Source organism: Ruegeria sp. C5, from assembly GCF_056537605.1.
Genome location: NZ_JBQFRX010000001.1, coordinates 1,528,144 through 1,575,400, shown reverse-complemented (window position 1 = coordinate 1,575,400; position 47,257 = coordinate 1,528,144). Strand labels below are relative to the sequence as shown.

36 protein-coding genes (1 of these 36 cut by a window edge) are annotated in these 47,257 nt (G+C 55.8%); 16 read left to right on the top strand and 20 right to left on the bottom strand.

The window, feature by feature from the left end; genetic code table 11:
• Nucleotides 1–253: hypothetical protein (locus ACR0AW_RS07925; protein WP_480776493.1), on the top strand; the 253-nt coding region annotated here is incomplete at its 5' end.
• 287 nt (nt 254–540) lie between these two features.
• Here the strand turns inward: ACR0AW_RS07925 and ACR0AW_RS07920 are convergent.
• The 5 genes from ACR0AW_RS07920 to ACR0AW_RS07900 form a co-directional block, all read right to left on the bottom strand.
• The gene (locus tag ACR0AW_RS07920; protein ID WP_170733326.1) at nt 541–792 is read right to left on the bottom strand and encodes an EF-hand domain-containing protein; all 252 of its coding nucleotides are present in this window, start codon (nt 790–792) and stop codon (nt 541–543) included.
• 603 nt (nt 793–1,395) lie between these two features.
• Nucleotides 1,396–2,724 carry a pyridoxal phosphate-dependent decarboxylase family protein gene (locus ACR0AW_RS07915; RefSeq protein ID WP_480444115.1) on the bottom strand — a complete coding sequence of 443 codons (1,329 nt, stop codon included), beginning with the start codon at nt 2,722–2,724 and terminating at the stop codon, nt 1,396–1,398.
• Nucleotides 2,725–3,255: 531 nt separating this feature from the next.
• On the bottom strand, nt 3,256–3,795 hold the full coding sequence (locus ACR0AW_RS07910) for a GNAT family N-acetyltransferase (protein WP_170733325.1): 540 nt from the start codon (nt 3,793–3,795) through the stop codon (nt 3,256–3,258).
• Between the two features lie 199 nt (nt 3,796–3,994).
• Nucleotides 3,995–8,458: an nSTAND1 domain-containing NTPase gene (locus ACR0AW_RS07905; RefSeq protein WP_170733324.1), complete on the bottom strand. Its 4,464-nt coding sequence runs from the start codon at nt 8,456–8,458 to the stop codon at nt 3,995–3,997.
• A 13-nt stretch (nt 8,459–8,471) separates the two neighbouring features.
• Nucleotides 8,472–8,912, bottom strand: a complete 441-nt coding sequence (locus tag ACR0AW_RS07900; protein WP_170733323.1) for a hypothetical protein — start codon at nt 8,910–8,912, stop codon at nt 8,472–8,474.
• Between the two features lie 127 nt (nt 8,913–9,039).
• Between ACR0AW_RS07900 and ACR0AW_RS07895 the strand changes: the two genes are divergently transcribed.
• The 6 genes from ACR0AW_RS07895 (at nt 9,040) to ACR0AW_RS07870 (ending at nt 16,366) form a co-directional block, all read left to right on the top strand.
• Entirely contained in the window at nt 9,040–9,939 is a 900-nt protein-coding gene (locus ACR0AW_RS07895; RefSeq protein WP_170733322.1) for an adenylate/guanylate cyclase domain-containing protein, read from the top strand.
• Nucleotides 9,940–10,032: 93 nt separating this feature from the next.
• On the top strand, nt 10,033–10,746 hold the full coding sequence (locus ACR0AW_RS07890; protein ID WP_170733321.1) for a protein phosphatase 2C domain-containing protein: 714 nt from the start codon (nt 10,033–10,035) through the stop codon (nt 10,744–10,746).
• Between the two features lie 481 nt (nt 10,747–11,227).
• Nucleotides 11,228–11,521 (top strand): hypothetical protein, encoded by a 294-nt coding sequence (locus ACR0AW_RS07885; RefSeq protein ID WP_480438846.1) that lies wholly within the window; start codon nt 11,228–11,230, stop codon nt 11,519–11,521.
• Nucleotides 11,522–11,659, top strand: a complete 138-nt coding sequence (locus ACR0AW_RS07880) for a hypothetical protein (protein WP_480438844.1) — start codon at nt 11,522–11,524, stop codon at nt 11,657–11,659.
• Between the two features lie 1,096 nt (nt 11,660–12,755).
• The gene (locus tag ACR0AW_RS07875) at nt 12,756–13,181 is read left to right on the top strand and encodes a CAP domain-containing protein (RefSeq protein WP_480438842.1); all 426 of its coding nucleotides are present in this window, start codon (nt 12,756–12,758) and stop codon (nt 13,179–13,181) included.
• Nucleotides 13,182–14,272: 1,091 nt separating this feature from the next.
• Nucleotides 14,273–16,366: a 3-hydroxyacyl-CoA dehydrogenase NAD-binding domain-containing protein gene (locus tag ACR0AW_RS07870; protein ID WP_170733320.1), complete on the top strand. Its 2,094-nt coding sequence runs from the start codon at nt 14,273–14,275 to the stop codon at nt 16,364–16,366.
• Between the two features lie 158 nt (nt 16,367–16,524).
• On the opposite strand, the gene rpe is transcribed toward ACR0AW_RS07870, so the two are convergent.
• The 8 genes from rpe to ACR0AW_RS07830 all read right to left on the bottom strand — a co-directional run bounded on the left by rpe (nt 16,525) and on the right by ACR0AW_RS07830 (nt 23,839).
• Nucleotides 16,525–17,214 carry a ribulose-phosphate 3-epimerase gene (rpe, locus tag ACR0AW_RS07865; protein ID WP_170511244.1) on the bottom strand — a complete coding sequence of 230 codons (690 nt, stop codon included), beginning with the start codon at nt 17,212–17,214 and terminating at the stop codon, nt 16,525–16,527.
• A gap of 125 nt (nt 17,215–17,339) precedes the next feature.
• On the bottom strand, nt 17,340–17,816 hold the full coding sequence (locus ACR0AW_RS07860) for a class I SAM-dependent methyltransferase (RefSeq protein WP_170663930.1): 477 nt from the start codon (nt 17,814–17,816) through the stop codon (nt 17,340–17,342).
• Between the two features lie 19 nt (nt 17,817–17,835).
• Nucleotides 17,836–18,588, bottom strand: coding sequence for a polysaccharide deacetylase family protein (locus ACR0AW_RS07855; RefSeq protein WP_170733319.1), 753 nt, complete (start codon nt 18,586–18,588; stop codon nt 17,836–17,838).
• The gene (locus ACR0AW_RS07850) at nt 18,585–19,727 is read right to left on the bottom strand and encodes a glycosyltransferase (protein ID WP_170733318.1); all 1,143 of its coding nucleotides are present in this window, start codon (nt 19,725–19,727) and stop codon (nt 18,585–18,587) included. The genes ACR0AW_RS07855 and ACR0AW_RS07850 overlap by 4 nt, the downstream gene beginning before the upstream one ends.
• Nucleotides 19,728–19,729: 2 nt before the next feature.
• Entirely contained in the window at nt 19,730–20,308 is a 579-nt protein-coding gene (locus ACR0AW_RS07845; protein ID WP_170733317.1) for a histidine phosphatase family protein, read from the bottom strand.
• Nucleotides 20,305–21,381 (bottom strand): glycosyltransferase, encoded by a 1,077-nt coding sequence (locus ACR0AW_RS07840; RefSeq protein WP_170733316.1) that lies wholly within the window; start codon nt 21,379–21,381, stop codon nt 20,305–20,307. Before ACR0AW_RS07840 ends, ACR0AW_RS07845 begins: the two co-directional genes overlap by 4 nt.
• On the bottom strand, nt 21,381–22,628 hold the full coding sequence (locus ACR0AW_RS07835) for a glycosyltransferase family 4 protein (RefSeq protein ID WP_170733315.1): 1,248 nt from the start codon (nt 22,626–22,628) through the stop codon (nt 21,381–21,383). The genes ACR0AW_RS07840 and ACR0AW_RS07835 overlap by 1 nt, the downstream gene beginning before the upstream one ends.
• Nucleotides 22,625–23,839 (bottom strand): hypothetical protein, encoded by a 1,215-nt coding sequence (locus tag ACR0AW_RS07830; RefSeq protein WP_170424455.1) that lies wholly within the window; start codon nt 23,837–23,839, stop codon nt 22,625–22,627. The genes ACR0AW_RS07835 and ACR0AW_RS07830 overlap by 4 nt, the downstream gene beginning before the upstream one ends.
• 382 nt (nt 23,840–24,221) lie before the next feature.
• On the opposite strand from ACR0AW_RS07830, the gene ACR0AW_RS07825 reads away from it, so the two are divergent.
• Nucleotides 24,222–26,618: a mechanosensitive ion channel family protein gene (locus ACR0AW_RS07825; RefSeq protein WP_170733314.1), complete on the top strand. Its 2,397-nt coding sequence runs from the start codon at nt 24,222–24,224 to the stop codon at nt 26,616–26,618.
• Between the two features lie 87 nt (nt 26,619–26,705).
• Here ACR0AW_RS07825 and ACR0AW_RS07820 read toward each other — a convergent pair whose 3' ends face one another.
• Genes ACR0AW_RS07820 through ACR0AW_RS07800 form a run of 5 tightly spaced genes read right to left on the bottom strand, consistent with a single transcriptional unit; the run spans nt 26,706 to nt 33,931 of the window.
• Complete coding sequence (locus tag ACR0AW_RS07820) at nt 26,706–28,061, bottom strand: CoA transferase (RefSeq protein WP_170733313.1); 1,356 nt, start codon at nt 28,059–28,061, stop codon at nt 26,706–26,708.
• Complete coding sequence (locus ACR0AW_RS07815; protein WP_170397657.1) at nt 28,058–29,212, bottom strand: ABC transporter permease; 1,155 nt, start codon at nt 29,210–29,212, stop codon at nt 28,058–28,060. The genes ACR0AW_RS07820 and ACR0AW_RS07815 overlap by 4 nt, the downstream gene beginning before the upstream one ends.
• A complete protein-coding gene (locus ACR0AW_RS07810) occupies nt 29,209–30,237 on the bottom strand; it encodes an ABC transporter permease (RefSeq protein ID WP_170397654.1) in 1,029 nt (342 codons plus the stop codon). Before ACR0AW_RS07810 ends, ACR0AW_RS07815 begins: the two co-directional genes overlap by 4 nt.
• Nucleotides 30,238–30,252: 15 nt before the next feature.
• Nucleotides 30,253–32,166, bottom strand: coding sequence for an ABC transporter substrate-binding protein (locus ACR0AW_RS07805; RefSeq protein WP_170733312.1), 1,914 nt, complete (start codon nt 32,164–32,166; stop codon nt 30,253–30,255).
• A complete protein-coding gene (locus ACR0AW_RS07800) occupies nt 32,159–33,931 on the bottom strand; it encodes an ABC transporter ATP-binding protein (protein ID WP_170404616.1) in 1,773 nt (590 codons plus the stop codon). The genes ACR0AW_RS07805 and ACR0AW_RS07800 overlap by 8 nt, the downstream gene beginning before the upstream one ends.
• A gap of 228 nt (nt 33,932–34,159) precedes the next feature.
• Here ACR0AW_RS07800 and ACR0AW_RS07795 point away from each other — a divergent pair, with 228 nt between their 5' ends.
• The 6 genes from ACR0AW_RS07795 to ACR0AW_RS07770 all read left to right on the top strand — a co-directional run bounded on the left by ACR0AW_RS07795 (nt 34,160) and on the right by ACR0AW_RS07770 (nt 41,403).
• Nucleotides 34,160–34,657 carry a class I SAM-dependent methyltransferase gene (locus tag ACR0AW_RS07795; protein WP_170397645.1) on the top strand — a complete coding sequence of 166 codons (498 nt, stop codon included), beginning with the start codon at nt 34,160–34,162 and terminating at the stop codon, nt 34,655–34,657.
• Between the two features lie 93 nt (nt 34,658–34,750).
• Nucleotides 34,751–35,380 carry a glutathione S-transferase gene (locus tag ACR0AW_RS07790; RefSeq protein ID WP_170733311.1) on the top strand — a complete coding sequence of 210 codons (630 nt, stop codon included), beginning with the start codon at nt 34,751–34,753 and terminating at the stop codon, nt 35,378–35,380.
• A 98-nt stretch (nt 35,381–35,478) separates the two neighbouring features.
• The gene (locus tag ACR0AW_RS07785; RefSeq protein WP_170733310.1) at nt 35,479–37,881 is read left to right on the top strand and encodes a GcvT family protein; all 2,403 of its coding nucleotides are present in this window, start codon (nt 35,479–35,481) and stop codon (nt 37,879–37,881) included.
• Between the two features lie 2 nt (nt 37,882–37,883).
• Complete coding sequence (locus ACR0AW_RS07780) at nt 37,884–39,428, top strand: trimethylamine methyltransferase family protein (protein WP_170424438.1); 1,545 nt, start codon at nt 37,884–37,886, stop codon at nt 39,426–39,428.
• Nucleotides 39,429–40,112 carry a TetR/AcrR family transcriptional regulator gene (locus ACR0AW_RS07775; RefSeq protein WP_170397633.1) on the top strand — a complete coding sequence of 228 codons (684 nt, stop codon included), beginning with the start codon at nt 39,429–39,431 and terminating at the stop codon, nt 40,110–40,112.
• Nucleotides 40,099–41,403 (top strand): FAD-dependent oxidoreductase, encoded by a 1,305-nt coding sequence (locus tag ACR0AW_RS07770; protein ID WP_170733309.1) that lies wholly within the window; start codon nt 40,099–40,101, stop codon nt 41,401–41,403. The genes ACR0AW_RS07775 and ACR0AW_RS07770 overlap by 14 nt, the downstream gene beginning before the upstream one ends.
• Here ACR0AW_RS07770 and ACR0AW_RS07765 read toward each other — a convergent pair.
• Nucleotides 41,400–44,795, bottom strand: a complete 3,396-nt coding sequence (locus ACR0AW_RS07765) for an indolepyruvate ferredoxin oxidoreductase family protein (protein ID WP_480438836.1) — start codon at nt 44,793–44,795, stop codon at nt 41,400–41,402. The genes ACR0AW_RS07770 and ACR0AW_RS07765 overlap by 4 nt on opposite strands.
• Nucleotides 44,796–44,941: 146 nt before the next feature.
• Here ACR0AW_RS07765 and ACR0AW_RS07760 point away from each other — a divergent pair, with 146 nt between their 5' ends.
• Nucleotides 44,942–45,403, top strand: a complete 462-nt coding sequence (locus ACR0AW_RS07760) for an Lrp/AsnC family transcriptional regulator (RefSeq protein ID WP_170733307.1) — start codon at nt 44,942–44,944, stop codon at nt 45,401–45,403.
• A gap of 3 nt (nt 45,404–45,406) precedes the next feature.
• Here ACR0AW_RS07760 and ACR0AW_RS07755 read toward each other — a convergent pair whose 3' ends face one another.
• Nucleotides 45,407–45,796, bottom strand: a complete 390-nt coding sequence (locus ACR0AW_RS07755; RefSeq protein WP_170397621.1) for a DUF3307 domain-containing protein — start codon at nt 45,794–45,796, stop codon at nt 45,407–45,409.
• 169 nt (nt 45,797–45,965) lie between these two features.
• Between ACR0AW_RS07755 and ACR0AW_RS07750 the strand changes: the two genes are divergently transcribed.
• Nucleotides 45,966–47,257: the beginning of an ABC transporter transmembrane domain-containing protein gene (locus tag ACR0AW_RS07750; RefSeq protein ID WP_170511501.1), read on the top strand. 1,750 nt of this gene lie beyond the right edge of the window; only the first 1,292 of its 3,042 coding nucleotides appear in the window; the start codon lies at nt 45,966–45,968; its stop codon lies beyond the right edge, outside the window.

Genomic DNA, 47,257 nt, shown 5'->3' with positions numbered 1-47,257 from the left:
ACTCCTTGGCGGTTACGATGAGCCAGAAACCCTCTCTTATCAAATCGACCTAAACTGTCCCATGGGCGCTGACGTCAGACAAGAGAAACGAACCCAGTTTATGTGGCGTTTCTATCTTTGCATTGAAAGTGGTGGGTTTCCATTGCTTCACGTCTTCCTTGAACCAGTGCGGTACAAGCCGCCAGCGGGCCGTAGAGCTAATAAGACGGTCGTCATGGATGGAACGCTATATCCAACATTTAAGTTGGCTTGAGTTTCAGCTCATGGATAGGTCTTGGGCGTTTGGATCGCGCTCAGTTGGGATAGGAACGCCGTTCACGTTCCAGTTCTGCAGGGCATAGAGTTCCGCCCATGTCATTTCAGGTCTGCCGAAGCGTCCACACATTCGGATAGCATAGCGAAGCGGAGAAACGCTTGGTAAACATTTTTGTTAATTCAAGCCAAGAAACTAGTTTGGCGAGTCCTCACGCTATTCCACCAAGCTTTGCATGGAAATCAAACAGAATGGCGACCCCGGGAGGATTGAGCCACCATTCTCACTCAGCAGGATAGCCGTTTCTGGGGGGGTAAGACCCCTGCCTCTTCTGCAACCTGAATCTCGTTTTGAACCAGTGTACCATCGCCATTGGCGTCCATGGCAGAAAAAGTCTCTGCATCAACGTTCGGGGCAACAGCCTGCACCTCTTCGATGGTCAGTACACCATCTCCGTTAGCGTCTGCAGATTGTGCGGTGACCAAAGTGGGTAATGCAAAGGCGACTGCTGCAAGAACTGCGACTTGTTTGGTTTTCATTGTATTCGCTCCTAAGCAAGAATTGAGCATTTCTGTCCTGACACGGACTAGAAATACGCTTGTGCACGCTACGTCACCCGTCATACGTGAATCGTAAGTGTATGCGCTAATCTCCGCGTGTTTTCTTGAGTCGCTCGCACAAAGGTCTGCGGGGCAAAAAATCCCCTAATATGGCTAGGTAATTAATGCCCGAGCTGAACCGTGTAACATGGCAATGCTCCGCTCAAAGCCTCTGACATGTTTGGTTTCGCGAGTGGTGGTCTTCAATAATGCTGAAAACCATCAGGAATGTTGAGATCGAATGTCATTTAGTGGACAAAGCGGCCTTTGACTGCTGCTGTGCCAAAAGCCGCATCCATGATACGTTTACTGTTTTCCTCCTATTAGAACGCGCGACTTAGTTTCTCCAGCATGTTGTCAGCTATTTGATCAAACAAACTTAGTTTCTAGGGCGCGGGGCAATGGAAAGATGTCGTGAAAAATGAACTGGAAAATGTCCTTCCAAAGTTCAGATATTGAACGACGTACTTTTGAGTTAATTGCCCAGGTTCCTTGCAAAAAGAACATGATTGGTTGCTCAGACCCGATTGCCTGCGTCAAGCACTATTTGTGACGTCTGACCGCGCGTTCAACGGCTTGGATTGATTGACGAATATCCTCGGATGTTGTGCGGTGATTGACCAAGGCTGCACGTAGACACGCCTTGCCTTTGATGACGGTTGTCGAGAATACGGCATCACCAGAAAGCTGAAGCTCGGCTGCGATTTTGTTCACGTCTCCATAGGCAATGTAGAAACAGCAAATATTAGAAGTGACGGGAAACGAAAGGTCCAAAACATCAGATGCCTCGACCAGCTCAGCCATCAATGCAGTCTGCTTGCAGTTGTTCGTAATGGACGCAGAGAAGGCCTGTGTTCCGATCGATTTAATCGCGGCCCAGACCTTAAGGGCGCGAAATCCGCGCGAAAGCTCCAGCCCATAGTCGCAGAACCACAGATCGCCTCCTCCAAGCCCTTCATTTTGTTGTTCAAGGTAGCTAGGGCGTGACGTAAACGTGTCGAAATGCAGGGAGCGATCGTAGATCATGCAGGCTCCGCAGTCATAAGGAACGGACATCCATTTGTGAAAATCACATGAGATCGAATTTGCCCGTTCCATCCCGTCAACAAGCTGTGCCCAAGGATGATCCGCGAGTCGTGTCCAAAATCCAAAGGCGGCATCCACATGAAGCCAGATATTTTGGTCTACACAAAAATCCGCAATCTCGTTCAAACTATCAAACGAACCTGTGTCGACCGAACCCGCTGTGCCAATCACGGCCAAAGGAACGCGATCAATGGACTTGTCTTTTGCAACAGCGCGTTTCAATGATGCAATATCCATCCTCATGTCATCGTCTGTGTCGACAACATGAATTGCATCTGTCCCGTAGCCCATCGATTCAAGCGCCTTACCGATACACGAGTGCGTACCGCGGCGCACGTAGACAGCTACGCTTGGCAGCGCTCGAATACCGGTCTTTCTAACGTCATGACCAAATTGCTTGTTTCGCGCCGCCGTCAGCGCTAAGATCGTCGCTTGCGACGTACCAGTCGTTAGAATGGCAGATGCACTCTCGGGCAATCCAGAAACGCCAAGCAGCCAATCCAGCGTGACCCGCTCGACTTCGATGGCCCCGTGATCGCGGCCACCGCAGTTGCTGTTCATCGTGGCTGCAACCAATTCTGCCCCAACGGAAACCGGCAGTCCGGCCCCATGCACCCAACCGAAGAACCGTGGATGCGTGTTGCCGGTCGCGTAGGGCATGATGTCATCAGCCAACTGAGCGAACGTTTGCTTAATACCAACACCAACGGCCTCTCGCGTCAGGGACAAGCGACCGGCAAACCCGTCAGGCTTAGGTTGCCAAGGCAAGTCCCTCGCGCTTTTCATTCGAGCTATGCATTGATCCATTAACTTGTGCAAATGATGGCTAAAATCATCCCAGTCTTTCGGATCCAAATGGTTGCCTTCAGAAGTCATAGCAAAGCCTTTTTTGATGGGCGATTGTCCATAGCATTAGAACATCGCAGATCTGCGATACAAGCCGCGTTAGGTTTGCGGTCTTCAGATGGGGCGGGTCAATTGAGACCTGCCGCCGATCTTACTGAGATTATCCGCTTTGCTATGAGGCGCAGAGCTAACGAAAGCCGACTTTGGTTCAGTCCGTAGGAACAGTAACTCTGGGCTCAAACCAGTCATCTGACATATTAGGTTGGAAATTGACGCGGTTCTAACGGTTTGATGCCTGCCGCGCGGACAAACCATCGTTTCGCTACGCCTGCTCAAAGACCCACTTCTTTAAAATGCGCCAGCGCTAGAAAGTCGTTTCTGCCAGTGAGTGAAGGCAACGGGTATGTCTATACTACAAAGAGAAGGAACCCCAGTTCTTGAGCAGGAAGCCTTCATTTACCGACTCACGCACTACCAGTGGTTTGGATTATCTAGTGGACCAACGCATCGAGAAGTGCCTTTGAGTGGGGTGAATTGATCTGCTGTCAGGGATTGACCAAGCCATCCCTCCGGATACTGGAGTGGCAAAGGCGGCTGAGCATCGGCTTCTGTAATGTGAGCGAAGCCCACCTTCGAATAGAAGTTGTTTTCCCCGTAGGTCAAAGCAACATCAACCCCACTGTCTCTTAGAGCTTGAAGCGCGTGACCAATCAGGCGTTGCCCAAGCCCTTTACCCTGCCGATCGGTTGAGACCGCGACTGGCGCCAGAATGAATACCGTTCGATCATCTTCCGGATATGTCATCCGTGTGAAGATGATGCTGGCCAAGACGTCCCCGTTCTCAACCGCAGAGAACACGAGCATGTCGTTAGTGGTCAGCGAAGACAGCATTTCGGTGACCAACGCCTTTATCAGTCCGCCAGCTTTGGGTCCTTCCGATGCGGAGAATGTGTCCAAAAACATCGAGATAATGTCATCAGTTATTTCATTGTATTCAGTTGTGATATCCATGGTCTTTCACTGCGGATCAGTTTATCTTTGGTTGAACCCCAGTCCAGTCCGACAATGGAACGAATGTCGGGTATGCGGGACAAAGCTGCCTTTTGCTGGTGCAGCGTCATTTGCCTTATTGAAGCGAGATTGCCAATGACAGTCTTCACAGCGCCGGAGTATCACTGCGCAAGCCTGCATCAATAAATCGTGAATAGAGTCACTGCGATCTAAGGCTGGCGCAGACATCATCGCGTGCCGCTCCCAGATATTGCTCGTGTTGTTGCGTCCCTAAAACGCCATCGCTCAGGTTGCATGCTGCCTTGGTGCTCAGAACATCCCAAATACGCACTATTCCGTCTTCACCGGAACTTGCAAACTGCTGCCCATCTGGATGATTTGCTAGACGCCAGATGGCTCCTGCATGTGCATTTGGAATGCGGCCAATCAATTTTCCAAAGCTCAGGTCCCAGACATGCAGCCCACCGCTTCTGTCGGATGCTACTAGGCTGGCGCCATCGTGCAAAAAAAGGAGGTCCGTGGCTCCGCGGGCATGGCCTGTGAAGTTCTGCAGTCGCATTCCATCTTCCAGACGCCAGACTGACACTGTTTCGTCGCTGTCCGCAGCGGCCAGCAGTGATCCATCGGGGTTGAAGGCCACTGACCAAACGAGATTATCCGATACCTTCAAAGTCAGGGGCATTGCAGTCTGGTCAGTTGGCCAAACGAGCACTTCACCCATGCTTGTGGAAACCGCTATTCTAGATGAATCAGCGTGCATGGTTGCTCTGGTAACACTACCGTAGTCGAGCGCAAAGCGACGCAGTGTTTCAGCGGTTGAAACATCAATCAGATGCGCACCACCTTCCGCACCAGCTAGAAGGCTACTTCCATCTGATGTGAAAGATAGCGACCAGATTGCTTCGCCGAGCGCAGGAAATCTAATTTGAGCGCCCAAAAAGTCAGGCGACGAAACTACGATCTGCCCTTTGCGGTCCGCGGTCGCCAACTGCCTGTAATCCCGTGACAGAGCTACTGCCCAAACCTGATGTTGGTGGGATGGCCCCAGTGACAATGCTGGCAAATCCATTGGAGAACCCGCGACAGCTCCATTGGTGTCGCCAAAAAACACGTGGCTCGGGCTCAGAGCCACTCCCTTCGGCTTTCCATCGTCATGCGCAGCGAAGCTTAAAGCTAGATCTGGACGTGGGCCAACTCGCCAAAACCGGACATTCTGATCGGCGCCGAGTGTCACAGCAGTGTAAAGATCGGAGGATATTGCCACATCGAGGATTCGCCCGGAATGACCGGAAGTAGATTCCGCGACTAAAGTCTGAGAGAGAACATCCCAGATCAATAGGCGACCATGGCTATTCCCACCGACGAGGCTCCATCCATCGGGCATAAATTCCACGGAACTAATCTGATCTTTGGCAGGGAAGGCCATACCGAGCATTTCTCCGGACTCGGAGTGGATCAACGCGGAGCTACCATCGCTACTTGCGGTTGCTATGATCGAGCTGTCCGGACTGAAAGACACAAACCAGACATCGCTAGAATGTACCGATTTCAAGGGGGGAAACTTCTCGTTACCTGACGGAAACTGCCATACGCGGATTTCACCAGCACCGTTGCCCGCCGCAATAGATAAGCCGTCCGGACTGAAAGCTACACTTGTAAAATCACCAGTGCGATGCGCCAGAACCAAGCGCTTTACTGCGTCATCGCCAATTAGGGACCAGAGAGAGACTTTCCCATCCTCACCAACGGTGGCTAGAACCGGCTCGCTAGGATGGAAAGCGAGACGCCACTGAATATCGCTCGCCTCTCCAATAAGGATTGGAGCATCAGGAAGTCCATCGTTGAACGACCAGTAAGCAATGCGCCCGCTGTCGCCGACGGTGGCGAAACCTGCTCCGCTGGGCGAGAACGAAATGTCTTGGATTCCTCCGACTCCACCGTCGAGATCATCGCCAACTTGCCGTCGCGTTGCGCTGTCAAGTATGCGTACCGTCCCATCGCGCCGACCGACTATTACGAAACGTTGATCTGGAGATATGGCAACCGAAAGCGCGTCCCCAACTACGACTGGCTCACCAACAGGAACAGGAAGCCCGGTAGCAAGAGAATTCCGTGCCTTTAGCATGGCAACTCGAGCGTCATAGGTCGTGCGTGCGCCACGCGACTGACCAATAGATTGCGCTGCGAGGTTGAGCGCGAGCAGGGGGTCGTCCGTAGCAAAACCGGCCGCCGCGGCTCCTAGAGCACTGGCTAAGCTCTCGTTTGCCACAAGAGTTGCCGAGTCGGCCAGCATCGCGCTTTTTTTTGCTTGTCGTGACTGGTTGAATGCAACGATTGACGCGGCGGTCGTGCCGACTGTAAGAGCGGCCAGCGCACAAACCGCCAAAGCTTGAAGTCGACGCCGTTTTTTCCGCCGCTCATTTGTCGCCTTTTGCACATCGTCGCGCGCCTGCGCGCTTGCAAGCAGAAACTCTTGCTCCTTGGCACCGGCTTTGTCTTTGTTGTTCTCGAACCACTCAAGAATGTAGCTTAGACGCGCTCCGCTCAGAAGCATGTCTGGGTCGCGTTCTGTTTCGACCCATTCATCGGCCATCTGGACGATCCGTAAACGCAACCTCAGATCTCCGCGGGATCTTTCGATCCAGCGATTGAGACGAGGCCAAGACCTTAACAATGCTTCGTGCGTGATCTGAACGGTTCTATTGTCCAAAGTTAAGAGCCGGGCTTCGGTCAATCGTTTCGTCACCCGATCCATCACTTTTGGGTCCGGGTCTTCCTGCAACTCGGAACGCTGCAAAATTCTTCGAGTGTCAGCACCTCCTTCGCCTGGCGTCACCAAATTGAGAAGTAGGCGCTCGGCAACTATGCGTTCCTTCTTTGAAAAGTCATTGTCGAAGATTGAGTCAGCGGTCTGGCGAATTGCCCCCGCCATCCCACCGCTGCTGCGATAACCTTCGTATGTAAGAGTTCCACCCAGCTTGCGTTTCCAAGTCTCAACAAGGGCATGGGAAATTAGGGGTAAAACACCAGAGTCGTTACCCGCGTCCGCGACGATTGCGTCAACGAGATGCTGTTCAACATAGAGACCAGCGCGTCTTGCGGGCTCAATGATAGAGCGGCGCAGATCATTTTCTGACATCGGGCCGACAAGTAACTGATTTTGGTTGACAGCTTTTGCGAGCCAAGGAATTGCCGCGCATTTCTCATAAAAGTCAGCGCGCAGTGTGATAATTATTTGGACCTGACTGTCGGCGGGGTCTGTAATCGCGGAAAGGGCCTCCACGAAACTTTGAGCCGCGCGCTTGTCATTGAGTGTAAACAACTCTTCGAACTGATCAATTACTAGAAGGATGGGCCTGACACTTGCATCTTGAAGAACTTGGCGCGCGATGGAGGGCCGAGCGAGGAATTCATTGAGTAGAACACGCGCTGATCCCTCTGTGCCTCGCAGACGAAAAAACAACTCTGAAAGTGCATCTCGCCCCGGCGTGAATAGTTCGATTCGCCAGGTTTCGCTTCGCAGTACCCTGCCTTGTTGCAATAGAGGGATGACACCGGCCCGGATCAAAGAGCTTTTGCCGCTTCCGGACGCTCCTCCTACCACTAGCACTTTGGTTGTTTTTAAACGATTTAATAGATCGGCGACAAGTTCTTCACGACCAAAGAAGCTATCTGCATCCTCAGGTTGGAACGCGCTTAGCCCATGATAGGGGCAATCCGTTTCCATTTGCAAATCAGCCTCTGCACTGAGGCGCGCAATGGTCGGATCAGGCGCCTCCGCCGCGACACGTGCCATTATGTCATGGGCGGCGCTGCTCCAAGATTGAATGTCTACGAAGCGTTCAAGCGGGTCCGCTGCCATGCCGCGTAAGAAGAAATCTCGCCAGTGGTCCTGATGGTCCGGTATGGCTTCGTCCAGCTTGTGTGGTTCTGGTGGCCGGGACTGGGTGATTGCGTACCATATTACGGCGCTAGCTGCGAATATGTCCGCAGCAGCACTAGCTTTTTGGTCAACGTTGAACTGCTCTGGTGCCATATAAGCGGGCGTGCCGCTGATAAACATTGAGGAGGCGTTCTGTCCACTTTTTTCGCTTGCAATGCCTAGATCGCCGATCATGATTCGATCTAGGCCGGCGCGTTTTTGCGTAGGAATCGGGTCGACAACTGTTTGATCTTCCGACACAGAGGAAGCGGGGTATTGAGAAGGCCGATACCCAACCGTTTGATAAAGGATGTTGTCCGGCTTTATGTCGCGATGGACAACACCAGCGCGGTGCATCGACGAAAGCCCAGATGAAATTGCGTCGACCAACTGCAAAATATCATACTGCTGCAAGCCGCAATCGGGGTCTTGTCTTTGTTTCATCAGGGATGTCAGCGAACCTTGGTCGGCATAATCCATGACAAAATAGGGGTTGCCTTCTGACAGCCGACCGATGTCGTGAACCCCAACGAGGTTGTAGGATTGTATCCGGCGCAGCAGCCGCGCTTCCTCGATGAAACGCTCCTTCAGAGCGTTATCGTTTTTCCCACGTGTCAGAAGAATCTTGATCGCAACGTCTGTGGCAAGTTCCTCATCCCAAGACAACGCCACGACGGCGAAGCCGCCACGCGCGATTTCCCGGCGGACAACGTAGCGCCCGATGTATGCCGGTAGCTCCATTTCTGTACCCGCGTCAGAAGTTTGAAGACACGTCGACGCAGTGGAAAACTTCGGGGTCAACTATGTCATGGTTTCGATCTGCCGCAGAGATGCACAACGAAACGCCCCCTCTGCGCTGCGACACTGAAGTAACACCAGTCGTCGTGTAGTTGGGATAGGCGTCAGTTGGGTGCCAATCGCCTTGTGACATATTGTAGACGGTCTCTGCATTGTTGCTTACCTGCCTCACGTCATAAAGTTCGCCCCACCAGATGTGAAAGTGATTCTTGGAGATGTCTGGGACAAAATTTGCCTTCAAAGTTACTGCCAGTTCGCCATCCTGACCAGAAACCGATATTATTTCCACATCGCAACCGTCCACCGGGCAGGCATTGGAATCTTGCGCCAAAGCGTGCCCGTAAAAACCGGTTGTGATGATCAATGTGAATACAGATATCATTCCAAAATACGGCATGGTCTACTACGCCCCCTTCGAATGCAATTGCTGAAAGTTTGATTTTGTGAGAGTATCACAAGGCCCGAAAAATCCCTAGTTGCCTGTTTTCGGGGCTTCAAGGGCCGGTCGTCAGGGAGAATGACAGATGCAAGTTGTCGGCGCGGCTTTTATGGCAGACGTGTCCAACAGCACTCCGCTTTTCGAGAAAGTGGGAGAGCAAGAAGCGTATCGAGAAATTAGTCTTTGTCTCGAGGAAATACGTGAGCAAGTCTGTGATCTGGGTGGTGATTTTCTCCATTCCAAAGGCGACGATGTTCTTGCGTTCTTCAAAAACCCTGATGCCGCTCTTGAAGCGGCCAAAGCGACCACAAGAAGGACCAGTGAACATACACTCCAGGTGCATGCAGGGCTTAGCTGGGGCAGGATGCTGCGCTTGCCCGACGACATTTACGGAAAGCCTGTCAACACGGCAGCGCGGCTTGCGTCACTTGCCAAATCACATGAAGTGCTAGTTCATGAACTTTTTTTCGATCAGCTTGACATGTCTAACCGCAAGACCTTGCGAGAAGTGGATACTCTGAGCCTCAAAGGGCTGAGCAAGCGACTGAAAGTCTATTCACATCTGGCTGAAAATCCGGCCGAACAGACAATGATCATTGCCAACTCCTCTTCGGCGTCAATCCGAGCGCTGCGTCTCAAGCTGATCCATAACTCCATCATAAAGGAGTTGTCTGAAGGGCAAGAAATGTCTCTGGGACGATCCATCGATGTCGATTTAATTGTTTCGCAACCTTGGGTGTCACGGCAACATGCCACAGTGTCCCTAATGAATGGAATCGTGGTATTGAGAGACCACAGTTCATTAGGCAGCTTCGTTCGTCTTGAAGAAGGCAGGGAGATATTGGCTAGACGCGAGAGTGTGACATTGATCGGCAATGGCGCAGTGTCACTTGGCGTCCCTTTTACACAGTCTAGGCAAGCCGTGATTAGATATTCACAGACAAGAACACTGCGCGACACAGTGTCAGGAGAAGCTATTCCATAATACTCAAATCGCAGAGTTGCCAGCAGATGTTTTTAATCGATCTTCCTTGTCGGCACGCCGTTGAAGGGTCGGCAGTGTTTCGGAAAAGAACCCATGTTCCAGTGTAGTTTCAGCTCGGCGACACATGTTGGTCTAGAACGTGATATCAACCAGGATCGCCTTCTTGCACTTCCAGAGCACCGGGTCTGGGTGATCGCTGATGGTATGGGTGGACATAACTTGGGCGATTTTGCTGCGCAATCGGTTGTGGATAGCGCCGCTGAGATGGCCTTGTGCCAGGATCCCTACAAACAGGCAGAAATTCTTCGGAAATCGCTTGTGAACGCTCATGGGGCTGTCCGGCAAGAGAGCGTAAGAAGCTCTGAATGCACTATTGGTGCGTCAGTAGTCGCACTGCTAGTCGCTGATACTTGGTTCCTTTGCTATTGGGCCGGTGATAGCCGACTTTATAGAATGCGCAATCAGAATCTTGAGTTGTTGACCTCGGATCACTCACTGGTCGCGGATCTTGTTGCCTTGGGTGAGCTTAGTTGGGGTGAAGCGACCAATCATCCACAATCAAACATCATCACGCGTGCAGTTGGTGTAGGTTCGGCGCTTGAGTTGGACGCGGTTGAGGGTGCCATACAACGCGGCGACCGATTTCTTCTATGTTCTGATGGGCTCGTTAACTCTTGTGAACTTTCGGCGTTGTGTCTTAAATTGTCAGTGTCTCCGATTGCAAAGGCTGCGGACAATTTGGTAGAACTTGCACTTAATGGGGGCGCTGGGGACAATGTGTCTGTGATCGCCATAGAGACGGCCTAACTTAGTTCCTATTCTGAGCCGATCAGCAAGTTACAACGATTGATGACCGCTCTCTTCGCAAAAGAACTTTCAGCCTATTTTATACACATCATTGGGACGACAATTTGAACTTAGTGTTACCAGGGGTGGGCATTGGCGTTTTAGTGCAAAACTCGTTCTCACTTGGTTGTCTCGATAGTGTCTACCAGTCGTGAGAGAAAAAATTCTGCCGTCTTTCAGGCAGCGCGTTTTCGAAGTCACTAAGACTGATTGTCTTTGTACCACAGAAAAATAGAGAACTTTCTCAAAGATTGGCTGCTTTTCTTCTGCGACGCACCTAATGACTGCGACCAATGTGTTGCAGCATAAGCGAATGGTGCAGACAACGTACTACCGCTTTGGGCTCGAAGTAGACATTTAAAGTCAGCAAAATGGGAGCGACGCAAAAGCTGCTACGCAGGACAAAGCTGTGGCTCGTCGAATGTCTAAAAAGAAATAGCAAATGCGTGATAGCTCCAAACTATGGCAAAGACATCTGCGCGACATCGACCGTCGATCCCTTAAGCATTTGCGATTATTGGTGTTCTTTTTGCTTCAATCTGTTTCGGACTGGTTCACTATTTTTAGCCGCAGCCTGACCGAACAAGGCGTCGCACCTTATGCTGTCGCATTTTATCGCTATATTGTTGCGGCAATTCCTCTGCTTCCTGTTCTCATCCTGCACCGAAAAGCATGGCGAGAGATAACTTGGGGCCTGTCAGCCGGAGCCATGATAGGACTTGGTTGGATCGGATAGGTGACGGCGCTGGAGAAGTTGCCCGTTTCGACAGTGGGTGTGCATTACATGACCTATCCGGTGTTTACCCTAGTCATCGCCTGGGCTGTGTTTGGCGATGCACCCACGCGACGCGCCATGTTGGCCTATGCTCTCTGATTTTGGTCGCGGCTTTCATTGCTGGCTCGCCCGTGTCAGTCCCTACAGGGTACGTACCAACGCTGCTGATATCACTTGCCGCTCCTTTCGGGTTTGGCTACGGAATTTGTGTCTTGGTGCACAGGTTGTCACGGATTGCGCCGTTAGCGCGTATGGCGTCAGTTTCTCTAGGGTCCGTTCTTGGCATTGCGCCGCCCATCCTTGGCGCCGAAGTTCGAGAGCTTCTCCCAAGTGAAAAATTCGATTGGCTTCTCATAGTTGGTATTGGACTTGTCACCGCATTCGTGTCCCAGCTTATCTATACGATTTGTTCACCTGTCATCGGAGCCTCCAAAACTGCTGTAGTCGGGAGCATCGAGTTACCCACGATGTTTGCCGTTGGATTTTTTGCCTTTGGAGAAGCCATTTCTTTGCCTCAAGCTTTTGCATGTACCTTAGTGCTGGGGGCAATTGCGATAACAAGAAGTAGAAAAATGCGCGCCGTATCTACCGTGCTCGCAAAATCACCGAGACGGTAGTAGTAGGCTCAAAGCCGAAATCCGACTAAGTTGATGTGATAGCGAAGATATCTATGCGTTCTAACAATTGGCGTGCCGAACCCCCCATTTATAGCGGGCTGAATATGGCGGGCCAATTGTGGTATACTGCACTGGCCTCCCGGTTCGGGGGTAGGGGAAGAACCCACCGTCTCACAAATGATTGAGAGTGAAGGTGGTGAGGGGCTGGATGAGGGGGTCTTAGCCAGCCCCTCTCTCTTGAGGGGGTATCCGGAGTGGTAGTGTTGTTCCGTTAAACCCAATCTACCCCGTTAGCGCCTTGTCCAAAATTGGGGGATTCCCGTAGACCCCTTATTTTCTTATCTCAGACACAATTCAAACACGCTGCACCGATACCAAACAGGTGCGGCGCGTCGTGATGGGATTAGCGATTTCAATGAGGGGGTACGAGTTTGACGCGTCGTAACTCCAGCCTGTGGGGCTACCCTCTAGGAAATTGAATCTTTGGTGCGATAGCTTAAGATCGTCAAGAAGTGCGAGAAATCAACATGCTCTCAATTAACCCGCGTGGGCCATTATAGACAGAACCTGGTGGAAAAATGCTGACGCGTTTGTTGTTGATTCTGGCGATTCTTTTGCCCGCGCCACTCGCTGCAAATCCTATAGCAGCGGACGAACTAAACACGTTTCGCAAAAGCCAAGGGCTTCAAGGGTTAGTCTATAGTCGGAAGTTGGAGAAAGCCGCCAAGTCTCATGCTGAGGACATGGTGAAGAAGGGGTTCTTTTCGCATACCGGCTCCAATGGGTCTGACGTGGACCAAAGGGTGCGCAAGGCAGGCTACGAATGGTGTTTTGTGGCTGAGAACATCGCCAAGGGGCAGAAAGGTTTGGACGCTGTGATGTCAGCTTGGGCGCAATCGCGGGGGCATCGTGCTAATATGCTGTCACGCAAGGCCGAAGAGTTCGCGCTATACGAGGCGGCGGATCGCATCTGGGTGATGGTTCTAGCCGCCCCGTGTCGGTAGTATTTGGGAGATAGCCTTGTTTTCTCGCTTAAATATGCAGCAACAAAACTGCAAAGCGTCACCAGCTTCAAACCACTGACTACATCCAACGAAACGCGATGATTTTAGTATCGTCCGACAGGCCTTTCTTCCACCGAACTTCTTGGACATGGGCATTAAGTTGCTCTTCGGTCAGTACCGGCTCCACCCATGTGTAGTGTACCTTCGATTTTAATGAATGCACTTCGAGCTTCTGTAGTCGGTTAGTTAGATTAGGCATATGAACCTCCATTGCCTTCGAGTTCGGCTAACAAATTCGGATCGTGCGCTGAAATGAACGCATCAAGCGCTTCTCCGCACGCTTCAAGCGTCGGAGTATCCAACTGTTGATAGAATGGGTCACCATTTCCCGAACGTGTCTGAACCGATTCCAAGTGAACACGCTGCCGGAAGTCGGATTCAGCCTCATCATCAATTCGATTTACGCGTGCCAATCCAAGCTGTGGTAAGGTTTTCAAGGTATCTGTTCGTTAACATCTTCTTCATCGCTCTGGGGGACTCATGGGGACAAAATCAACTGGATTGTGGCGGACAATTATGGACAACTGTAGACAATAACTATTCGGGGAAAAATATATAGAGCTCGGTATTTACAAACTAAATTGGGGTAGGGTCGGATAATTGTGGACGGCCATAGACTGTAGAGACTTACAGCGAAATCAGTAGGTGAACGGAATCATAATCCGCGTGTCGGGGGTTCAAGTCCCTCCTCCGCTACCAGAACTTCCCAAACAAGTATTAAGGCCCTGTTAGCTGGGTTTCCATTTGGATCGCGCCCTCGGGTTCCGTGCGAGTTCAGACCAAGCACTGCAGTTCTTTGCGCTTCGTTGCTCTGAGGCCGCGAAGCAAGTTCTACCGCAACGTAAAAGGTTGGTTCCGGGCATGAACCGCGTGATTATGGAACTAAATCCGAGAAAATCAAATAAACCGAACGATCGGTCGAAAATATAGTTGAATACGAACGCAGACCGGGCCAGTCTTTGATCGCGCCGTGTCCGGGGATTCCCCGATTTACTACTGGCATCGCATTTCGTCTGAGGAGGCACGATCATATGACCCAAGTCATCGGGTATGAGAAAGTGGGCGATATCGCCGTTTTGTCGGCTGAGAACCCACCTGTTAACGCGCTGGGCGTGGATGTGCGCCGGGGTTTGTTGTCGGCGATCGAACGCGCCGAAACAGAGGGCGCGCGCGCGGTTTTGATCTATGGTGAGGGGCGGACTTATTTCGCAGGCGCAGATATTCGCGAGTTTGGCAAGCCGCCACAGGACCCGTGGCTGCCCGCACTCTGTGATCGGATTGAGGCGTCGCCCTTGCTGGTGGTTTCTGCGTTGCATGGAACCGCGCTTGGTGGTGGGCTTGAGGTTGCTTTATCCTGTCATTATCGCGTTGCCGTGCCGTCTGCGAAGGTGGGGTTGCCCGAGGTTAATCTTGGTATCATTCCTGGCGCTGGCGGCACCCAGCGCTTGCCGCGTGTTGCCGGAGCCGAGGCTGCATTGGACATGATCACGACGGGGCGGCACGTCCGAGCTCCAGAAGCGCTTGAGATGGGTGTGCTGGACAAAGTTCAGGATGGTGATCCGCGCGAGATCGGCCTGGCCTATGTCAGAGAGCTGCTTTCAACTGATGCAGCACGGCGTCCTGTTTGCGATATGGCCCGGCCCGCCCCAATCGATTTTGATGCGGCCTATAACGCGGTGCTGAAGACGGGCCGGGGCCAACTGTCGCCTGCGATTGCAGTGCGGGCAATACAAGCCAGTTGCGAGGCCGAGGATTTTGCATCCGGTTTGGCACGCGAACGGGAATTATTCATGGACCTGATGGCCTCGGATCAGCGCAAAGGGTTGATCCACGCATTCTTTGCGGAGCGTGCGGTTGCAAAATTGCCTGAGTTGAATGGGGTCGAGCCGCGGAATCTGCAACAGGTTGGCGTCATCGGCGGCGGTACGATGGGCGCAGGGATTGCCACCTCAGTTCTGCTGGCGGGACTTCCTGTCGTGCTGCTTGAGATGTCACACGAGGCAGCGCGGTCCGCTAAAGATCGTATCGCGGCAAATCTGGCTGGCGCCGTGAGGCGCGGAAAGCTGAGCCAGGACAAACATGATGATATTCTGCAGAACCGGCTGACTCTGGCCACCGACTATGACGCGCTGAGTGGCGTTGATCTGGTGATCGAAGCCGTGTTCGAGGACATGGCAGTGAAGAAAAAGGTTTTTGCGCAACTGGATGCGGTCTGCAAAAGCGGTGCGGTATTGGCGACCAATACCTCATACCTTGATATCAACGAAATTGCCGGATCGACCGAAAGGTCACGGGATGTCATCGGTCTGCATTTCTTCTCCCCAGCACATGTGATGAAACTGCTTGAGATCGTGGTGGCGGATCACACCGCGCCCGAAGTTGTGGCAACGGGTTTCGCGTTGGGCAAGAGGTTGGGCAAGGTGGCCGTTCGGGCAGGTGTGTGCGACGGGTTCATAGGTAATCGGATTTTGGGCACATATCGGAACTGTGCTGATCACATGGTGCTGGATGGGGCGAGCCCATTCCAGATCGATGCTGCGCTGACCGGGTTTGGATTTGCGATGGGCCCCTATGCAGTGTCAGATTTGGCCGGATTGGACATTGGCTGGGCGGCGCGCAAGCGGAAACGGGCCGCAGGCCAGGATCCACGCGTTCGCGACAGTTTCTATGCCGACAAGCTGTGCGAGGCCGGACATTTCGGCCAAAAAACCGGCAAGGGCTATTACATATATGAAAATGGCAAGCGGGGTGGAGAGCCGAACCCCGAGCTGACATCATTGATCGAAGCCGAGCGTGCGGCTCAGAACATAACTCCACGCGCGTTTACGGATGAGGAGATCATCCGTCGCTATATGGTCGCGATGGTGAATGAGGCGGCGAAGGTGGTAGGCGACGGCATCGCGCGTAGACCGCTGGATGTGGACGTTACGCTGCTCTATGGCTACGGTTTTCCGCGCTACTGGGGTGGGCCGCTGAAATGGGCAGATTTGCAAGGTTTGCCGGGCGTATTGAACGATATCCGCAAGTGGGCTGAAGAAGATGCCTATTTCTGGCAACCTGCACCCCTGCTTGAACAACTGGTGGCCGAGAACCGCTGCTTTGATGATCTCAACAAAGGTGCCTGAAGTCTCGGGGCAAAGGCTCCCGCGCCTGCGCAACATTGGCTGCGCCAATATTGCTAGCCGCCTTGGGCCCGGCATCGCGCAAAGCGCGATGCCAGGCCCAACAGGAGGAGGCGTTTCGTAAGAAACGTCGACGACTGGCGGGAGGGTTTGTTGTTAACTTAACCCAGTGCACCTTCGGCAGCAGTCCGCACAGCGCGAATATTGTCGCCATAGACCGACGGGTTTGAAACTGACCCGCCTTTAAAAACTGCTGATCCGGCGACCAACACGTCAGCGCCTGCAGCGGCCACCAGAGGGGCTGTTTTGGGATCAACACCGCCGTCGATTTCGATATGCACCGGTCGGTCGCCGATCATCTCGCGCAAACGTTGCACTTTTGCGGTCATGTCGATGAATTTTTGCCCCCCGAAGCCGGGGTTGACGGTCATGACGCACACCAGATCAGTCAGGTCCAACAGGTGCTCGACGGCCTCGGCGGGCGTCCCGGGATTCAACGCGATCCCTGCTTTCATTCCCGCAGCGCGTATCGCCTGCAGCGTGCGGTGCGAATGCGGCCCCGCTTCGACGTGCGCGGTCAGCACATCAGCGCCCGCATCGGCATAGGCTTGAATATAAGGATCGACCGGAGTGATCATCAAATGCACATCCATGACGGTCTTAACATGTGGGCGAAACGCTTTGACCGCTGGGGGACCAAAAGTGAGGTTTGGGACAAAGTGGCCGTCCATCACGTCTACATGAACCCAATCCGCCCCTTGCGCTTCGATGGCCTGAATCTCCTGTCCGAAATTTGCGAAATCGGCTGACAGGATCGAGGGAGCGATCTTGATGGAACGGTCAAAGCTCATGACTGGCCTCATGTGGGTGTGCTGTTGCGGTGGCGTATACCCTCGACTCGCGTCAATGCATAGGCCTGACTGCGGTGAATCTGATCGATAGATTCAATATACAAACCCGCCAGTTCAAAGCCTACTCAGGCGCGATAGAAAAGATATCGATCGGGCGCGATGGTCTCGGGGCCTTCAATCTGCGCGAAACCCGCCAACGGTTGCCCTGAAATCAACAACCCACCGGGTCGCATGACCTGTTTGATCAGAGGGCTGAGGCGCGCCGCTTCCGCAACATCTTCGGACTTGATCCCGCGGCCGAAATCGTAGTGCGCCAGCGCGATTGTTTGGCCTGCGTCCGCCAGTTTACGCAACATCGGCTCGGCCTCACCCTGCAGGAAATCCTGTGCCGGTGGCGTGCTGTCGGGATGACACTGCAAAACGCGATCCATCACCCATATACGCCGAGAGGGCAGGATCTCTCGCAGATGATCATAGGTACGTCCGTTACCTAGCCCCAGGTCCAGAACGTCCCCTTCCATGGTGCCGATCTGTGCGGCGGCCCAGTTTAGCCCATCGCGTTGCGCCGTCAGGCGGCGCAGCATGGAATCCAGTCGGCTCATTCGGGCTCTCCTTGCGAGTTCAGTTGCGTGGTGCGGTCCAGGGTGTGCCCGGTCCATCAAGCAGCCTGTGCAACAGATCCTGTGTAAACGTCCAGATGTCCTGATCATGGGCCAGATGATGCGTCAACACCCCAAATGCTTCGGCATTGTCTGCGCGACCGGTGCGTCGGTCATGCAGCAGCTCAACCGTCTGTTCGATCAGTCTGTCAGGGTCGATTAAACCGCGCGTCCCGCGCCAGTCGATTGGATCGAGATGTGTGTTTACCTGCGCGAGGCCGGGCGCTGCGAGCAGTATCTTTCGGGGGGTAGCCGTCGACAGAACCCGATAGCCCAGCCCGTGAAGCTGCATGGCGACTTTGGAGTCGATCCGGTTCCATGGCGGAACAAACATCGGTCGCAGGTGCGCACCAAACAAACCTCGCAGCCGGGACAATCCAGCCTCGGCATCTGCAACTACCGCTTCAAGGGGCCGGTGCAGGCGAAATTCGGCTTTCTTCTCGTCTGCAGGCGCGTGGTTCTGATGCGCCCAGCCATGCACAACCGGGATCAAAACAGACTGATCCGACACATACTCTGCCAGCGCCGTCTGCGCCTCACGCGGGATTACCGCCAGATGGACTGGCAGGCCGAGCTCGTCTGACATGGCCGATAGCTTTTCTATCTGTGGTGTCACTGCAACTGCATCGTCATCACGCCACCACAAGGGCAGGGTCAATCCTGCATCCTGCCAGCGCCGCAACTCTGACTGCAAGGGGCGCCAATCAGGCCTCATCGGCTGGCCTCGTACAAGCTCACTGCAATATCCACTGACCGGCGCGCGCCATCAAACCCTTCGGTCATCGGGGGGCGTTCAACACTCGAAATGACATGCTCCAGCGCATTGGCCAGCGAGCCGGCGGTCAGGTCAGAACTGTTAAGCACCTCGATCCCGTTCAACTGCGAAAGAGATCGCGCGCGCAAAGATTGCTCAACCTCTTTGCCATCATCGAAGGGGATCAGAACCGCCGGGGTACCGCTTTGCAGCAGGTCCATGGCGGTGTTGTAACCGCACATGCTGACCGAGGCGGCGGCAAGCGGCAGCATTTGGCGAAAATCAGGGCGGACGGTTTCAAGAAGAACCGATGAACCCTCGGCCATTTGCGAAAGCTCGGCGATCCGCGCATTGGCATCCTGCCCGCCCACCAACAGGCGCCAGCGCCAGTTGGGCATCTTTCGGGCGGCCTCGATGGCCGCTTGAAAGATCGGCTGGCCGACCGACCCGCCACCTGCGCTGACCAATATCTCGCCCTGGCCTATGCCATCCGGATGACTTGGCGCAGCACTTGGGGCCACGAAACCGGTGTAATGCAGGCGCGATGCCAGTTGATCCGAGACAGGCCAACTGACTTCAAGTTCGGTGATCTTGGGGTCGGAATGGACCAGAACGCCGTCGTAAAACTCTGCGATAACCTCATCCGTTTGGGTTACCTTTGCGGGCTTCGATGGCGGCGCAAGAATGTCACGGATCGAACCAAGGATGACGGGTGGCCGAGGTAGGTCTCGTGCGGCTTTCATTGCAGATTTGAACTCCGCGGCCAAAGAGCGCCGCCCGAACGGATAAAGCTCGGTGATCAGAACCTGCGGCCCGAAGCTGCTTACCGCCTGCGTCAGGGCGTTTGTGCGCGCAGCGAAGTAGGCCAAGTCGGCCACAGCGCCATTCTGATCAAGCAGGCGGGTGAAATCGGTGCCATCAGACCGCAGCGGCGGTAAATTCAGTAATGATAATCCACGTGTGCCAAGCTGAGGCGCAGGCATGCCACCCGAGACTACAAACACCTCGTGGTCCTGTTCGGCGAACGCGCGCCCCAATGTAAGGGCCCGGCTAAGGTGTCCGGTCCCTAACAGATGTGTAACAACGATCATCACCTTCATGGTCAAACCTCACGCGCAATCAATCGAACCGGTTCGGGTTCAGGCCGCATTTCGTCCAGGTTTACGATAAACAGTCTGTTGCGCTTGATCTTAAACGGCGCGGGGCCGGCAAAATTCCAGCCCCAGGCCTTGGCCAATATCACCCTCATGATTCCGATGTGGCAGACCGCAAGATTGTCTCCCTGCAACTCGGTCAACCATGGATTAAGCCTTGCCCATAATTCAGCCGGGCTTTCACCGCCCGGTGGCCGATAATCCCAGCCCCAGTCTTCGATGTGGCGATAACCGCTGTCGGGGATTTCGATCAGTTCGGCACCGCGCCGTCCCTCCCAATCGCCCCAATTCATCTCAGTCAGCGCCTGAGATGTTTTGGGCGCTTTATCCGATACCAACTGCGCTGTTTCAGACGCGCGGCTTAGCGGGCTGGACCAGATTGATGCTGCGATCCATGGCGAAGGAAGGCAATACCCCGCAAGTTCAGCCCGGGCGTCGGCATCCAGCGGAATGTCGCTGCGCCCTTGAATGCGACCCGCGCGATTCCAATCCGTGTGTCCATGTCGCAGAAGGGCGAGGCGGGTCATCGGTTTTTCTCCAACAATGGGCGCACAGTGGTCCAGAACCGCTCGGTGGCGGATGGCATCAGATGGCGGTGCGCGACATAGGCGCGGGCACGATTGCCCTCAGACTGGCTCAGGCCGGGATGGTCCAGAAACCTCTGTATACGCGCGGCCAACCCTTTGGCACCCGATACGGTATCGGGATGATCGGAAGGTATCAGCACATCACGAACACCGGGGCGATCTTGTGCTGCGACGGGAACGCCGCAGGCCTGGGCCTCAAGATAGACCATTCCATAGGCTTCGTTGACCCCGGGCCAAACGAACAAGGACGCCTGGCGGTACAGGGCCTGCAACGTGTCCCGATCCAGCTGACCCAGAAACCGGACACGAGGTCCGAACCGCGCCATCAGCGCCTCGACTTCCAATCGGGCCGGGCCATCGCCTACCACGTCCAACGCCCAATCCCCTGTCAGATGTTCCAGCGTGTCGGCCAGAATGGCGTACGAGGCCAGCTTGTCCCCCGGCCGCATCATGCCCACGGTCAGCATCGGCCCATCACGGGTCGAAACAGGGGGCAATTCCGTGATGGGAAGAAACGGAGGCAGTTCCACCAACGCCTGCGTACCGAACCTTTCCCGTTCTAACGTGATCAGGTCGTTGGCAGTGTGGTAGAAAATCACCTGCGCGCTGTCGCACGCGTCATGCGCCGCTTGCGCAAAATCAGCCCATGGGCCTGCAAGCCGGCTGGTGGCGCGGGTACTTTCCAGCTGCACATACGGGATGTCTCTTGCGCGGCTCACGGCCGGGCCGAGCAGATCGGGGGCCTTGTAGTAGTTGTGATAAGTCACCCACAGGTTCGTGTCAGAGGGCAGTTCCTCAGCCAGTCGTGCAGCCTCGGTCGTTGCTTTGCGACGTAATTCGTCCTGAAGTGCCCGGTCGCCTGCCTTGTCGTAAATCCGCAATTGCGAGGCCAGCTCAACAATGTCTCCCTGAGCGCCGAGGGCCTGCATCAGGTTGCGGGCCATTTCGCGATCACCCGAGGGCTTGGGACTGTCGGGGGACTTCATCGGTGCATAGAAAGCCACCCGCGCCATCAGGGCTCGTCCGCGCACAAGGCGCTGAGCCGCTCGGACAAGCGACGTATGCCCGGGTCCATCCGGAAGTCGGCGATCAACCGGTTATACGCGGCCTCAGCCATCTCGGCCGTTCTGGTCGGGTTCCGGGCGAGACCCGCAATAGCCGAGGCAAGAGAGGTCGGGTCATCTGCTGACAACTGACCGTGAATACCGGATTCAATGAACTCCGGGATGGCTGACACCGGCGTTGACAGGATCGGGAGGCGCTGGGACGCGGCTTCCATCAAAACATTGGGTAAACCATCGCGGTCGCCGTCGGCAGCAATTCTGCTGGGCAGGACAAACAGATCAGAGCGGCGCATCTCGGCAATGACTTCCGGTTGATCGCAAGCCCCCATCCACGTGATCCGATCGGAAATCCCTGCGGCATCGGCTTGTGCGCTCAACTCATCGCCCAGATTTCCGCCGCCGATATGGGTCCAATGCCAATTCAGCGATCTGGGGAGTAGCGCGAAAGCTTGGAGAAGCCGGTCAAAGCCCTTCTTTTCGACAAGACGCCCGACTGACAGCATGTGAAAGGGTGCATCCTCTGCACGCGAACACTGCTGGGGAGGTGCAGGAAACCGCGACAGGTCCAGCCCATGATAGATCAGTTCTACCCGCGCAGGATCATCAGCCAGTTCGCGCAGATGTGCGGCACCAATGGCGGTACAGGTTGCCCCGAAGATGGCGCCGTGAGAGGCCAGTTGCAGCTTTTCCCGCTTTTCCCAGTCTGGTGAGGTCCAGATATCTTTGGCATGCGCCGAAAAACTCCAGGGCAGGCTGCGCATGATAGACGCATAGCGGGCGACCGAAGACGGAGTGTGCATGAAATGCGCATACAGCGCCCGCGTTTGATCGGGCAGCTCAGCGGCCAATACGCAGGCCTGACCAAACCGGCGAATTCGGTTGTGAGTCGGGTCTCGGCGAAGGTCTTGCCGCCAGACCTGGTAAGCTTGCGCGTATCCGGGCAGACGAGCTGCAATGTCTCGCGCAGTCGCCAGCCGCTCAGGCTCTTCATAAAGGTATTCCGGCAGGTAATGCACCTGCCCCTTGAAGCGATCGTGCAGAGGATGGCGCTTGGTATCGGTCGGATGGCGCAACGACCAGATATCGAAGCTGTGCCCTGCCTCCTGCAAGGCCACCAATTCTTGCGCGATGAACGTCTCGGACAGGCGCGGCCAGCCTTTGACCAGCACCGCCAGCTTGGGGGGTTCGCGCGTCATCCGGTGGCGCGCTCTTGTTCCGCGCCTAGCAGCGCGTTTATGCGATGAGTGACGTAGCTTAGCCCGTCCAACAGCCCTGCGCGAATGGCCTGCGAAGGCAGCGGCTGATGGGGCAAGGCGCGGATCGCGCGGATCATTGCATCCGCTGTCAGACCGTCACGGTTTTCATCCAGCATGCGTACCAGACCCAGATCCTCGGCGCGCGAGGCACGAATCCATTGCTCCAACCGCGGCGTCGTGCGCGGAACAATGACGGCGCGTTTGTCGAAGGACAAAACCTCGCAGAAGGTATTGTATCCGCCCATGCAGACCACACCGGCGGCGCCAGCGAACAGCGTCTCGATCTGCGATTCAAAGCCAACGGCGGTCACACGGCCATTTAGGGCGGCGACACGGGTTTCAAAATCTTCGCGTAGTTCGCCTGACAGGAAGGGCCCATAGACCAGCACAGCGCGGGGTGACAGATCCGGGTCTTTTTCATATGCGGACAGCACCAAATTGACCATCGCCTTGCCATCGCCGCCACCACCAGGGGTGATCAGGATATACGGTTGTTCTGGTGGCTCACCAACCGGCCCAAGATCGCGACGTAGATACCCTGTCCAATGAATGCGCTGTTGCGTCGCCGGGCTGAGGGGAAGGCCTTGTGTAGGATCGTAGACCGATCGCAACCCATATACCCAGATCTCATCATAGAATCGTTCAGTCGCCGAGATCGCGTCCTTACGCTCCCATTCGGCGGCCAGTACTTCGGGCTCATCCAGAACGTCGCGCAGGCCCAGAACCAATTTGGTTGAGCAGGAGTTTTCAAGATACTCAAGCGTCGGCAGCAGCTCACCGCGAAAACCGGTAGGCTCTTTGTCGACGATCAGCACATCGGGGTCGAACTGTTCGACAGATGTCTGGATCAGGCTTGCGCGCAACTCGGTCACATCATCGATGCCCATGCCGATGGTCTGCGAAGCATACGAGCCGTCGGCGCGTTTGGTGACCCCGGGTAGACGGACATGGTCAACGCGACGCGGAAAAGTAAACCGTCCGGCAATGGGTGAACCGGTCAATATGAGGGCCGAAGCGCGTTGATCGGCTTGTGTTATGGCCGCAGCCAGCGCGCGTGACCGGCGCAGGTGACCCAGGCCGAACGTGTCGTGACTATATAGCAGGATGCGCGGTGCGCGGCCGTGATTTTCGTTTTTGATCCCTAGGCTCATGCCTTCGCCTGTTTCGGTTCCGGTGCAACTCCGCGCGTCTGCACCTGATTATCGTAATTCTGCCAGACCTTCTTGCCAAAGGCACAGATTCCGCCGTCCAAATGCGCCAAACATTGCGAATTGGCAACAGCATAATGCCACCGCCGGCAACAGGCGCACCTTGCGATATGCAGGCCGATGGTTCTTCATGCACAAGCCAATTCGGAGGCTGGACGCCTTAGGTGGTCATATTCAATTTTTGTTGTCTTGGAAACACTTTATCCCATCCATTGCGTCAGGAACACGGGCTCTCACGATGTTGACACCGCGTGTGCGGATGATTTGAACAGCCTTCTGAGGTTCTATAGTCTTGGACGCAGCTACGAATTGGATGCGATATACGATGAAAATGAATGTTCTGGCCGGGCTGATTTTGGTGATTTGGGCGGCGATGCTGGCCAGTGCAACCGACGCGGTTGCGCAAACTTCGCTTATTCCGGGATACCCAATAGGATCAAGCGATGAAGACAGTTCTTCAAGCTCTGCCGCTGACAGCGATCTGGCGGCGGCCATTCGATCCGCTTCCGAGGCGGGCGCAAGCGTAATCGTAATCGACAGCGCCGGGCAGGTTGTATCGGCAGCAGGCAATAGCGGTGACGCGACGCCCGAGGCAGATAGCATTGATCACATGGCTGAGGGTTCTCAGCTGATGAAGGCGCAAGAGCGGTTCTCAAAGTTCCGGGATTCCGTGCGCTCGCGGATGGAGGCGCTGCCCTATTCGGTCTTTGAGGTGCAATACATCCTCAGACAGACCAGTCCGGACGGGCGGATCCAGACCTATGTCGAGGTGTTGGTCCTGAACGTGTTGTTCCTTTTGCTGGGGCGTTGGTTGTCGATCGAAATCTACGGCAAGCGCATCGCGAAGCGTTTGGTGGTTGCGCGCATCAAGGAAAACCCGGTTGGCTATCGTGAGAAGATGCCTTTCCTTGTGTATCGTTTCGTGATGGGCATTGGTGGAACGATCTTTGCCATGCTCATGGCGCTGATCGTTGGCTATCTGTTCTTTGGTGAAGCGGAAGACATATCAATCCAGTTTACCGTTACGGCAATCTTTACCGCATTCTTCCTCTCGCGCACCGTCTCGGACTTGTGGCGGATGGTTCTGTCGCCTTACCTCAGCCAGTATCGCTTGCCGCCTTTTTCAGACCGGGACGCCAAGCGCCTGTATGTTTGGGCGTCAGCACTGGCGACCTATGACATCTCGGTTGTTCTGTTCTCGACATGGGTCGCGGATTTTGGGCTGAACTATAACGTCTATGCCATGGTCTATGGTAGCCTGACGCTGATCGGGGCGCTGGGCAACATACTGATGATCCTGTTCAATGCACGCGCGATTTCGAACGCCATTCGTGGCGGGCGTGCTCCGGATCAGGTGTCTTGGATACTGAAGTTCATCTCTTTCGCCTGGGCACCGGTTCTGGTGCTTTATATGGTGTTCAGCTGGTTCAAACTGGCCGTTGATCTGGTGCTCGAGGTTCAGGATTCGATCCCGATCGTGGCCAGCAGCTATGCCATCTTTATGTCCGTCGTCGTGGCCTACGGCGCGATGAACTATCTGCTTGAAAGGTATTTTGATCGCAATCGCAGAATTGAGGTGATGAATGCCGACGCAGAAGCGGCTGAGCAGATCGAGGATGAGCTGGTGGCTGATACGCCGCAAGCCGAAAAGCGCAAACACGCCATTCTGACGTACGAAGACCTTGCCCGTCGTGTGGCAGGCATTCTGGCCTTTGTGGTGGGTCTCTATGCGCTGGTAGTGATCTGGAACCCGCAGGCCAATTGGTCGGATGACTTGCCTATCGAGCGGGCGCTGGATGTGATGGTGATCCTGTTTATGGGTTACATTCTGTTTCACTTCTTCCGCGTCTGGATCGATAGCAAGATCGCGGAAGAGACGGATGACGGCGGTGCTGAAGCCGAGCTGGGCGACGAAGGAGGCGAAGGCGGGCAGAGCCGTCTTGCAACTTTGTTGCCTCTGTTCCGCGGGGCCATTCTGGCTGTGGTCGTTGTGACCATCGCGCTGATTGTATTGATGGAACTGGGGATCAATGTCAGCCCGCTGTTTGCCGGTGCAGGTGTTGTGGGTCTGGCCGTTGGTTTCGGGTCGCAAACCTTGGTCCGCGACATCTTCTCGGGTGCGTTCTTCCTGATGGATGATGCTTTCCGCAAGGGAGAATACATAGACATCGGTGATGTAAAGGGGACGGTCGAAAAGATATCGGTCCGGTCCTTCCAACTGCGCCACCACCTTGGTGCGCTCAACACGATCCCATTTGGAGAGATCAAGGTTCTGACAAACTATTCCCGCGACTGGGTAATCATGAAGCTGCCGTTGCGGGTGACCTATGACACCGATGTCGAAAAGGTGCGGAAGCTGATCAAGAAGCTGGGTCAAGAGCTGCTGAGCGATCCGGTGATTGGTGATAACTTCATCCAGCCGCTGAAATCGCAGGGTGTGATCGAAATGCAGGATTCTGCGATGATTATCCGGGTCAAGTTTATGACCAAGCCGGGCGATCAGTGGCTGGTGCGCAAGAAAGTCTATCAGGATATTCGTGAGCTGTTTGCCCGTGAAGGCATCCGGTTTGCGCATCGGGAAGTCACCGTGCGACTGGCGGATGACAAAGAGGCCGAGGACCTGACCCCCAAACAACGCGAGGCTGTCACAGGGGCCGTTCAGGCCGCGATTGACGAAGACTATCTGGACGATATCGGCCCCGGCGGTGGTGATGATCGCTAGGAGGGCTCCCGCCCCTTTGGTTTGCGTCTCTGGCGAGACGTCAACCAAAGCGTTGGGCCGGGCCGCGCGTCCCGCGCGGGGGCAGCTTTAAGCGGTAAGTGACGTCCAAGTGGGCTGCGAAGTTCCCAGTTTGGACGCAGGCAAAGCCCAGTGCATCTTTGCGGATCCAACAGTTAGCGCCGGCTTCAATCGATAGCCGGGCCCCCACCCGGAAGGTTCAAGCGCATCCGCATAATCGACAGGCAGCGCCTCGGTAATTTCGTCACCGGGCTCGCTCTTGGCGAGGGTGGCCAGCAATTCGGCGGTGCGCGCCAGCGAGAGCCTGGCATCCATAACAGCGTGTCCAGATGCGGCTTCGGCGAGCGCCGAGAGCAGGGCGGCTGCCATCAAGTAACCAGTTGCGTGATCCAGTGCCTGAACGGGCAACGGAGTTGGCTTGTCGGCCCCCGCCCAACCCATCCCTGCATGTGCGATTCCGGAACTCATCTGTACAAGGCTGTCAAAACCGCGGCGCGCTGCCCATGGTCCTTGCCAGCCATAGGCGTCGAGCGTGACTTCAACCCTGTTGGGGGCAAGCTGATCCCGCATGTTTTTGCCCAGACCGAGTGCGTCCAAAGCGCCGGGCCGATACCCGTGGACAAGTATGTCCGCTTGGGCCAGCAGCTCTTGCAGTTTTGCTTTTCCATCGGGTGATTTCAGGTTCAGATAGGCGCAGTGCTTGCCGAGAGAAATGTCAGGAATGACGCCAGGTTCATCCCAGCCGGGTGGATCGATCCTCAGGACCTCGGCGCCGAATCCCGCGAGTGTTCGTGTCGAGACGGGCCCGGCCAGAATGCGGGTCAGATCGAGCACACGCAGCCCAGCAAGAGGTCGCGCGGCAGTCGCCTGAGGCCGATCACGTAGCTGAATATTGCGTGGCCCCTGCCATCCGATCAACGGCTCGCGGGCCAATATGCGTCCTTGCGGATGGTCATGCCACTCAGAGCGGCTGCGCATTGCGGCAGCGACGCCGCCCTCGGCGACAATCGCGGCTTCCAGTTCAGAGATGCTCCAATCCCGAACCGCGCGCGATACCAGCGCACGGTCCGACGCGACTTGCAAAACGTTCAGGGCGGCGGCGCGATGACTGGGCAGGTTGGTGTGCAGCCTGATCCACCCATCAGAGGCCTGATAGTCGCCAGCAATCGCGTCCCAAAGGCTGGGCATATCCCACCCTTCGGGTTTGAAGGAAAAGCCATACCACAAGGAGGCCAGTCGATGATCTACGGCCACCTCCGGAGGTGTATGCGTCAGGTTCAAGGCTGTCACAAGGCGCGACAGCTCCTGCCCAACTGCCGCAAAACTGGCCGTCGCCAGCTCCGAGACCGCGAAGGCGCTTGGCCGCGCACCCGCCCCGTTGACTCTGTAGGTGTCAGTTGAGGGGAGGGCGGACAGCAAGCTCATTGCTGATAGGGGTCAAGACTGTCGCGCAGCCCGTCGCCAAGGAAGTTGAAGGCCAGCACCACGACGATGATCGGTAGCATCGGAATTGCGGTCCATGGATAGATCTCGATCGAAGCAAGGTTCTGCGCATCGTTCAGCATCACGCCCCAACTGACCGCCGGGGCCCGCAGTCCAAGGCCAAGGAAGCTGAGGGCGGTTTCGCCCAAGATCATCGCAGGGATTGATAGCGTGGCCGAGGCAATCAGATGCGACATGAAATTGGGTAGCAGGTGCTTTCGGATCACACGACCGGAACTTGCGCCCATCATCTCGGCCGCACGTACGTATTCCTCTTCCCTTAGAGACAGGAATTTTGCGCGGACAGATCGGGCAAGGCCTGGCCAATCGAGAATACCGAGGATGATCGAGATGATGAAGAATACCGCGACCGGGCTCCAATTTGATGGCACCGCGGCGGATAAGGCCAGCCAGAGGGGAAGTTCCGGCAGCGAGCGCAGGATTTCGATCACACGGTTGATGGTCCAGTCGATGCGCCCTCCGAAATACCCGGCCATTGATCCGAACAGGATGCCGAGGAAGAAGGATACCGAAATGCCGATCAGGCCCACTGTCAGCGACAGTTGCGCGCCATATAGGATGCGGCTGAATACATCGCGGCCCAGACGGTCCGAGCCCCACAGAAAAAGCGTGGCCCCTTCGGGTGCGCAAAACAGGTGCGTATCGGATTTTATCAGGCCTGCGAGTTTGTATTCTGACCCTTCGCAGAAGAACCGGATTGGGCGCGGGTCTTCCGTGTCAGCGACGAATTTCCACTGGAAAGTTTCAAGGTCCGCCTCTGCAACTATTGGATAAACGTAGGGGCCGATGAACTTCCCCTCATGAAACCAGTTGACCGACTGGGGTGGAGCATACAGGTGCTCTCCGTTCCGATCATTGGGGCCGTAGGGGGCAATAAAGCCCGCAAAAGGCAGCATCAAGTAGCAGAGCAGTAAGAAGAGGCCAGAAATCAGACCCAGCTTGTGGGTCCTGAACTTGCGCCAGACCAGCACCCAATTAGGGGCATCGAGATCTGCGCGCTCAAGCTGCTGAATAGAGGCCTGCGGGTCAAATGGTGCGTCGTCGACATAGCGACCATCGGGTTTGTCGGTCATGCTTCGCGCCCCTCGTAACGAATGCGCGGATCAAGCATGACCAGCAGGATATCGGAAATCATGGTGCCGATCAGGGTCAGCAGAGCCACGAACATAAGAATGAAGGCCGACAGGAACTGGTCCTGCGTTTTCAAGGCAGTCAGCAGGGTCGGGCCGATTGTTTGCAGACCCAGAACCACCGAGACCAAAACCGACCCGGAAACCATCGAGGGCAGCAGGTTTCCAATGTCGGCGACAAACGGGTTGAAGGCCACGCGCAATGGGTATTTCGTCAGCATCCGCGATGGGGACATGCCCTTGGCGATTGCTGTTTCGACATAAGGTTTCCCTAGTTCATCCAGCATATTGGCGCGCAGGCGCTGCATCATGGCCGAAGCACCCGAGGTTCCGATGACGAAGGTCGGAACGATCAGGTGGACAAGGATGGATTTCAACTTGTCCCAACTCATCGGTTGTCCCTCAAAGGAAGGGTCCATTAGTCCGCCGATGGGCAGGTTGAAATAGCGATGGCCATAGTAGAACAGGATCAGCGCCAACAGGAAGTTCGGGGTCGCAAGACCCAGATAGCCTACAAAGGCCGAGGTATAGTCAATCCACGTCCGTGATCTGGCCGCAGCGATGACCCCCAATGGCAGAGCAACGGCATAGACGAATAGAATGGCAGCCAGATTGACCACAACCGTCAACCAGAGCGTATCGCCCACGATCTCGCGCACGGGGCGGTCAAATTCGAAGGACCAGCCATAATTGCCCTGTAACAGGCCCTCGAACCCATGCGGTCCGGGCCAGAAGCCCATCCAGATCAGGTACTGCTCGGGCAACGACCGGTCCAATGAGTATTCCTTGCGCAGAAACTCGGCCTTGGCGACACCGGCGGACTGTCCTGAAGCCTGCAGTTCGGCGATCTGGTTGCTGAGATAGTCGCCGGGGGGCAGGTTGATGATCACGAAAATCAGAACCGACACCACCAGCAATGTCAGTAGCATCGTGAAAAAGCGATACACCGCGTAGCGCAGCATGACCATTTAGCTGCTCCTGAATTAGTCGGCGAAGAAGAACTCGTCGGGACGGTGAATGCCGAAGTGTGCGCCGGGTTCCCATGCCCACATGGCCTGCTCAGGCACATTGTGCAGCCGGTTCGACACGACAATAGGCTGCGGTGCGCCGTTCAGGATGCCGATCGCATAAAGCTGGTCGGCGTGAATTTTCAGCATCTCAGACCAGACTGCGCCGCGTTCTTCATCCGTGGAGGCGATTTCCCAATCGTGGGCAAGCTTCATGAGAAGTTCGGCCTCGGGCATGTCTGGTGGTTCGCCCGACCCTCCATTTGTCTGATAGTATTGGCCCCATTTAGGCCACGCCAGAAAGACCTGATCGGTCGGGGCGAGATAGGCCGGCGATGTGTGGCTTTGCGGAATGCCGTCATCCCAGCCGAACCAGACCGACGCCATTGTATTGCCCGAGAAGACCCGGTTGCGCAGAATGTCTCGATCCAATGGTCGCATGACCAGTTCGACTCCGATCTCACGCCAGGTATCCGTGACGATCTGCAGGGCATTTTCAACCTCTTGCCGCTCACCTGCGGTTTCGATGATAAGCTCCATCGGACGCCCGTCGGGCAACAATCGGATACCATCTTTGTCACGCTCGGTCAGCCCAGCCTCATCAAGCAGAGCATTCGCCTTGTCGATGTCATACTGTGCCCAAGCCTGCGCATTCGCTTCGTCGTAGAAGGGCGATGCGGGCAGAACCGACATCGCGCCGGGTTGGGCCAGCTTGAAATAGAGCGCCTGATTGATCGTCTTGCGATCAATGGCGAGCGACAGTGCCCTGCGTACACGTACATCGCGCAGAACCTCGCGCCATGCATCGTCAGTGTAATTCAAATTGGGATAAATCGCGATCTGCGACGCGACGCCTGTTTTCCACAGAAGCGTCTTGTATCCACCTTCAGCCTCGCCCTTTTTCAAGATCGAGGCATCGCGGAATGCCAATCCTCGACCTTGCAAGTCGGTTTCACCCGCATTTGCTTTGGCCGCGACCAAACCCGGTGCGACGATTTCCATTTCGACTACGTCGATATAGGGCAGCTGAACCCCATTTGAATCCACCCGATGGTAATAAGGGTTACGGACAAAGTTGTGCCGGATTTTCTTGCCCGAACTTGCGTTGAGCCATGGCTGCAACGTCGGCAGTTCATGATTGTCGTACTTATATAGATTGTCCAACTTGTTATGCAGCGCCGCCCAGCTTTTTACCCGCGCATCTTCGACCTTGAATGCCAGTTCTTCGGGGTCTGCAAACTTCTCGTGATATTGCTTAAGGAACTCAGACGGTCGATAGATAAAGGGCGGCCGCGCCTGAGCAAGTGATTGCAGGAAATTCGGGTTGGGGTCATCCCATTCGAATACAACTGTTGTTTCGTCGGGGAAGGTGACGGTGGGTGTTTTGCCTTCAACCAGCAGGAAATCTGGTGGGCCTGAAGGGCTGAGCAATTCGTTGTTGGCCACATCCTCCCACCAATACCGGAAGTCTTCGGATGTGAACGCGGATCCGTTTGACCATTTGTGGCCGGGTCGCAGGTTCAAAGTAAATTTGCGATTGTCTTCGTTTTCGAAAGAAGCCAGCAAATCCGGGACGATGTTGTAATCCTGATCGAAGCCCACAAGCCTTGCGTAGCCATAGACCACCATTTGCCGAATATCTTTGGACCGGGTGACCATCGTGCGCAGTGTACCGCCGGGTACGCCGAATTCGCGACCTTTGGCGGCTAAGTCCACGATCAGCGGATCTTGCGGAATACGTTCAGCAACCGGTGGCAGGTCGCCGCTTTCAACCTCGGTTTGCCAGAACGCGTTTTCCTGAAGATTAGACGGAATTTCTGCCACAGCGGGCAGCATTCCTGCGATGGCCAGCGACGCGGCCAGAATCAATCGGTGAGTGGTCTTAAACATGGCAACGTACCTTATGGCCGGGCTCCAACTCTATCAAAGAAGGTATCACGGAGTCGGAAAATCGAAAGGCGTCATCCCAACTGTCGGGAGAACCGGCACCTAACGCAACCAGTTTCAGATCAATCGGGCGATTGATATCTGGTTCCGGCTGGGCGGCAATCAGTGCCTTGGTATAGGGATGACGTGGATTGTAGAACAGAGTTTCGGGTGGGGCTTGTTCCACCACAAGACCCCGGCGCATGACGGCGACCTCGTCGGCAATGCGCGCGACGACGGCCAGATCATGTGAGATGAACAGGTAAGACAGGTTCAGACTGTCCTGCAGTTCTTCGAGCAGGGTCAAAATTTGCTCTTGAACGGATACATCCAGCGCCGAGGTTGGCTCGTCACAAACAATCAGCGCCGGGTCCAGCATCATCGCGCGGGCGATAGATAGGCGCTGTCGTTGTCCACCAGAAAACGCATGCGGATAGCGTTTGAGCATATCGGCATTCAGCCCGACCCGCTGCAACATCGCGGCCGCTTTGTCGCGCTGCTCTGCCACGGTGCCGAGGCGGTGTATCTCCAACGGCTCGGTCATGGCATCCTGAATGCGCATACGGGGGCTAAGAGAGCTATAGGGATCCTGAAACACCATTTGCGCCTTGCGCTGAAACGCGGTGCGTTCGGTCCGTGTCATACTGTGAACCGTTATCGGTTCGGAATCCCTTGTTGTTCTGAACAGAACTTCGCCGCCCGGGTCGGGCAGTTCAGCGCCCAGAGCGATTCTGGCGGCGGTTGTTTTGCCAGACCCGCTTTCGCCAACGATTGCAAGCGTCTTGCCGCGCGCCAGCTTCATATCTACGCCCCGGCAGGCATGGATCAGTTTGTCGGCTTTCCAACCTTTGCTCGATCGCATCGTGTAGGTCTTTGAGACCCCGGTCATCTGCAGAATTAGGTCCTCGTCGGGCATCGGTATGCCGACGGCATCCTGATCGGGTATCTCAGGTGCAGCGTCGAACAGCTGCTGCGTATAGGGGTGCGCCGGATCGTTCAGAATTGGTGCTGCCGGGCCAGCTTCCATCACGCGGCCTTTGTGCATGACGACCACCCGCTCGGCCATGTTAGCAACTACACCCAGGTCATGGGTGACAAGGATCAGCGCCATACCGGTCTCGCGCTGCAGCTCTTTGATCAGCCCAAGAACCTGCGCTTGGGTGGTAACATCCAGCGCTGTTGTCGGCTCGTCCGCGATGAGCAATTCAGGCTTGGACACCATGGCCATGGCAATCATGGCACGCTGGCGCATGCCGCCGGACAGCTCGAACGGATAGCTGTCGTAGGCGCGGGCAGGGTCGGGGAAACCAACCCTCTCAAACTGGGTCAGAACTTCTTTGCGGGCCTGTGCATCGGATGCGCCGCGATGCAACCAAAGAACTTCGCTGACCTGATTTCCGATTTTGTGAAGCGGTGACAGAGATCGCATCGGTTCCTGAAAAATCATAGAAACCCGATTGCCGCGAATACCACGCATCTGTCTTTCACTCAGTTCGATCAGATTAGCGGTGCCTTTGGAATCGTTCAGCGTGATCGTTCCGCTACGGATCTGGGCGGTACGCGGCAGAATACGCAGTGCAGCGCGACAGGAAATCGTTTTGCCCGAACCGGATTCTCCAACCAATGCAAGTGTCTGCCCGGGTTCGACCTCGAAGCTGACATCTTGGACAACGGATGGACCCGTGCCAAAGCCGATGCTGAGATCCCGAACGGACAACAACGCACTCATGCGGGTTTTCCACCCGTCTGGCCGCTAAAAAACATCGGCTTTGTGAACTCCCTGTCTTTTTTGAGCAGTTTCGCGCGGTTGGGGCGGCGTAGTCAAACACCTTCTTCACCCGAATTGTCGCGGAATCGTGAAACTCGGGCCGTATGGCTACACAAAGTCTTGAGTTTTTGCCATCAAAGGCGCAATCGCCCCCCGACTGGTGTCGAATGATTTTGAAAGAGGTGCCCCGTGTCCGAGCAACAAAGCCGATTGGATCTGTTCATTGACCGAATGGTCTCGCAACGTGCTTGTCTGGACTTTGCCATCGCGCAGACCACGGGGCAGCCCGGTCCGGTTTTTGAGCTGGGATTGGGAAATGGGCGCACATATCACCACATGGTTAAGCACATTCAGGACCGTCCTGTTTATGTTTTTGAACGGGCCGTTGCGTCTCATCCCGATTCGACACCGCCCGATGATCTGGTGATTCTCGGTGATGTGCGCGAAACATTGCCTGCTTCGGTTACGCGATTTGGCGCGTCAGCCAGTCTGATCCATGCCGATCTTGGGGGACACAACCGGCAAAAGAATGATGCTTTTGCCCGCCTCGTCTCACCTTTGATCGAACCGCTTCTGGCGCGGGATGGACTGATGGTTTCCAGCGATCGTATGTATTTCGAAACACTGACCGAAGTGCCGCTGCCTGCAGGCGCGGTGGAGGGACGTTGTTTCATCTACCGGCGTTGATCTGCCGTAGGGTCACTGTGTGATCCGACTCGCGCTGTAGTACCGGGCCGGTCTAACGTCTGAGGCGTGAAGCTTTGGAGGGGACCGTCAAAAATGCTGTTCTACGATTGTTCAACCGCGCCAAGCCCGCGCCGTGCCCGGATGTTTATTGCGGAAAAGGGGCTGGAGATTGAAACCCGCCATATCTCAATCGCCAAGGGTGAACAGTTTAGTGATGCCTTCCGGATCGTGAACCCCGGTGCAACGATTCCTGTGCTTGTTACGGATGAAGGTACCACGCTCACAGAAAATCTTGGCATCGCCGCCTATCTCGAGGCGCGCTTTCCGGAACCTGCCTTGATGGGGCAAACGCCGGATGAAAAAGGCGAAATTCTGATGTGGAATGCCATCGCCGAACAACAATGTGGCGCACCAATCGCGGAAACATTGCGCAACACCCATCCTTCGTTCAAAGATCGCGCGATTACCGGGCCTGCAAACCACGCGCAAATCCCTGAACTAGCGCAGCGGGGGGCTGAGCGGGTGCGTGCCTTCTTCGATTTGCTTGAGGCCCGTCTGCAAGTGAGCGGTTTCGTTGCGGGTGACATGTTTTCACTGGCCGATATCACCACATTTGTGTTTGTCGATTTCGCACGTGTCATCAAGATGCGTATCCCAGAAGAGAACACGGCCACACGCGCCTGGTTTGATGCCGTTCAGACACGCCCGAGCGCCCGGCTTTAAGCTGATCCGGGTGCTGTCCCTCGAACTGTACAGAAATGTCTAGACAGAAGTGAACAGTGCCTCTAGCGTCCTCTGCGAGTCATGCAGGGGAGCGCAGGATGAAATCTCAGTATCGTGTCGTAGTCATCGGTGGCGGCGTTGTCGGCGCCTCGGTTCTGTACCATCTCGCCAAGTTTGGCTGGTCAGATGTGGTCATGCTGGAAAGGCGGCGTTTGGCCTCGGGGTCTTCGTGGCACGCGGCGGGAGGCATCCATGCGCTGAACGCAGATCCGAACATGGCGTCGCTGCAGGCCTATACGATTGATCTGCTCAGCGAGATCGAAAAAGAGTCGGGTCAGAATATCGGCCTGCACATGACCGGCGGCCTGACGCTGGCGGGCACGCCCGAACGGTGGGAGTGGCTGCAGGCCAACTACCGCATTTTTCAGTCCATCGGCATTGACGACTGTGAGTTGTTGTCGCCAGAGGAGGCGCAGAAACGCTGCCCGATCATGTCCACCGACGGCGTGCTGGGCGCAATGTGGGCGGATCGCGAAGGTTACATCGATACAACCGGTACGGTTCAGGCTTATGCAACTGCGGCCAAGAAACGTGGCGCGGAATACTACGAAGAAACCAAGGTCGAAAGCCTGACACAGACTGCGGATGGTTGGGAAGTTGTGACCGACAAAGGCACTATCACTTGTGAACATGTGGTCAACGCTGCTGGCCTCTGGGCCAAACAGGTGGGGCGCATGGCCGGAGTGGAGCTGCCGGTTTCGCCGCTGAAACACCACTATCTGATCACCGATACGGTGCCTGAGGTGGCCGAGGCGGATTTCGAGATGCCGATGACGGTTGATCTTGAAGGCTTCACCTATATGCGACAGGACCAGAAGGGCGTTCTGGTGGGCATCTACGAGGTCGATCACGAGCACTGGGCTATGGACGGTGCGCCGTGGAATTACGGTGAAGAATTGTTCCAGGAACAGCTCGACCGGATCGAGAACGAGCTGACGCTGGGCTTTGAACGGTACCCGTCGATCCAGAATGTTGGCATCAAAACATGGGTGAACGGCGCGTTCACCTTCTCACCCGATGGCAACCCGCTGGTCGGTCCGGTCCCAGGCAAGCGCGGTTATTGGTCAGCTTGTGCGGTGATGGCCGGATTCCTGCAGGGTGGCGGCGTTGGTAAGACGCTGGCCGAATGGATGATCCATGGCGAGCCTGAGGCCGACGCATGGCCTATGGACGTGGCGCGCTATGGCGATTTCGCTCAGAACAAACGCTACATCCGCGAAACAACCGGTCAGTTCTATTCCCGTCGTTTCGTGATGACTTACCCGAACGAGCAACTGCCCGCAGGTCGCCCGCTGAAGATGGCCCCAGCCCATGATGCAATGACCGAGGCGGGGTGCAAATGGGGCGTCAGTTGGGATCTGGAAGTGCCGCTTTACTTTGCGCCCGAAGGCTTTGAAGAGACGCCGACGCTGAAACGCTCGAATGCGCACGACATCGTGGCTGAGGAGTGCAAAACCATCCGCGAAGGCGTGGGACTACTGGATATCTCGGGCTTTTCGCGCTTTGAGGTCACTGGGCCAAATGCCGAGGCTTGGCTGGACAGGATCATGGCGTCGAAACTGCCTGCACCGGGGCGTGCCAAACTGGCTCCAATGCTGGGTGAAAACGGTCGCCTCAAGGGTGATCTGACCGTGCTGAACTGGGGCGACGGGACCTGGTGGATCATGGGTAGCTATTATCTGCGCGCATGGCATATGCGCTGGTTCAATGATCACATGATGGACGCCGTGAATATCCGCGATCTGGGCGAGGAATATTGCGGTTTTGCCGTGGTTGGGCCGAAATCGCAGGCTGTGGTCGAGAAACTGGCCGAACAGGATATCTCGGGCCTGAAATTCATGGGCTGTGGCGACTTTGATATCGGTCTGGTGCGTGCCCGTGTGGCGCGTATGTCTGTGACGGGCGAAAAAGGGTATGAGATAAACTGCCGCTATGGCGACCACATCAAACTGCGCCGGATGCTGCTAGAGGCCGGGGCCGGGGACGGTATCCGCGAATGCGGATTCAACGCGATGCTGTCGACGCGGCTTGAGAAGAGCTTTGGTATCTGGTCTGCAGAATTCACTCAGCTTTACACGCCAGGCATGACCGGAATGGATCGCTGGATCGACTGGAACAAGGATTTCGTTGGCAAAGAGGCTGCGCTGGCTGAACGCGATGGCAACGGTCCGGCGCAAGTTCAAGTGACGCTTGAGGTTGACGCGCTGGATGCCGATGCCAGCGGGTATGAACCGATTTGGGCCGGGGAAGAGCGCGTTGGATTTGTGACTTCGGGTGGCTATGGCCACTACACGGGCAAGTCGCTGGCCATGGCTTTGGTCGACCGCGACAAGGCTGAACCAGGCACCGAGTTGTCGGTGCATGTGGTCGGTGTCGAACGCCCGGCCCGCGTGATTGCGCCGTCGCCCTATGACCCGCTTGGCAAAGCGATGCGAGGTTGACCATGTCGGACTTGGGCCAAAGACGCCGACGGCGCGGGCGCGGGACCGATGCCGCCCCGCAATCTAGTCGCGAGGTGAATTATCGCCAGTTGCGCAATCCGTTTCCACAGATGGAAGTGTTCCCGACGGATCAGATTGCAGATATGCACGACACCGCATTGCGCACACTGGAAGAGTTGGGCGTGAAAGTTCTATTGCCCGAAGCGCGGCGAATCTACGCGCAGGGTGGCGCCCGCGTGGATGAAGACAGCGAAATGGTCTTCATCGGGCGGGATATGGTTGAGGCTGCGGTGGCCTCAGCTCCGAAATCCATCGGCTGCCGGGCGGGCGCGCGGCACCGGGATTTCACTTTGGAGCTGGGCTCTTTGGTGTTCCAACCCGGGGCTGGCGCTCCAAACGCGACCGATCTGGAACGCGGTCGGCGGCCAGCGAGTGGGCAGGATTATCTGGAGTTCCTAAAGCTCACTCATCACTTTGATGTCTTCCAGATGATCTCACCGCAGGTCGAACCGCAGGACGTGCCAACCAATGTGCGGCACTATTTCACCACACAAGCGCAGATGGAGCTGACGGATAAGTTCCCGTTCTTCTTCTCGCGAGGCACGCCGCAAGTGATGGACTGCTTCGAGATGCTCTCGACGGCGCGAGGTCTGTCTGACAAGGAGTTCCGCGCTAACGCCCATTGTTACACGATTATCAACACCAACAGCCCGCGGACGCTGGATATTCCAATGGCTCAGGGGCTGATCGACTTTGCGCGCCATGGTCAGATGTCGATCATCACACCCTTTACCCTGATGGGCGCAATGGCTCCGATCACGGTGGCCGGGGCCATCACGCTGTCCCATGCCGAGGCGCTTGCGGCCTTGACGCTGACCCAGCTTACCAACCCCGGTGCGCCGGTGTGCTATGGGACCTTTACCAGCAATGTCGACATGAAATCAGGGGCGCCTGCATTCGGGACACCCTCGCATTTTCAGGCGTCTTTGGCGGCGGGCCAGTTGGCCCGGTATCTGGGCCTGCCCTGGCGGTCTGCGGCGGGGTCTGCGGCAAATATCAACGACGTTCAGGCCGCCAATGAAAACCAGTTCGGCCTGTGGGGCTGCCTGATGGCCGGGGCGACGGTCATCATTCATTCGGCCGGATGGCTCGAAGGTGGCCTGACCGTATCTTTCGAGAAGATGATCTGTGATGCCGAGGTGTTGAACATGGTGGCCGAGCTTTGTGCTGGGGCGCAGGCCCGTGGGGCTGAGATCGGCTTTGACTCAGCGCTGAGCGAGGTTGAACCCAGCGGACATTTCTTCGCCACGAGCCAAACAATGGAGCGCTATAATACCGCGTTTTATGAACCGCACCTGCATGACTACGCCAACTTCGGCACCTGGACCGAGCGTGGCGCGATCGACGCCAACCACCGCGCGACCGGTGTTTGGAAGGAAATCCTGGCAAATTTCAAAGCACCGGCATCAGATACGGATCGCCTTGGTGCGTTGAAGGATTTCATAGCGCGCCGTACAGAAGAGGGCGGCGCACCGCCGGAGAGTTGAATGAACACCAAACCCATCCTGCACCGGGACGATCCTGAAGCTGAACCACTGATTGGTAACGTCAAGGTCACGCGCGATGATTGGCTGAACGTGGCCATGGACGTCCTGATTTCGGACGGGGTCGAGCAGGTGAAAGTCATGAACCTTGCCGAGCGGATGGCGGTCTCGCGCTCATCATTCTACTGGTACTTCAAGTCGCGGCAGGAATTGCTGGATGCGCTGCTGGCGCGATGGCAGGCGACAAATACGGCGGCCTTGATCGCGCAATCCGAATTGCCTGCTGAAACGATCACGGCTGCGGTGTGCAATGTGCAGCGCTGCGTTGTGAATACCGAACTATTTGATACGGCGCTTGATTTTGCTGTGCGGGATTGGGCACGAAGATCGGGAAAGGTGCGGCGTATGCTGGACCAGTCCGATGCCCGTCGCCTGGCCGCGCTGCGCGCGATGTTCATCCGGTTCAACTATGATGAGACCGAGGCAGAGACGCGGGCGCGGGTGCTATATTATATGCAAATCGGATATGATCTGGCGCAGTTAAACGAACCACTGGCGATCAGGCTGTCGATGGTTCCACACTACCTTTATGTTTTTACAGGGGTCGAACCGCGACCCGAGGAAATCACCGAGTTCAGCGCGTATGCGAAACGTTTCTGGGAAGGGGCAGGACATGAACCAACCTGACGCAATCATCATTGGCACCGGTGTGATCGGAGCCGCCATCGCGTTCGAGATGTCCAAGGCCGGTTGGAAAACTCTGTCGTTGGATCGCAATGCGCAGGTTGGGCATGGCTCGACCGCAGGCTCTTGCGCGATAATTCGGATGCATTATTCGACCCTCGATGGAACCGCGTTCGCTTGGGAAGGCTATCACTATTGGCGTGATTGGGCGAACTATCTGGGCTTGCCCGACACAGCCGATTTGGCGCAGTTTCGTGAGACCGGTTGTTTGGTCGTCAAGACCGAGTCCAATGGGTTTCTTGAGAAACATAAGAAGTACAGCGCCGAACTGGATTGTCCGTTTGAAGAATGGACACCTGAGCGGATTACCGAACGTCTGCCGATCTATTCTCTGGACAGCTTTGCCCCGGCGCGGCGCATGGATGATCCGGAGTTCGGCCAACCGAACGGAGATCGGATTCAGGGCGCAGTATTCTGGCCGAAAGCAGGTTATGTGACCGATCCGGCGTTGTCGGCGCAAAACCTGATGGATGCCGCCAAGCTGCATGGTGCCGAAGTGCGAACGGGCGCAGACGTACGCGAAATCCTGTCGCAGCAGGGGCGCGTCGCAGGTGTCAGACTTGCCTCTGGTGAAGAAATCCACGCCAAAGTGGTGGTGAATGTTGCCGGTCCCGGGTCAGCGCTTGTCAACGAAATGGCCGGGGTTCTGGGTGACATGACCATTCAAACCCGCCCGCTGCGGCAGGAGGTGGTGCATGTACCCGCGCCCGAAGGATTTGATTTCGAAACGCAAGGAACAATTGTCTCGGATAGTGATATCGCGCTGTATTGCCGTCCAGAACATGGCAATCATATTCTGATCGGTTCCGAGGATCCGGCTTGTGATCCGCATCAATGGTGCGAAGATGATGTAAGCTATAACCACGATTTTACGGATCAATGGACCACGCAGGCCATGCGTTATGCCCAACGGGTCCCTAGCCTGGGGATACCCTCCAGAACCCGTGGGGTGGTGGATTTGTATGATGCCTCGACTGACTGGATTCCGATCTATGACAAGTCCAGCCTGCCGGGGTTTTACATGGCCTGCGGCACCAGCGGTAACCAATACAAGAACGCGCCGATTGCAGGCAAAATGATGGCTGAACTGATCGACTACGTCGAAGGCGGTGCGGATCATGACGACAAGCCGATGCAGTTTGAACTGCCTTACATTGGACGCACAATCGACACCGGTTTTTATTCCCGCAAGCGACCGGTCAATACCGATAGCAGTTTCTCGGTGCTTGGTTAACGCGCCATCGCGCGCGCGTTCTCATAGCTTTCTTCCCGTACTGGACCGAAACCGCGTATCTGGTCCGCAGCTGACAGCGCGTCCAGCCACTCGGCCTCGGAATGGGCGGAGGGGTTTGTCAGATACATGTCCAACAGCGATTGGTACCAGTTTAGGATATCTCGATGCAGTCGCGCTTCGGAGTGATAGCCGAAGGGGTTCAGGACCGAGCCGCGCAAACCACGTAGACGGGACAGTCCCCGCAGAACCGGGCGCATCCATGGGCCCAGTGCAAACTTGAGGGGGCGGCCCCGTTCGTCCTTGCGCCAGCTGAGCATTGGCGGGGCGAAGTGGTAACTGGTTTTGAAATCTCCCTCGAACTGTTGCTTCAGTTCGTTGTCGAAGTTTTGGGACGTTTGCAGCCGGGCCACTTCGAACTCGTCCTTATAGGCCATGAAGCGGAACAGGTTACGGGCTACGGATTCTAGAAGATCGTCGGATATTTTCGGGTTCGACGCGCGGATTGCTTCAACCTGTTGCGCATAGCGATCCGCATATGCGGCATCCTGATAATCTGTCAAAAACGCCACCCGACGCGCAATCACCTGATCCAAGGTGCCGTTTGCCTCTTCGGGTAGTGCCAGCCCGTGAATGCGGTCGGGGTCAGCCGCCAGACAACGCCCAAGAGCAAAGGCCAGCCGGTTTTTTTCGACGGCAACACCGTTCAGCAAGATGGCCTGAGCCAATGCAAGGTGCGATACCGGAACCAGCTCGTTTTGCCATGCATAACCCAGCAAAATGACGTTGGCGAAGACGGAATCCCCCAGTAGCGCCTCAGCTATTGCATTTGCGTCAAGGCTGGCGAGATTGTCCACCCCAACCACATCTGCGATCGCCTGTTCCCGCTTATCGACCCGCAATTGGGCATCGCGACGCAGGACAAGATCGCCGGTGGGCATCTCAGCCCTGTTCAGCACAACGCGTGTCCCGCGGGCATAATGAGTTGAGGCTTTGGGGGCCGAACTCACCACCACATCACAGCCAATCACCGAATCCGCAGCGCCTTGATCTATGCGTACTTGGTTAAGCGCATCCGGAGCTGCGCCAAGGCGGATGTAACTGAGTACCGTGCCGAATTTCTGCGCAAATCCGGTGAAATCCAGGACCGAGGCACCTTTGCCTTCCAGATGCGCGGCCATAGTGATCAGGGCCCCAACCGTGACAACCCCAGTGCCACCCACGCCTGTCACAAGCAGATCAAACGGTGTGTCCAAAGATGGAAGCTTTGGGTCCGGCAGGCCTGTTTCAAGCGCATTGAAGTCCATTTCGATGGCGCGCTTTCGTCGGGTTGCGCCCTCAACGGTCACAAAACTCGGACAGAACCCGTTCAAGCACGAAAAATCCTTGTTGCACGAACTTAGATTGATCTTGCGCTTTCGCCCCAGCGGGGTTTCTCGCGGCTCAACGCTCAGGCAATTCGATGCCACCGAACAATCGCCGCAACCTTCGCAGACAAGATCATTGATCCAGACGATCGTCGAGGGGTCCTCCATTGTCCCACGCTTGCGGCGGCGGCGTTTCTCGGTGGCGCAGGTCTGTTCATAGATCAGGACCGTGACTCCGGGTATGTCGCGCAGTTCGCGTTGCAGGCTGTTCATCTTTGCCCGGTCGTGGAATGTGGTGCCAGCCGGGAAATCGGATCGGTGAAACTTGGCAATGTTGTCCGAGACCAGCGCGATCCGCGCAACGCCTTCAGCCCGGCAGGTTTGGGCAATGCCTGCAACGCTGACAGGTCCATCCACTGGTTGCCCTCCGGTCATTGCGACCGCATCATTGTAGAGGATTTTATAGGTGATATTTGTCCCTGCCGCGACCGCCTGACGGATCGCGAGTGATCCAGAATGGTACCACGTCCCTTCGCCAAGGTTCTGGAAGATATGCTTTCCGCGATTGAATTGTGAGGCCACCACATGGGGTACGCCTTCGCCTCCCATCTGTGCATACCCGACCGTCTCGCGATCCATCCAAGATGCCATTACGTGGCAACCAATGCCGCTGGCAGCGGTAGAGCCTTCTGGAACTTTGGTTGATGTATTGTGCGGGCAGCCCGAGCAGAAATAGGGTGTCCGTGTTGCGCCCGGGACGTTGATCACGGAAGGTTCTGTCTCAGTCAGTGCACGCGCTTTGGCAGGCAGGTTTTCTTCAGGGAAGAACGTGTTAAGTCGGGCGGCAACAATAGGGGCCAGCATCAAAGGGCTGAGTTCCCCGGTCCATGGGATCAGCGGTTCGCCATGGCTGTCATATTTACCTACCATCTTATGGGGTTTGTCGCCGGGCCAGTCATAGAAATATTCTTTGAATTGGCTTTCGATGATGCCGCGCTTTTCCTCGACGACCAGAACCTCGGCCTTGCCTTTCACAAAGCGCAACGCGTTGCGACGGGCCAGCGGCCAGACCATGCCAACCTTGTAGATGTCGATCCCCAAGCGGCGACAGGCGGCTTCATCAAGGTCCAGCAAACGCAGCGCCTCCATGAGATCGAGGTGCCCCTTGCCGGTGGTCACGAAGCCGAACTTCGCACTGTCGATGTCATAAATACGCCGGTCGATGGGGTTTGCTTCGGCAAAGGCCCGAACGGCGCGCAACTTGTGTTGGATGCGGGTCTCGATCTCGGGCGAGGGCAAATCGGCGGTGCGGACGTGCAAACCGAGTTCGGGCAAGTCGATCTGTGGCAGGGAAAAGCTGCGATCCGGGTGCAGATCGACGGACCGTGCGCTTTCGACCGTTTCCGAGACCGCCTTGAACCCGACCCACGTGCCTGAGAAACGGGACAGAGCGAACCCGTACTCGCCGAATTCCAAATATTCCTCGACCGAGGCTGGGTTCAATGTCGGCATGAACCACGACATGAAGGCCACATCCGACTGATGCGGCATCGAAGAACTGACGCAACCATGATCATCGCCTGCCACGACCAGCACGCCACCTTTTGGCGCAGACCCATATGCATTCCCGTGTTTCAATGCATCGCCTGATCGGTCGACACCGGGGCCTTTACCGTACCACATCGAAAAGATGCCCTCGACCTCGCAATGCGGGTCCAAAATGGCCTGTTGCGCACCCAGAACCGCCGTTGCGCCGAGGTCTTCGTTCACGGCGGGCATGAACGTGATGCGATCCGTCTTCAGCCGGTCCTTTGCGCGCCATAGCTCGAGATCCAGCCCGCCCAGTGGCGATCCGCGATAGCCCGAGACAAACCCCGCCGTGTTCAGCCCGGCCTGACGGTCGCGTCGGGCCTGGTCCATCATAATCCGCGCCAAGGCTTGCGTGCCTGTTAGAAAAACCCGGCCCTGCGTCAGGGTATAGCGGTCTTCAAGCCGATAGGTGCGGGGAGAGGGTTCGTGGTGGCTCATTGCTGCGCGTCCATGGGTTTTTGTCCTTGGTGTTCGGTTATTTTAACCCCCCGCAGGTGAATTTCTGTTTCAGAGTTTGTGCGAGTTCTGCAAAATATGATAGGATTCACCAGATTTAGTTAAAGTTACGGATGAATCTTTCCAAGATGGCCACTCTTGATGATCGGGACCGCCGCATTCTGACGCTGCTTCAAAATGACAGCCGGGTTTCAAATGCCGAATTGGCAGATGCAGTCGGCATGTCGGCCTCAGCCCTATGGCGCAGGGTGCGCGCGCTGGAAGAGGCTGGGGTGATCGAACGGTACGGCGCTTTGGTGAATCCTGCCGAGATGGGGTTGACGTTCGAAGCAATCGTGCATGTTCACCTGACCCGGCATGACCCGGACAAGATTGTCGACTTCATCCGGGCCGTCGAGATCAGCCCCGAAGTGCAGGAATGCTACGCCACGACAGGTCAGGCGGATTATCATCTGCGTGTATTGTGCAGGAATCTGTCGGCTTACAACACGTTTCTGGAAGATTTCTTGTTTCGATTGCCCGCCGTCGCCAGCGCGCAAACGAATGTCGTGCTGCGGACGATCAAGCGGAACCGACCGGTGGTACCCTGAAGCTTAAGCCGCGAAAGCCACCCAAGCCCAGGCCATGCCAATATAAGTAAGGTTGTGAAACAACTGATCCAGACCAGCGGCACGCCAAAAAGCGGCCTGATTGGGTTGCAACTGTTTGCGGTCAGAATAGTTGGCTTTGGCAAAGTCGATGTGAAAATGCACGATCCATTCCAACGCAGCGATGATCAGTATGAATTCAATCGGGGCGCGAAAGAGCGCGAAAATCACGACCGAACCCACAACATGCACAGCAGCATGTTGCGCGCGCCCCATGTGGAAATACGTGCCTCGCCCGGAAAGCATCTTGGGCGTCTGTAAATAATAGTCGGCGAACATGTGTTTGATCTGAAGCAGGCACAGCAACAGAAACACAGCGCCAAAGCTGGCAGGCAAATTAATCCTCCCGATATCGTCCTGAATCAGGAGATTAGGGGGTAAACGCGAAACGCGCAAATGAACTTGTTCACACAACGCAAATTAGGCGCAAATCGGAAATTCATTTGCTTCCGAGGATACGATTGCGGTAAATTCGGCCCGTTGTATTCACGCCAAAATCAGTGATTTGAGCGGCGGATCGTTAGTAGGGGCGGGTTCAATAGAACGATCGATCTTTCAGTTCATCTGGAAATACTCGAAGCGCGACCAGTTGATTTTGCTGGCCGTGACGTCGACCTTGTTTCCTTTGCTTTACCTGACGTTGGAGCTGCCCAAGCGCATCATCAATGACGCAATCGGCGCGACAAGTCAGATTGTCGATGTCTGGGGTTATAGCCTGACGCAGACCACTTTTCTGATGATCCTGTGCTTTGCCTTTCTGGCTGCGGTGCTGGCGCACGGGCTCATGAAGATGCGTATCAACACCATGAAGGGTGTACTGAGCGAGCGTATGCTGCGTCGCTTTCGCTATCAGTTGATCAACCGCGCGCTTCGCTTCCCACAACCATATTTTGAGCGGGTCAGTCAGGGCGAAATGGTCTCGATGATAACCGCTGAAAGCGAACCGATGGGTGGGCTGATGGGGGATGCGATCAGTCAGCCCGTGCTGCAGGCCGGACAAATGATCACGATCCTGTCCTTTCTGTTCCTCCAAAGCGTTTGGTTCGGACTGGCCGCGGTGGCGTTGATCCCGCTGCAGGCCTGGCTGATCCCGCGATTGCAACGCCAGATCAATCTTCTGAACAAGAAGCGCATTCAAGAGGTCCGCGTTTTGGCTGCCCAGATCGGCGAGAACGCTGCCGGAGCCTCGACCCTACGGGCCAATGGCGGTTGGCGATATCGGAGGGCGATGATCTCGGACCAACTGGGGCGGCTGTTCGCCATCCGCTTTGAGATCTATCAGAAGAAGTTCTTTATGAAGTTCATCAACAACTTCATATCGCAGCTGACGCCATTCATGTTCTACCTTGTCGGTGGCCTGCTGGTGTTGCAGGGATCTGTTTCGCTGGGTGCTCTGGTGGCTGCGCTGGCGGCTTACAAAGACTTGAGTTCGCCCTGGAAGGAACTGCTGACCTATTATAATCAAACGCAGGACATGTCGCTGCGATGGGATGTTGTGATTGATCGTTTCGCACCGGATGGAATGATTGATGAGGCCCTGTTTGACGGAGAGCCAGCGGATCGTCCGCATCTGAATGGCGATATCGTACTGAATCAGGTCTCGGTTCGTGATATCGACGGCAATCAGGTTTTGGATGATCTGGACCTGACGTTCCCAGCAGGTAAAACGGTCGGCATTTCGGCCACCAGCGAGGAAGATCGCCATGCGCTGACCGAGTTGCTGACCCGCGAGATACTGCCAACCTCTGGCCGTATTGAAATCGGCGGCATCAATATGGCTGGCCTGCATCAAAGCGT

Bases quoted from the DNA above. Each gene is read 5' to 3' on its own strand.
- ACR0AW_RS07920 (WP_170733326.1), bottom strand. From the start codon at position 792: ATGAAAACCAAACAAGTCGCAGTTCTTGCAGCAGTCGCCTTTGCATTA.
- ACR0AW_RS07915 (WP_480444115.1), bottom strand. From the start codon at position 2,724: ATGAAAAGCGCGAGGGACTTGCCTTGGCAACCTAAGCCTGACGGGTTT.
- ACR0AW_RS07910 (WP_170733325.1), bottom strand. From the start codon at position 3,795: ATGGATATCACAACTGAATACAATGAAATAACTGATGACATTATCTCG.
- ACR0AW_RS07905 (WP_170733324.1), bottom strand. From the start codon at position 8,458: ATGGAGCTACCGGCATACATCGGGCGCTACGTTGTCCGCCGGGAAATC.
- ACR0AW_RS07900 (WP_170733323.1), bottom strand. From the start codon at position 8,912: ATGCCGTATTTTGGAATGATATCTGTATTCACATTGATCATCACAACC.
- ACR0AW_RS07895 (WP_170733322.1), top strand. From the start codon at position 9,040: ATGCAAGTTGTCGGCGCGGCTTTTATGGCAGACGTGTCCAACAGCACT.
- ACR0AW_RS07890 (WP_170733321.1), top strand. From the start codon at position 10,033: ATGTTCCAGTGTAGTTTCAGCTCGGCGACACATGTTGGTCTAGAACGT.
- ACR0AW_RS07885 (WP_480438846.1), top strand. From the start codon at position 11,228: ATGCGTGATAGCTCCAAACTATGGCAAAGACATCTGCGCGACATCGAC.
- ACR0AW_RS07875 (WP_480438842.1), top strand. From the start codon at position 12,756: ATGCTGACGCGTTTGTTGTTGATTCTGGCGATTCTTTTGCCCGCGCCA.
- ACR0AW_RS07870 (WP_170733320.1), top strand. From the start codon at position 14,273: ATGACCCAAGTCATCGGGTATGAGAAAGTGGGCGATATCGCCGTTTTG.
- rpe (WP_170511244.1), bottom strand. From the start codon at position 17,214: ATGAGCTTTGACCGTTCCATCAAGATCGCTCCCTCGATCCTGTCAGCC.
- ACR0AW_RS07860 (WP_170663930.1), bottom strand. From the start codon at position 17,816: ATGAGCCGACTGGATTCCATGCTGCGCCGCCTGACGGCGCAACGCGAT.
- ACR0AW_RS07855 (WP_170733319.1), bottom strand. From the start codon at position 18,588: ATGAGGCCTGATTGGCGCCCCTTGCAGTCAGAGTTGCGGCGCTGGCAG.
- ACR0AW_RS07850 (WP_170733318.1), bottom strand. From the start codon at position 19,727: ATGAAGGTGATGATCGTTGTTACACATCTGTTAGGGACCGGACACCTT.
- ACR0AW_RS07845 (WP_170733317.1), bottom strand. From the start codon at position 20,308: ATGACCCGCCTCGCCCTTCTGCGACATGGACACACGGATTGGAATCGC.
- ACR0AW_RS07840 (WP_170733316.1), bottom strand. From the start codon at position 21,381: ATGGCGCGGGTGGCTTTCTATGCACCGATGAAGTCCCCCGACAGTCCC.
- ACR0AW_RS07835 (WP_170733315.1), bottom strand. From the start codon at position 22,628: ATGACGCGCGAACCCCCCAAGCTGGCGGTGCTGGTCAAAGGCTGGCCG.
- ACR0AW_RS07830 (WP_170424455.1), bottom strand. From the start codon at position 23,839: ATGAGCCTAGGGATCAAAAACGAAAATCACGGCCGCGCACCGCGCATC.
- ACR0AW_RS07825 (WP_170733314.1), top strand. From the start codon at position 24,222: ATGAAAATGAATGTTCTGGCCGGGCTGATTTTGGTGATTTGGGCGGCG.
- ACR0AW_RS07820 (WP_170733313.1), bottom strand. From the start codon at position 28,061: ATGAGCTTGCTGTCCGCCCTCCCCTCAACTGACACCTACAGAGTCAAC.
- ACR0AW_RS07815 (WP_170397657.1), bottom strand. From the start codon at position 29,212: ATGACCGACAAACCCGATGGTCGCTATGTCGACGACGCACCATTTGAC.
- ACR0AW_RS07810 (WP_170397654.1), bottom strand. From the start codon at position 30,237: ATGGTCATGCTGCGCTACGCGGTGTATCGCTTTTTCACGATGCTACTG.
- ACR0AW_RS07805 (WP_170733312.1), bottom strand. From the start codon at position 32,166: ATGTTTAAGACCACTCACCGATTGATTCTGGCCGCGTCGCTGGCCATC.
- ACR0AW_RS07800 (WP_170404616.1), bottom strand. From the start codon at position 33,931: ATGAGTGCGTTGTTGTCCGTTCGGGATCTCAGCATCGGCTTTGGCACG.
- ACR0AW_RS07790 (WP_170733311.1), top strand. From the start codon at position 34,751: ATGCTGTTCTACGATTGTTCAACCGCGCCAAGCCCGCGCCGTGCCCGG.
- ACR0AW_RS07785 (WP_170733310.1), top strand. From the start codon at position 35,479: ATGAAATCTCAGTATCGTGTCGTAGTCATCGGTGGCGGCGTTGTCGGC.
- ACR0AW_RS07780 (WP_170424438.1), top strand. From the start codon at position 37,884: ATGTCGGACTTGGGCCAAAGACGCCGACGGCGCGGGCGCGGGACCGAT.
- ACR0AW_RS07775 (WP_170397633.1), top strand. From the start codon at position 39,429: ATGAACACCAAACCCATCCTGCACCGGGACGATCCTGAAGCTGAACCA.
- ACR0AW_RS07770 (WP_170733309.1), top strand. From the start codon at position 40,099: ATGAACCAACCTGACGCAATCATCATTGGCACCGGTGTGATCGGAGCC.
- ACR0AW_RS07765 (WP_480438836.1), bottom strand. From the start codon at position 44,795: ATGAGCCACCACGAACCCTCTCCCCGCACCTATCGGCTTGAAGACCGC.
- ACR0AW_RS07760 (WP_170733307.1), top strand. From the start codon at position 44,942: ATGGCCACTCTTGATGATCGGGACCGCCGCATTCTGACGCTGCTTCAA.